This is a genomic window from Streptomyces sp. NPDC104581 (assembly GCF_055583685.1).
This window is the reverse complement of the sequence record NZ_JBVJNN010000025.1, coordinates 1-57340: the sequence shown is the minus strand read 5'-3', so window position 1 is coordinate 57340 and position 57340 is coordinate 1. Positions and strand designations below refer to the sequence as shown.

Sequence of the window (57340 nt, the reverse complement as noted above, 5' to 3'; positions counted from 1 at the left end):
CGGCGGATCCACCACTACCGCTGGTCCGCGTCGGCTCCGCCGCCAGCGGCACCCGGGCCGTGAGCCGGAAGTGGGTGCCGTCCACCGGGCCCGCGTCGAGCGTGCCGCCCAGCGTGGCCAGCCGCTCGCGCAGCCCGGCGAGCCCGGCCCCCGCCGGCCCGGGCGGGCCCTCCGCGCCCGCTCGCGCCAGGGCCGCCCGGTCGGGCAGCCCGTCGTTCTCCACGACCAGCACCGCGTCGCACCCCTTCCGTACCGTCAGTCGTACCGTGCACTGCCGCGCGTCCCCGTGGCGCAGCACGTTCGTCGCGGCCTCGCGGACCACCCACCCGAGGGCGGACTGCACATCGGCCGGCAGGTCCGCGAGGCCACCCGCGCCGCCGCCGGAGCCTTCACCTTCGCCGCCGCCGGAGCCGTCACCGGAACCGCCGCTCGCACCGCCACCGGACATGCCCCTCGCACCGCCACCGGCGACGGCGTCCACCACCCCGTCCGTACCGCCCCCGCCCGCACCGTTCCCCGTATCCGCGCCCTCCAGCCGGAAACCGATCCCCGCCGCCCGCAACACGCCCCGCGCGCCCTCCAGTTCGGTGTGCAGGTCCACCTCCCGGTACCCCCGTACGACCGCCCGCACCTCACGCTGCGACTCCCGCGCGATCCGCTGCACCTCGGACATCTGCGTGGCGGCCTGCTCCGTACCGCCGCGCTGCGCCAGCTCCACGGCGAGTTCGCTCTTGAGCGCGATCACCGCCAGATTGCGTCCCATCACATCGTGCAGGTCGCGCCCGAAGCGCAGCCGTTCCTCGGCGACGGCGAGCCGCGCCTGGAGCTCACGGGCGCTGTCCAGATCCCACACCGCCTTCACCAGCCAGACCGAGAAGCCGGTGGTGAAGGTCAGGGCCAGTCCCGCGATCAGTACCCCGAGCACGGAACCGAAGAGGGCACCGAACCCCATGCCGAACACCAGCCCCGACAGTGCCACGACCACGATGGAGGCCAGCACGAGCAGGAGCATGTTCTTCACCCGCCGGACGCCGACGACCAGCGAGCCGACGCCGAACCCGGCGAAGGCGATCAGCACGTAGGACAGGCTCTGGATGTCGTCCTTGCTCGACGTGTGGGCCGAGACGAGAGCCATGGTCGCCACGGAACCGACGACGGAGAGCACCGCCGTCCCGGCCATCAGCCGGCTCGGCCTGGCCCGCCTGCCCAGTGTCCAGTCGAGGGCGTACGAGATGTAGGCCCCGGCCGCGAGCGCGTGGGCACAGCCGAGCAGCAGGAACCAGCCGCCGACCGGCGAGCCGGCGCGCGCCACGGTGCCCGTCACCATGACCACCAGCTCGCCGACGATGAAGAGGTGGAAGGACCAGCGGGTGTAGATCTCCACCTTGGCGGGTTTGCTCTTCCCGGCCCACGGCCGTGTCCTGCCCATTACCCTCGCCATGCCGTCCTTCCCACTCCCACCCGTGTCGGCGTGCTCGCCACGCGCGGACGCGCGCCCGGCGTCCGCCGGCGCGCCGTCCGTCGTGACCGTCGCTCAGCGTCGGGGCTCCCAGCGGAACCACCGCTTCACAGCAAACACCGCCAGCACCGACCAGGCCAGAGCATTCAGTCCCGCCGAGACCAGGTCGCCGGTCGCGGTGTCGCCCAGCCAGCCCGCCCGCACCAGGGTCACGATGCCGGTCATCGGCAGCACCTCGCAGACCGACGCGATGGTGTCGGGCAGCGCCTCCAGCGGCATGAACAGGCCCGATCCGACCACCGACAGCAGGAACAGCGGCATGGTGGTGATCTGCGCGCTCTCCACGGTGCGGGTGTACGAGGCCGTGGCCGCGGCCAGCGCCGCCATCAGCCCGATACCCACCAGCACACCCAGCACCAGCAGCTCGGGCCGCTGCGGGGAGCTGACGTCCAGGAACGCGGCGCCGACCGCGACCAGCAGCACACACTGCGCGAGCGCCAGCGCGGCGGCGGGGAGCGCGGTCCCGGTGAGGATCTCCGGATCGGACACCTCGCCCGTACGGAGCCGCTTGAGCACCAGTTCCTCGCGCCTGGCCGTGAACGCGGAGGTGAGGTTCGAGTACACGACCATCAGCAGCACCATGCCGATGCCGCCGGTCAGAGCGATCTCCAGCACGCTCATCCCGGTGTCTTCGAGATCGACGTCCTTCAGCGAGACCTGGACCGAGGCGATCAGCCCGATGGGTACGAACAGCGCCACGAAGAGCGTCGTCCTGTTGCGGATCAGCAGTGTCAGCTCGGCCCGCGCGAGCGCGCCCAGCCGTCCCGCCCTGGTCGTCGTCCCGCCTTCCGCGGCCGTCCCGCGCTTCTGAGTGACTGTCGCGCTCATGCGGCGACCCCCGTTCCCTTGTTGTCGCCCGCACCCGCACCCGCACCGGCGGCCCCGGCTCCCGCGCGCTGCGCCGCGATGTCGAGGAACGCCTCTTCGAGCGAGGCGGACCGGGCATCGAGGCCTGCCAGATGTACGCCGAACTCCTCGGCCCAGCGCAGCAGTTCGGCGAGGTCCCGCTGGAGCTCCTGGGTGCGGATCTCGATCTGCGGACCGTCGGCCGCCGCCCGCAGTGTGAGCGGCAGCTGCCCCGGCGCGACCCCGTCGGGCAGCTTGAACCGGATCCGGGCCGGCCTGGTCGCGGTCACCTCCGCCGGTGTCCCCGCCACCTCGATCCGGCCGCCGTGCATGATCGCCAGCCGGTCCGCGAGGGACTCGGCCTCCTCCAGGTAGTGGGTGGTCAGCAGCACGGTGGTCCCTTCGTCGCGCAGCGCCGCCACCAGGTCCCAGGTGTCCCGGCGGCCCTCGGCGTCGAGGCCGGTCGTCGGTTCGTCGAGGAAGAGCACCTCGGGGCGGCCGAGCAGCGCGAGCGCCAGATCGAGGCGCCGCCGCTCACCACCGGAGAGCTGCTTGACCCGCACACCGGCGCGCTTGGCCATCCCGACGAGATCCAGCGCCTCGTCGACGGGCCGCGCCCCGCTCGTGCAGCCCGACCACATCCGTACGGTCTCCTTGACCGTCAGATCGGTCGGGAAGCCGCCCTCCTGGAGCATCACCCCGGTCCGCGGCCGTACCGCGGCCCTGTCGGTGTACGGGTCGTGTCCCAGCACCCGCACCGTGCCGCCGCTGGGGCGGGCGAGGCCCTCCAGCATCTCCACGGTGGAGGTCTTGCCCGCCCCGTTCGTGCCGAGCAGCGCGAAGACCTCCCCCTCGCCGACGGTGAACGAGATCTCGTCCACCGCCTGGAACCCCCCGGCGTAGGTGCGCCGGAGCCGGTCCACCTCGATGACGTTCCAGTCCACATCCGTGGGCCTTACCGCGTTGTCTCCCCGAGTCGTTGTCATGACTACAAGACTTCCGCCGGATCGGCGCCGGGTTCAGTGCGCGCTGTCACCACTGCTCATGACAAATGTCATCGCTGGGGGCGGGCACGGCGAAGGCCCCAGTCGGAAGTGACCGGGGCCTTCGATGCTGAGCGGACGACCAGGTTCGAACTGGCGACCTCAACCTTGGCAAGGTTGCGCTCTACCAACTGAGCTACGTCCGCAGTGCACCGTCCACCGAGGACGAGCCTCGATGTGATGCGGAGCGGGTGACAGGAATCGCACACTGCGCCTCCCCCTTGGAAAGGGGGCGTTCTACTACTGAACTACACCCGCACGCTGCGTGGGGTTCGGCTTTTCGGCCTTGCCCTTCGGCGTGCTCCAGACTCTAGCCGATCGCCGGGGGTGCTGTGCAACTCCGTTCCCCGGCGAGCCCGGCCGCGCGCCCCGGACCGGACACTTCCTCAACTCGCCTCGCGGAAGGCCTCGTAGACCCGCTTGGGGATCCGGCCGCGGGCCGGCACCTCCATCCGGTGCGAGAGCGCCCAGGCGCGTACCGCGGCCGGGTCGGGCGCCAGGGCGGTGTGCCGGTACGACTTACGGTTCTTTCCGGCGTGCGTCTGCCGGCGGCCCGCGGAGAGGTACGGGGCGAGGGCCTTGCGCAGTTTCTTTGCATTGGCGGGATTGAGGTCGATCTCGTACGACTTCCCGTCGAGGCCGAACGTGACCGTTTCCGCCGCTTCCCCGCCGTCGATGTCGTCGGAGAGCGTGACCACTACGCGTTGCGCCACGGATATCGGTCCTTTCCTGCGGCACCGCCGGGTCCGGCCATGCTTGGGATCATGGCTGACGTGCGGCGACACCGGGCTTCCGGCAGTTTAGGGGCAATGCGGCTTTCTGCTCTATTCCTTTGTACAGCGAACCGCATCGCATTGTGAAGCCCAGCCAATTGCATCAGCGTGTCCGACGGCAATGGCGGGAGCGATTTTTTTCCTGGATTTTTCCCTGTCGTCTCACGGTGCGATATCGACGGAGATCGGTGGAGAGTCCGGCACTGCGTGGATATCTACCCGCGTAGATTTTCGCTGCGGGTACGCTGAAGGCACTCGGGGGGTCGGGGGATTCCCCGGCGGAACCACAGCCGCGGACAGCTGCACACAGCCGCACCACACAGCCGCACCACACCACCGGGAGTGCCAGTGGCACGCGTCGTAGTCGACGTCATGCTCAAGCCGGAGATCCTCGACCCGCAAGGACAAGCAGTGCAGCGCGCACTGCCCCGGCTGGGTTTCGACGGGATCGCGGACGTCCGACAGGGAAAGCGTTTCGAGCTGGAGGTGGAGGGCCCGGTCGACGAGGCCGCCCTCGCCCGCATCCACGAGATGGCCGAGACGTTCCTCGCCAACACCGTCATCGAGGACTTCGTCGTAAAGGTGGAGTCGTGACCACTCGTATCGGAGTCGTCACTTTCCCCGGCACACTCGACGACCGCGACAGTCTTCGCGCCGTGCGGATCGCCGGCGCCGAGCCCGTCGCACTCTGGCACCGCGACAAGGACATCAAGCAGGTAGACGCCGTCGTCCTGGCGGGCGGATTCAGCTACGGCGACTATCTGCGCGCCGGTGCCATTTCGCGATTCTCGCCGGTGATGGAGACGGTCATCGAGCAGGCGAAGGCCGGTATGCCGGTCCTCGGCATCTGCAACGGCTTCCAGATCCTCACCGAAACGCATCTGCTGCCGGGCGCGATGCTGCGCAACAACCATCTGCACTTCATCTGCCGCGACCAGAAGCTCCGCGTGGAGAACGCGGAGACCGCGTGGACCGCCGACTACGAGGCGGGCCAGTCCATCTCCGTACCGCTGAAGAACATCGACGGCCGGTACGTGGCCGCCGAGTCGGTCCTGGACGAGCTGGAGGCCGAGGGCCGGGTCGCCTTCCGTTATCTGGACGGCAACCCGAACGGCTCGCTCCGCGACATCGCGGGCATCACCAACGCGGCGGGCAATGTCGTGGGTCTGATGCCGCACCCCGAGCACGCCGTCGAACCGCTGATCGGTACGGGCCGTACCGACGGGCTCGGATTCTTCACCTCGATCCTGAGGAAGCTGGTAAGCGCCTGATGACGATCAAGAACCTGGACACCGTCAAGAACGCGACGGGGACGCCCGACGTCGACCAGCCCTGGAAGGAACTCGGCCTCAAGGAGGACGAGTACGCCCGGATCCGCGAGATCCTGGAGCGCCGGCCCACCGGCGCCGAGCTGGCCATGTACTCGGTCATGTGGTCCGAGCACTGCTCGTACAAGAGCAGCAAGGTGCATCTCAGGCAGTTCGGCGACAAGGCCCCCGCCAGCGACGCGATGCTCGTCGGCATCGGGGAGAACGCGGGCGTCGTGGACGTCGGCCAGGGGTACGCGGTGACCTTCAAGGTCGAGTCGCACAACCACCCCTCGTACATCGAGCCCTACCAGGGCGCGGCGACCGGCGTCGGCGGCATCGTCCGCGACATCCTCGCCATGGGCGCCCGGCCGGTCGCCGTCGTGGACCCGCTGCGCTTCGGCGCGGCCGACCACCCCGACACCCGGCGCGTGCTGCCCGGCGTCGTCGCCGGCATCGGCGGCTACGGCAACTGCCTGGGCCTGCCGAACATCGGTGGCGAGGTCGTCTTCGACTCCTGCTACCAGGGCAACCCGCTGGTCAACGCGGGCTGCATCGGCGTGATGAAGCACGAGGACATCCACCTCGCGCAGGCGTCGGGCCCCGGGAACAAGGTGATCCTGTACGGCGCCAGGACCGGCGGCGACGGCATCGGCGGCGTCTCGGTGCTCGCGTCCGAGACCTTCGAGTCGACCGGACCGGCCAAGCGTCCGGCCGTGCAGGTCGGTGACCCGTTCCAGGAGAAGCTCCTCATCGAGTGCACCCTGGAGATCTTCGCCGAGAAGCTGGTCGCCGGTATCCAGGACCTCGGCGGCGCCGGGCTCTCCTGCGCGACGAGCGAGCTGGCGTCGGCCGGCTCCGGCGGCATGCGGGTCGAGCTGGACACCGTCCCGCTGCGTGACTCGTCCCTCTCGCCCGAGGAAATCCTCATGAGCGAGTCGCAGGAACGCATGTGCGCGGTCGTCGAGCCCGACAAGGTCGACCGGTTCATGGAGATCTGCGAGAAGTGGGACGTCATCGCGACCGTCATCGGTGAGGTCACCGAGGGCACCCGCCTGGAGATCTACTGGCACGGCGAGCAGATCGTCGACGTGCCGCCGCGCTCCGTGGCGCACGACGGCCCCGTCTACCAGCGGCCGTACGCCCGCCCCGAGTGGCAGGACGCGCTCCAGGCCGACGACGCGGGCAGGCTCGCCCGGCCCGCTGACTCGGCGGAACTGCGCGAGCAGGTGCTGCGGCTCGTGGGGTCGCCCAACCAGGCGTCGAAGGCGTGGATCACCGACCAGTACGACCGCTTCGTGCAGGGCAACACGGTGCTCGCGCAGCCCGAGGACGCGGGCATGGTCCGCATCGACGAGTCGACCAACCTCGGCGTGGCGATGGCGACGGACGGCAACGGCCGGTTCGCCAAGCTCGACCCGTACGCGGGCGCGCAGCTCGCGCTGGCGGAGGCGTACCGCAACGTCGCCGCCTCCGGTGCCAGGCCGCTCGCCATCTCCGACTGCCTGAACTTCGGTTCGCCCGAGGACCCGGCCGTCATGTGGCAGTTCGCCGAGGCCACGCGCGGCCTCGCGGACGGCTGTCTCCAGCTGGGCACCCCGGTGACCGGCGGCAACGTCTCGCTCTACAACCAGACCGGTGAGACGGCGATCCACCCGACGCCGGTCGTCGCCGTGCTCGGTGTGATCGACGACGTCACGCGCCGTACGCCGATCGCCTTCGGGGAAACCGGCCAGCTCCTCTATCTGCTGGGCGACACCCGCGAGGAGTTCGGCGGATCGGCCTGGTCTCAGGTGATCCACGACCATCTGGGCGGGCTGCCGCCCGAGGTGGACCTGGACCGGGAGAAGCTGCTCGGCGAGATCCTGATCTCGGGGTCCCGTGACGGCATGATCGACGCGGCCCACGACCTGAGCGACGGCGGTCTGATCCAGGCCGTCACCGAGTCGTGCCTGCGGGGCGGCAAGGGCGCGCGGCTGGTCGTGCCGGACGGGCTGGACGCGTTCACCACGCTGTTCAGCGAGTCGGCGGGGCGCGCGGTCGTGGCCGTGCCGCGCAGCGAGGAGCTGCGCTTCACCGACATGTGCGGCGCGCGGGGGCTGCCCGCGACGCGGATCGGTGTGGTGGACGGCGAAGAGGTCGAGGTCCAGGGCGAGTTCAGCATCCCGCTGAGCGAGCTGCGCTCGGCGCACGAGGGCACGATCGAGGCACTGCTGGCCTGACCGTCCCCGCTTCTCCGTCCTCGATCGCCGGACGGGCCGCCGCACATCGGCGCCCGTCCGGCGATCTTGTCCCGTCCGGCGACCGCCGGAACGGCCCGCTGCACGGCAGCGCGGCGGCGATGCCTTCTTATGCCCGGTGAAGACCCCGCGGCCCTGGGGCTCGGGACCGGGTGTGCCCGGGTGGCGGTGCGTCCCGGTTCGCGGCCGGCTGTGAACCGGCGTCGCCGGGCGGTGGCCCCCGGGCGCGGCGGCGAGGCCCGCGACCGTGGCCGAGACCCGTCGTCCCCGCAGGACGGTGCCGGGCCGACCGCCCGGTGAAGCCGGTGCGGGCGTCGCGTTAGCCTCCCCGCATGCCACCGGCCAAGAAGCGCAAGCAGCGCGTTTACGACTCCGACAAGACCCGTACCGCCGTCCTCACCCAGTTCGCGCACGTGCGCGAAGCGGTCGTCGCACTCACACCCGAGCAGCTCGCCCGGCCCGCCGGGCTCGGTGACTGGACCGTGCGGGAGCTGGCCGCGCATCTGTGCATGGGTGTCGAGAGCGTCGGCCGGGCGCTGGAGCAGCCCGCACCGCCCGTGGCGGAGGTCGGCCTGCCCGGCTGGGCGTTCACCACCGCCGCGGTGGCCACCCCCATCTCGGACGACGTCAAGGTGTACGCGGCCTCCGCCGAACCCGCCGAGCTGTTCGAGCGCACGGCCGGCCGGATCACCGCGCTGCTGCCCGGCGCCCCGGCCGGCCGGCTGATCGGCGTCCGGGTCGGCGCGATGCGCCTCGGCGACTTCCTGGTCACCCGCACCGTGGAACTCGTCGTCCACACCGACGACCTGAACCGGGCCGCCGGGCTCGACATCCCCTTCGACCGGCAGGCGCTCGCCGCCTGCACCCGGCTGCTCGCCGACGCGCTCGCGGAGAAGGCGCCCGGCGCGTCGACGGAGGTACGGATCCCGCCGTACGCCGTCGTCCAGTGCGTGGAGGGCCCCCGGCACACCCGCGGCACCCCGCCGAACGTCGTCGAGACCGACCCGCTCACCTGGCTGAGACTGGCCACCGGACGTACGACATGGGCCCAGGCACTCGCGTCGGCGCAGGTCAGCGCCAGTGGCGAACGCGCGGATCTCGCCACCCTGCTGCCGGTCATGAGCTGACCGGGACCCGGTCGGATGCCGCGTCCGGCCCCGGTACGGAACCGGACGGGGACCTGCCTCGTCCCACCGGTATGCGGAAACAGCCAGTGACCATCGTCACCGCCCTCACGACCCTGTCCCTCCTCGCCCTCGCCGGGTGCGGCACGGAATCCGGCAGAGGCTCCGACGGGGCGGCCGAGGCCGGCAGCTCCGTGCAGTCCGATCAGCCCCTGACCGACGTGCGCTGGAGCATCGAGAGCCTCAGCGTCAACGGAAAGAAGACCGCGGCCCCCGCCGGGGCCACCGTGGAGATCGACTCCAAGGGCAAGGTCGAGGCCCGCACCGGATGCAACTCCATCGGTGCCAAGGCCACCATCGACGGCGACACGATCACTGTCGGTGAGAAGCGGACGACGCTCATCGCCTGTCCCGAGGAGCTCGCCGCCTTCGAGCAGGCGCTCAGCGGCGCCTTCGAGGGCAAGCTCAAGGCCAAGGTCGAGGACAAGACGCTCACCCTCACCGGCGCCGGCGGCGACTCCATCACCATGTCCGCCCAGAAGCCCGCCCCGCTCGTGGGCACGGGATGGACCGTGACCAGCCTTCTTTCCGGTGGTACGGCCGGCTCGCTGCCCAAGGACAAGAAGGGCGAGACCGGAAAGGCGACGCTCACTTTCGCCAAGGACGGCACCGTGAGCGGCAGCCTCGGCTGCAACACGTTCTCGGCACCCGCCGAGACCACGGACTCCACGATCACCTTCGGGCCGGTCAGGTCCACCAAGAAGATCTGCCCGGAGCCGGGGATGTCCCTGGAGACCGAGCTCCTGAAGGTGCTCGACGGGAAGGTGACGTATGAGGTGCACCACCGTGAGCTGACCCTGAAGGCGGCCGACGGCAACGGCCTCGGAGCCGCAGCGGGCACCCCCGCGAAGTAGTGCGGGCACGGTTCCCCCTGGTGAGCGGGGACCCGTCCGAACGGGCCGGCGGCGACACGCCGCCGGCCCGTTCTGCCGTCCACCTCACGGCCCACTTCCGTACCGCATTCGGACCAGCGCTCGATCTCGCCTACACTCGGTGGCGTGCCTCGTGGTGATGGACGACTCAACCACGACCTCCTCCCTGGCGAGAAGGGCCCTCAGGACGCCTGCGGCGTCTTCGGAGTCTGGGCCCCCGGTGAAGAGGTCGCCAAGCTCACCTACTTCGGACTGTATGCACTGCAACACCGCGGACAGGAGTCCGCGGGCATCGCAGTGAGCAACGGCTCCCAGATCCTTGTCTTCAAGGACATGGGCCTTGTCTCACAGGTCTTCGACGAAACCTCCCTCGGCTCCCTCCAGGGCCATATCGCCGTGGGTCACGCCCGGTACTCCACCACCGGAGCCTCGGTGTGGGAGAACGCGCAGCCGACCTTCAGGGCGACCGCCCACGGCTCCATCGCGCTCGGCCACAACGGCAATCTGGTCAACACGGCCGAGCTGGCCGGACTGGTCGCCGACCTCCCCAAGGAGAACGGCCGCACGACCCGCGTCGCCGCCACCAACGACACCGATCTGATCACGGCGCTGCTGGCCGGGCAGACGGACGACGACGGCAAGCCCCTCACCGTCGAACAGGCCGCTCCGCAGGTCCTGCGGCACGCCAAGGGCGCCTTCTCGCTCGTCTTCATGGACGAGCACACCCTGTACGCGGCCCGGGACCCGCAGGGCATCCGCCCGCTGGTCCTCGGCAGGCTCGAACGCGGCTGGGTCGTGGCGTCCGAGAGCGCGGCCCTCGACATCTGCGGCGCCTCCTACGTCCGGGAGATCGAGCCCGGCGAGCTGGTCGCCATCGACGAGAACGGCCTGCGCACCTCGCGATTCGCTGAAGCGAAGCCCAAGGGCTGTGTCTTCGAGTACGTGTACCTGGCCCGCCCCGACACCGACATCGCCGGCCGGAACGTCTACCTCTCCCGCGTGGAGATGGGCCGCAAGCTCGCCCAGGAAGCGCCCGCCGACGCCGATCTCGTCATAGCCACGCCGGAGTCCGGCACACCCGCCGCGATCGGTTACGCGGAGGAGAGCGGCATCCCGTACGGCTCGGGACTGGTGAAGAACGCGTATGTGGGCCGGACCTTCATCCAGCCCTCCCAGACGATCCGCCAGCTCGGCATCCGGCTGAAACTCAATCCTCTTAAAGAGGTCATCAGGGGCAAACGCCTGGTGGTCGTCGACGACTCGATCGTCCGCGGCAACACCCAGCGCGCCCTGGTCAAGATGCTCCGTGAGGCCGGCGCCGCCGAGGTCCACATCCGGATCTCGTCCCCGCCCGTGAAGTGGCCGTGCTTCTTCGGCATCGACTTCGCGACCCGCGCGGAGCTGATCGCCAACGGCATGTCCATCGACGAGATCGGCACGTCACTGGGCGCCGACTCGCTCTCGTACATCTCCATCGACGGCATGATCGAGGCGACGACCATCGCCAAGCCGAACCTCTGCCGCGCCTGCTTCGACGGCGAGTACCCGATGGACCTGCCCGATCCGGAGCTCCTCGGCAAGCAGCTGCTGGAGACCGAGCTGGCGGGCGGCGCCGACGCCGCCGACGCGCTCAGGCGGCCGTAACAGCGGCCGTGAGCGGCCGTGAACGTGCCCGTACGGCCCGCCGCGACCCCTCCTCCGGCCGCGGCGGCCCGCAGCCACGTCCCGGACGGACGGATCCCGCCCCCGAACCGAACCCCCGCAGCACCGACACGAAAGCTCCCTGCCATGCCAGCTGAATCCTCCGGTGCCTCCTACGCCGCCGCGGGCGTCGACATCGAGGCCGGCGACCGCGCCGTCGAGCTGATGAAGGAGTGGGTGAAGAAGACCCAGCGCCCCGAGACCGTCGGCGGCCTCGGCGGCTTCGCCGGTCTCTTCGACGCCTCCGCACTCAAGCGATACGAGCGCCCGCTGCTCGCCTCGGCCACCGACGGCGTGGGTACGAAGGTCGACCTGGCCCGCAAGATGGGCGTCTACGACACGATCGGCCACGATCTCGTGGGCATGGTCGTCGACGACCTGGTGGTGTGCGGCGCCGAACCGCTGTTCATGACCGACTACATCTGCGTCGGGAAGGTCTTCCCCGAACGGGTCGCCGCGATCGTCAAGGGCATCGCCGAGGGCTGTGTACTGGCCGGCTGCGCCCTGGTGGGCGGCGAGACCGCCGAGCACCCCGGCCTCCTCGGGGAGGACGACTTCGACGTCGCCGGCGCCGGTACGGGTGTGGTCGAGGCCGACCGGCTGCTGGGCGCGGATCGTATCCGTACGGGTGATGTCGTGATCGCGATGGCGTCCTCCGGGCTTCACTCCAACGGGTACTCACTCGTCCGGCACGTCGTGTTCGACCGGCTCGGCTGGTCGCTGGAGCGGGAGGTCGAGGAGTTCGGCCGTACGCTCGGCGCGGAGCTGCTGGAGCCCACCAAGATCTACTCGCTGGACTGCCTGGCGCTGACCAGGACCGCCGAGGTGCACGCGTTCAGCCACATCACCGGCGGCGGCCTCGCCAACAACCTGGCGCGGGTCGTCCCGGACCATCTGCACGCGACGGTGGACCGTTCGACCTGGGCACCCGGCGCCGTCTTCGACCTGATCGGCTCGGCCGGTCAGGTGGAGCGCACGGAGCTGGAGAAGACGCTCAACATGGGCGTCGGCATGATCGCCGTCGTTCCCGAGCAGTCGGTGGACACCGCGCTCACCACGCTCGCCGACCGGGGTGTGGACGCCTGGGTGGCCGGCGGCATCGTGGACCGGCAGAGCAGCGTGTCCACGGGCGCGGCGCTGACCGGGGACTATGCGAGCTAGCGGATCCCCGGTGCCGACGGGGCACCGGTGTCATGGTGAAACCCGGTCCGGGGAGCCCGGACCGGGTCACATGAGTGATTTCTTGAGGTGTACGTACGTCAAGCGCCGCGACGCTGTGACGACGGGCCGGACTCCTCGTCCTCGTCGTCGTCGTTGTACAGCTTCGCGTACTGTGCGTACGGGTCATCTTCCTCGTCGTCATCCTCGAACGGCTCAGCGTTCGGCGGTTGACTCGAAGGCGATGCGCCCAGCTCGTTGGCCAGACGCGACAGGTCAGTCCCGCCGCTGTTGTACTTCAGCTGGCGGGCGACCTTTGTCTGCTTGGCCTTGGCCCGGCCGCGCCCCATGGCTCGACCCCCTCGGTGACGGGGCTCCACGGCCCCAGAGTCTTGACACGCGTTCATGTTTCAGAACGAGCTCTCCGCAGAGAGACCCGTCCTTAGGACTTCAACGGTACCTGCTTCCGCGGCCATACGGTACGCCGCCCGCATGACGCGCCTCGGCGCGGGACCGGCGGGAACGGCTGTCCCCGCTGGTCAGCTGCGATTTTAACCTCTTCTTGAGGGGCGACCCGCCGACCGGGGTGAGTCTCGTCTCCCCCGGGGCGGCGCGGTGGCGCCGCGCCGGCCGGCCACCCTTCCGGACGTCAGCGGAGGCGGGCCTCCGAGATGCGCTGCTCGGCGATCCTGTCGGCCGCCGCGGCCGGCGGAATCCCGTCTTCCTTCGCACGTGCGAATATTGAAAGCGTCGTGTCGAAGATCTTCGCGGCCTTCGCCCTGCACCGCTCGAAGTCGAATCCGTGCAGCTCGTCGGCGACCTGGATCACCCCGCCCGCGTTCACCACGTAGTCCGGCGCGTAGAGGATCCCGCGGTCGGCGAGGTCCTTCTCGACGCCGGGGTGGGAGAGCTGGTTGTTGGCCGCGCCGCACACCACCTTCGCGGTCATGACCGGCACGGAGTCGTCGTTCAGCGCCCCGCCGAGCGCGCACGGCGCGTAGACGTCCAGCCCCTCGGAGCGGATCAGCGCGTCGGTGTCGGCGGCCACGGCGACCCCGGGGTGCCGCTCGGTGATCCGGTGCACGGACTCGTCCCGTACATCGGTGATCACGACGGAGGCGCCGTCCTGGAGCAGATGCTCGACCAGGTGGTGCCCGACCTTGCCGACGCCCGCGACGCCGACCCTGCGGCCGCGCAGCGACGCCTCGCCCCACAGGTGCTGGGCGCTGGCGCGCATCCCCTGGAAGACACCGAACGCCGTCAGTACGGAGGAATCGCCGGCGCCGCCGTTCTCGGGGGAGCGGCCGGTCGTCCAGCGGCACTCACGGGCGACGACGTCCATGTCGGCGACGTACGTACCGACGTCGCAGGCCGTCACGTAGCGGCCACCCAGCGAGGCCACGAACCGGCCGTACGCGAGCAGCAGCTCCTCCGACTTGATCTGCTCGGGGTCCCCGATGATCACGGCCTTGCCGCCGCCGTGGTCGAGACCGGCCATGGCGTTTTTGTACGACATCCCCCGCGACAGGTTCAGCGCGTCGGCGACGGCTTCCTCGTCGGAGGCGTACGGGTAGAAACGGGTGCCGCCGAGGCCGGGGCCCAGGGCGGTGGAGTGCAGGGCGATGACTGCCTTGAGCCCGCTGGCGCGGTCCTGGCAGAGGACGACCTGCTCGTGGCCACCCTGTTCCGAGTGGAACAGGGTGTGCAGTACATCGGCGGTTGCGACAGGGGCTCCGGTCACATCGGTCACGGTGGTGACTCCCAAGTACGAAGCGGTGAGTAGCCCCTCCTGGGGGTGGGGAGAGACTGTTTGCGCATGAGGGTAAGTCCTACCGTGACGTAGATCCGACGCAGTGCCGAGGATCACCCTCCCGAGGGGTACGGGCATGGGACGATTCGGCCCATGCCAGCGGTGTCCGCACTCCTTGTCCCTTACGCCTCCTACCTGCGCGTGTACGAGCCCCTGGCGGCTTTTCCGGAGCCGGAGAGAAGCCACTGGGCGCGTTACGCGGCCCGGGGGCGCACGCCGACCGCGCAGGACGAACTCCGGCGCTCCCTGGCCGACTTGCTGCCCATCCCGCCCGTCCCGGTGCCCGTCCACGAGAGCGCCGACGCGTTCGTCACGGAGGTCGACGGCGTGGTGTGCGTCTGCCCGTGGCGCACCCGGCTGCGCGGCTGGCTGGCCCTGGAGTCGCTGGTCGACACGCTGCCCCAGCCGCTGCTCGACTCGGTGCTGCCGCCGGTGGTGCGCGGGCAGGCGGCGGCGGACTTCGAGCAGTGGCGCGAACGCAATCCGGACGCCCGGCCGTGGATCAGGACGGCGGTCTGGCAGGTGCCGGTGCGCTGGTTCACGCTCTTCGCCGACGACGAGCGCGAGTACCGGGCGCGGGAGCCCGACGGCACCACGGCGCCCGCCCTGCGCTACCGGACCCCGATGGTGCAGGCGCGGCGGCGGCTGGCGCGGGCGCTGAAGGCGCTGCGGGAGTCGGTCGACGAGGGGCCGCTCATCGAGGGCCTCATAGACGTGGGCCGGTGGCTGGAGGAGTTCCACCCGCGCTCGCTGGTCGAGCTCGACTACGGGGGGCTGGTGCACGCGCTGACCGGTCCGCAGCTCGCCGACGACCGTTCGGCGGCGGACGTGGCGGCGGGGATCGCCGCGCTGCGGGCCGGTGACGGCGAGGCCGCGGGTGAGGCGTACGAGCGGCTGGCTGAGCGCTGGCGGGCGATCAGGGACCGTCAGTTCGCCAACTGAGGGCGGATCCGGGGCCGGGAGGACCACCGGACGGGACGGGCGTTCCACGCCCCGGGGACTTAGGCCTCTATCCGGTTGCTAAGCCCCAAGGGTGACGGACCGCACTTACGGGGCTCTTGCGCCCATCACCCACCCTCGTGTCAAAATAGGACAAGGAGTCCGGGGAGGGCTCCTTCCGTCCGAGTATGGGCGGAATGCTCGTCATTGCGCTCTATAGGGGGTCTGGTGACTCCTGATTGCTCCTGTGACTGATCGTCACTGCGGCGTAACTGTCCGCTATGGCATGGTCCATCGGCTTCCGTCGTTGATGAACACCTGAGAGGGCAATTCCATCGGTTTGGCCGACGAGGCTGGACGGATGGTGTAGTTGTAGTGCCGAGGACAAGCCGTTCGTCCTATAACCGACTCGGCCCGCGTCCGCCATTTCGGGCAACGCGGGTCAAGGTGCAGAATTTAGAGGAAAGAACCGAGATGGTTCGGTTCTCCCGAGGAGGCCGCTCATGACCGCTCGCACCCCTGATGCCGAGCCGCTGCTGACGCCGGCTGAGGTTGCCACGATGTTCCGCGTGGACCCGAAGACGGTCACACGCTGGGCAAAGGCGGGCAAGCTCACGTCCATCCGCACGCTCGGTGGGCATCGCCGGTACCGCGAGGCTGAGGTTCGCGCACTGCTCGCGGGTATTCCGCAGCAGCGCAGCGAGGCCTGAAAGCCTCGTCAGGGCACAACTGACAACCAATCAACCCAACTGGGCACCCGGGTCCCCAATCCGGTCGTCCTCGCTCCATAGCTCCACATTGATTCACAGAGCTTTGCACAGCTCCACATGACGGGCACCTGCCCCAACAGGTCCCACGCCCCCGCGACACGGGGCAAGTCACTTCGATCGCGCTGGACTCCGCCGGGTCCAGCGCGATCTTTTTTGTGCTGTGGAGGGGGAGTTGGGGTGGTGTCGGGGTGGCGTGAGTGCGGCCCCGGGGGTCGCCGGGGAGCCCTTCGAGGCAAGTGCAATTGCACATACTAAATTCGCCGCTTGTAGGCGAGGTGTAAGCGCAGCCGTTCCGGAAACGTCAGTGGTGACACCCGTCACAGCGCGAAACCCTTGCCAACTCCCGCTCTACCGCCTAGTGGAAGTCGGAGTCCGCTTCCGGTGTGCCGGGGGTGCTGTCCGGCGCGGAGCCGTCGCTCGTGTCCCCGGCGTCCGGAGCGGCGGGTGCGACAGGCTCCATGGCGAGCCGCTGGAGGCGATGACAGACGGCGCAGTGCCGGGTGAGATGCCGATAGCCCGTAGCGGCCGCCAGATGGGCGCGCAGGAGCGCGCGGGTCTCGTGTCTCGCCACCGATGCCGCCATGCGCACCACCCCCGGTACGAGGCCCGCGCCGCCAGGGAGGGGGCCTCTTCTGATGTACCCGCGCCACGGAGCACCGTCAACCCAACACGCGGCAATGGGGCCCGTGTCCGGGGCGGGACGACGGAAACCGCGGCCACCGGACGCGGAAATCCCGGACGGCGTGCCGGGACGACGAAGAAGCCCGCATTCACGAGAATGCGGGCTTCTTCACTGCACTGCGGTCCTGACGGGATTTGAACCCGCGGCCTCCACCTTGACAGGGTGGCGAGCACTCCAAACTGCTCCACAGGACCAGAATTCGCTGCTCCGGCGCGATTCCCACCGGCGGCTGCGAAGTCAGACTGTACAGCAGGTCGGAGGGTGCGGTCGAACCGGATCCGTCCCCCCGGGGAGCTACGGCACCGCCGCGTCGATCGCCTTCACGATCCGCTTGTCCGACACCGGCTGCGCCGTGCCCAGCGCGTGCGCGAAGTAGCTCACCCGCAGCTCCTCGATCAGCCAGCGGATGTCCAGGGCCTGCCGCGGCACCGGCAGCCCGCGCGGGAACTGTTCGAGCAGCCACGCGTACTCGTCGCGCATCTCGTGGACCTTCTCCATCCGCGTGGTGTCGCGCTGGACGTTCGTCGGCATCTGCTGGAGCCTGCGGTCCGCCGCCACCAGATAGCGCATCAGGTCGGGCAGCCTGCGCAGACCGGTGCGGGTCACGAAGCCCGCCGGCACCAGCTCCGCGAGCTGGTCCCGCACGTCCTGGACGTTGTTGATCAGGACCAGGCTGTTCGTGGACTTCAGACGCCGCTCGCACGCCTGCCAGGCGGCCAGGATCTGCTCGACCTGCCCGATGGTGCGCACGGTCAGATCGACCAGGTCGGCGCGGACCAGCTCGTACAGCTTGCGGAACGACTCCTCGTCCCACGCCGGCCCCCCGTGCTCGGCGATCAGCCGGTCCGCCGCCGCCGTGGCGCAGTCCTCGAACAGCGCCTGGACCGAGCCGTGCGGGTTACGGGACAGGGCCAGCTTCTGCTTGTTGGTGAGGGTGTCCGAGGCGAACTTCGCCGGATTGACCGGGATGTTGAGCAGGATCAGCCGCCGGGTCCCCTGCCACATGGCCTGCCGCTGCTCTGCCTCCGTGTCGTAGAGCCGTACGGCCACCGTCGCGCCCTGGTCGACCAGCGCCGGGTACGCCTTGACCGGCTGGCCGGCCCGCCGGGTCTCGAAGGTGCGCGAGAGCGTGCCGATCGTCCAGCCGGTCAGGCCGGAGCGCTCGACCGACTCGCCCGCCGGCCCCGCCACCGCCGCGGCGGCCTGCGAGAGCGCCTTGCGCGCCTTGGGCCGCAGCGCGATCCGCAGCGCCTCCAGGTCCTTGTCCTCGGCGATCTTGCGGCGCCGCTCGTCGACGACCCGGAAGGTGATCTTCAGATGGTCCGGCACCCGGCCGGGATCGAAGTCGTCCGCCGTGACGGGCACACCCACCATCCGCTGGAGCTCGCGCGCCAGCGTCACCGGCAGCGCCTCCTGAAGAGGCGCCGCCCGCTCCAGGAACTTCTTCGCGTAGTTCGGCGCCGGGACGTAGTGGCGGCGGATCGGCTTCGGCAGTGAGCGGATCAGCTCCACCACCACCTCCTCGCGCAGCCCCGGGATCTGCCAGTCGAAGCCCTCGGACGTGATCTGGTTCAGCACCTGGACCGGTACGTGCACGGTCACACCGTCCGCGTCGGCCCCCGGCTCGAACTGGTACGTCACGCGGAACTTCAGCCGGCCCTGGCGCCAGGAGTCCGGATAGTCGTCCTTCGTGACGGCGCCCGCCGCCTCGTTGATGAGCATCGAGCGCTCGAAGTCGAGGAGTTCGGGCTCCTCCTTGCGCCTGTGCTTCCACCACGAGTCGAAGTGCGCGCCGGAGACCACATGGCCGGGCACCCGCTCGTCGTAGAAGTCGAAGAGCGTCTCGTCGTCCACGAGGATGTCGCGGCGTCGCGCACGGTGCTCCAACTCCTCGACCTCGCCGAGAAGTTTGCGATTGTCATGGAAAAACTGATGGTGCGTCCGCCAGTCGCCCTCGACGAGCGCGTTGCGGATGAACAGGTCCCGCGACGCCTCCGCGTCGATCCGGCCGAAGTTCACCTTGCGCCGCTCGACGATCGGTACGCCGTACAGCGTGACCTTCTCGTACGCCATCACGGCCGCCTGGTCCTTCTCCCAGTGCGGCTCGCTGTACGTGCGCTTGATCAGGTGCCCGGCCAGCGGCTCGATCCACTCGGGATCGATCCTCGCGTTGACCCGCGCCCACAGCCGGGACGTCTCCACCAGCTCCGCCGACATGATGACGCGCGGCGGCTTCTTGAAGAGGGCCGAGCCCGGGAAGACCGCGAACTTCGCGTTGCGGGCGCCCACGTACTCGTTCTTCGCGCCGTCCTTCACATCCTTCAGCCCGATGTGCGACAGCAGCCCCGACAGCAGTGAGATGTGCACGGACTGGTCGGGCGCGGGGACGTCGTCGTTCCCGTCCCGCTCGTCGACCCTCATCCCCATCTGCCTGGCGACCGTGCGCAGCTGGGAGTAGATGTCCTGCCACTCACGGATGCGCAGGAAGTTCAGATACTCCGCCTTGCACATCCGGCGGAACGCGGAGGAGCCACGCGCCTTCTGCTGCTCGCGGACGTAGCGCCACAGATTCAGGAAGGCCAGGAAGTCGGAGGTCTCGTCCCGGAAGCGGGCGTGCTGCTGGTCGGCCTGGGTCTGCTTCTCCGAGGGGCGTTCGCGCGGGTCCTGGATGGACAGCGCGGCGGCGATCACCATCACCTCGCGCACACAGCCGTTGCGCTCGGCCTCGATGACCATGCGGGCCAGACGCGGGTCCACCGGCAGTTGCGAGAGCTTGCGGCCGAGCTGGGTGAGCTGCTTGCGCTGATCCTTCTGCGCGGCGTCGAACGCGCCCAGTTCCTGGAGGAGTTGGACACCGTCACGGATGTTGCGGTGGTCCGGCGGGTCGATGAAGGGGAACTTCTCGATGTCGCCGAGGCCGGCCGCCGTCATCTGGAGGATCACGGAGGCCAGGTTCGTACGGAGGATCTCGGCGTCCGTGAACTCGGGCCGCGCCTCGAAGTCGTCCTGTGCGTACAGCCGGATGCAGATGCCGTCCGACGTACGGCCGCAGCGGCCCTTGCGCTGGTTGGCGCTGGCCTGCGAGATCCGCTCGATCGGCAGGCGCTGGACCTTGGTGCGGTGGGAGTAGCGGGAGATACGGGCGGTGCCGGGGTCGATCACGTACTTGATGCCCGGCACGGTCAGTGACGTCTCCGCCACGTTCGTCGCCAGCACGATCCGGCGGGTCGCGCCGCCGCCGGGTCTCTGGAAGACCCGGTGCTGCTCGGCGTGCGAGAGGCGCGCGTACAGAGGCAGCACCTCGGTGTGCCGGAGCTTGCGCTTGTCGAGCGCGTCGGCGGTGTCACGGATCTCGCGCTCGCCGGAGAGGAAGACCAGGACGTCACCGGGCCCCTCCGACTGGAGTTCGTCGACGGCGTCGCAGATCGCGGTGATCTGGTCGCGGTCGCCCTCGTCGCCGTCCTCCTCGAGGAGCGGGCGGTAGCGGACCTCGACCGGGAACGTGCGGCCCGAGACCTCCACGATCGGGGCGTCACCGAAGTGGCGGGAGAAGCGCTCGGGGTCGATCGTCGCCGAGGTGATGACGAGCTTGAGGTCGGGGCGCCTGGGGAGGAGCTGGGCGAGATAGCCGAGCAGGAAGTCGATGTTGAGGCTGCGCTCGTGGGCCTCGTCGATGATGATCGTGTCGTACGCGCGCAGGTCGCGGTCCGACTGGATCTCGGCGAGCAGGATGCCGTCCGTCATGATCTTCACGAAAGTCGTGTCCTGGTTCACCTGGTCGGTGAAGCGGACCTTCCAGCCGACAGTCTCGCCGAGCGGGGTCCTCAGCTCGTCCGCGACACGCTCGGCGACGGTGCGCGCGGCGATCCGGCGGGGCTGGGTGTGGCCGATCATGCCCCGCACGCCCCGGCCGAGTTCCATGCACATCTTGGGGATCTGGGTGGTCTTGCCCGATCCCGTCTCACCGGCGACGATCACGACCTGGTGGTCGCGTATCGCCTCGAGGATCACGTCCTTCTTCTGGCTGACGGGCAGTTGTTCGGGGTACGTGATCGCCGGCATCCGGGCCGCGCGGGCGCGCACGCGCTCGGCGGACCTGCCGGCCTCGGCCGCGATCTCGTCGAGAACGGCCTGCCGGGCTTCCGGCTTGCGGATGCGCCGGACGCCTTCGAGACGGCGGCCGAGGCGCTGCGAGTCGCGCAGCGACACCTCGGCCAGCAGGGACTGAAGGTCGGCGAGGGAAGTAGACATACCGAGCCCAGGGTCTCACCCGGGCCGGGCCGGTGGCGAACCCATTTCGCGGGTCAGGTCCCCGGAAGACCGATACCCCCGCCGAGACGCTCGGCAGGGGTATCTCGTATCAACTTGCGAAGAAGAGTGGCTGGGGCCGGGATCGAACCGGCGACCTATCGCTTTTCAGGCGATCGCTCGTACCAACTGAGCTACCCAGCCACGCGGCTCTCGCGAGCCACAGCGGTCCTGACGGGATTTGAACCCGCGGCCTCCACCTTGACAGGGTGGCGAGCACTCCAAACTGCTCCACAGGACCAAGCAATGTGCGAGACGAGTCTCGCACACGGTGTTGCGTGCCCCCAACGGGATTCGAACCCGTGCTACCGCCTTGAAAGGGCGGCGTCCTGGGCCACTAGACGATGAGGGCTAAGGGCCCGCCTGGGCGCTTGGCAGCGCGTCGGGGACGTGAGAAGCATATGGGATGCGGGGACCTATCGCCAAAACGGTTTACCGGAACGGCTTACCGGTCGGTTCACCGGCCGGGGGAGGGGGAGCCGGAGGCGGGCGCGGGCGGTTCGTCCGGGCGGGACGCCGGAGGCGATCCGGGCGGTGAACCGACCGGTGAACCCGACGGTGAACCCGACGGCGACGGGTCCGTACCCGGTACGCCCGCCTCCTCCGGAAGATGACGGCTGACCTCCGCCGTCGTCAGCCCCAGACCGCCCAGCGTGATCTCGTCCCACGCCTGGAGCCGCTTCGTCGAACTGTCCAGATAGAGCAGCGAGGCCCGCACTTTCTCCGGCTCGTCGTTCTGCACGGCGCGCAGCCCGCCGCCGCCCGTCGAACCCTCGACCTTCAGCCGCGTACCCAACGGCATGATCTCCGTCTCGCGGCGGTGGACATGGCCGGCCAGCACGAGCGGGACGGTGCCGTCGGTCTCCCTGGCCGCCGTCGGGTTGTGCGCGACGGCGATGTCCACCGGGGTGCCCGCCCGCTCCTGGTCACGGATGGCCGACGCGAGCCGTACGCCCGCCATCTCCTCGGCCGGGTCACCGCCCCTGGCCAGCGAGCGGTCCGGGGTGAACTGCGGGTCGCCCGTGCCCGCGACCCGGATCCCGGCGACGGTGACGGCGCGGCCGTTGTCGAGGACATGGACGTTCTTCAGGCCCGACAGGTACTTCTGGGTGTCGGCCGAGTCGTGGTTGCCGCGTACCCAGACGTACGGGGCGCCGAGATCGGGGATGGGGTCGAGGAAGCTGTTCTCGGCGGCGGAGCCGTGGTCCATCGTGTCGCCGGAGTCGATGATGAGATCGATCTTGTACTGCTCCACGAGCGAGCCGATGATGTGCCAGGCCGCCGGGTTGAGATGGATGTCGGAGACCTGGAGGACGCGCAGGGTGCCGGGGTCCGGCTGGTACGAGGGCAGCGTCGACGTGGCGTCGTACAGCTTGGTCACATTGGTGACGAGCCGCGCCAACTCCTTCTGGTAGACGTCGAATTCGGTGACGATCGAGCGCGCGCTGCCGACCACCTGCGGGGCCGACGAGAGCAGCCCGGAGAAGCGGGGCTCCAGCACGGACTTCGGGTTCCAGGTCGCGAACGCGGTGATACCGGCCGCGCTCAGCAGCGCGAGCGCCAGGCCGCCGGCGGCCAGCGCGCGGCGCGGGCGGCGGTAGACGGCCAGGCCGAGGGCGGTGGCGCCCGAGACGACGGCGACACAGGACCGTACGGCCAGCTCCGTCGTACCCGCCGCGACGTCGTTCCCGACCTCCGCCTGGAGTCCGGCGAGGCGTTCGGGGTGCTCGACCAGGGCCTGTGAGCGGACCGGGTCGAGCTGGTCGACGTCCACGTCCAGCCGGATCGGGGCCGTGTGGGAGTCGAGTTCGAGCGCCCCCAGCGGCGAGACGTTGATCTTCGTGCCACCGGTGAGGGAGGGCCGCAGGGTCATCTTCGTGTCCATGGGGCCGACCGGGGTCCGCACACTGCCGACGATCAGCAGCCCGAGCCAGGCGCCGAACAGGACGACGGCGACCAGGCCGAGCGCGCGGGTGTACGGGTGCGGGGAGCTGACGAGGACGCTGGTCGGGCCCTCGCCGCGGGATCGGTAGTGCCGCCGCATTCGGCTGATCGCGGAGATCGCGGCACGGAACGGGACACGGCGTACGTCGCGGGCCATTGATCGCGTATGCCCGGAGCGGCGGGCGATCATGCGTGGGCACCGCCTTTCCCCGATCCGGGTGACCTGCGTGACAATGGCCGGGTGCTGGAGATGACGCGCGAGGAGTTCGAAGAGCTGGTGGCCGAGGCGCTGGACCGCGTTCCGCCGGAGCTTATGCGGCTGATGGACAACGTCGCGGTATTCGTGGAGGACGAGCCGGATCCCGCCGCGGCGAAGGAGTCGGGCGAGGACTTCGACCCCGATCTGCTCGGGCTCTACGAGGGCACTCCGCTGACCGACCGCGGCGAGTGGTACGCGGGGGTGCTGCCGGACCGGATCACGATCTACCGGGGGCCGACGCTGCGGATGTGCGAGACGCGCGAGGACGTGGTGGCGGAGACGGAGATCACGGTGGTGCACGAGATCGCGCACCACTTCGGGATCGACGACGAGCGGCTGCACGAGCTGGGGTACGGGTGAGCGGGGATCCGGGGGACCCGTCCCCGGAGCCGGTCGACCTGCCTCTGGAGCCGGCGGACCCGCCGCTGGAACCGGTCGACCCGGACGTCGATCTGCGGGTGCCCGGCCAGCGCGCCGAGACGGCCGGGCACCGGCTCTGGCAGGTGCTGGCCGTCATCTCGGCGGGCGGCGCGGCCGGCGCGACGGCGCGGTACGGGGCCGAGCGGCTGTGGCCCACCGCCGACGGCGCCTTCCCCTGGACGACGTTCCTGGTGAACGTCGTGGGCTGCGGCCTGATCGGTGTCCTCATGGTGCTGGTCGCCGAGGGCGGCTGGTCGGCGCATCCGCTGCTGCGGCCGTTCCTCGGGGTGGGGGTACTGGGCGGCTTCACCACGTTCTCGACGTACACGCTGGACTTCCTGCGGCTGGTGCGGCACGGGGAGGCGCCCGCCGCCCTCGGGTACGCGGCCGCGACGCTCGTGGGCGCGATGGCGGCGGTCTGGCTCACGGCCACGGTGACGCGGCGCCTGGTGGGGCCGGTGGCGGGGCGGGGGGCGGCGCCGTGAACTGGCTGCTGGTCGTCGTGGGCGGCGCGATCGGCGCGCCGCTGCGCTATCTGACGGACCGTACGGTGCAGACCTGGCACGAGACCCTGTTCCCCTGGGGCACGTTCGCCGTGAACGTGGCGGGGAGTCTGGTGCTGGGGCTGCTCGCCGGGGCGACGGTGTCCTCGGCGGCGTACGCCCTCGTCGGTACGGGGCTGTGCGGGGCGCTCACGACGTACTCGACCTTCTCCTACGAGACGCTGCGGCTGGCCGAGCGCGGGAAGGGGCTGCTGGCCGGCGCGTACGTCTCGGCGTCGCTGCTGGTGGGCCTGGGCGCGGTGTGGGCCGGCTGGGAGCTGGGCGCGCTCTGAGGGGGCGCCCGTGGGGCTGCCGTGACTCGGTTGGGCCCCGGGGAGCGTGTCCCCCGTGGGGAAAAGGAAGTTGGGCAGGGCAATCAATCCCCGCCGCCGGGCGTTCGTCGGTGGGGTGAGCCGCTCCACGCCCCCGGAGGTGCCCGCGTGCGCCAGTTGCCCGCCCCAGGCCGTCTGTCCGCCTCCGGCCGTCTCGCCGTCTGGATCGTCACATCGGTGGCGGTCGCCACCGCCACCGGCTGCATGAGCGTCGGCCACGACGAGGGGAAGCCGGCCCCCTCGCGATCGGCCGAGCGCAGCGGGGCCGCGGCCGAACAGGACGGCGGTACGGCGGCCGACACCGGCGCGACCCGGCCGGCCGACGACCGCGGCGGCGCCGGTCCGAAAGGCGCCGAAGACACCGGCGGGCGCGGTGGGAAGGGGAAGCCGGGCGACCCCGAGGCGCCGGACGACCCGTCGGCCGAGCCGTCCAAGGGCCCCGACGGCAAGCCGCTGCCCCCCGCCCCGAAGCCGCCGGGCGGCGAGGTGCCGCCCGCGGAACAGCCGACCAGGACCCCGCCGGCGCCCTCCGAGCCGCCTCCGCCGGCCCCGGACCCGGAGCCCCCGGCACCGCCCGAGCCGAGCGGGCCGGCGGAGCCGCCGTCGGCCTCCCCGATGGCGGACGTACGGACGAGCGCGCTGTCGCCGGGCGACGGTGCCGGGATGCGGAAGGAGCCGACGGCTTCACCCCAGCTGGGGCCGGTGTGACGCGGATCGTACGGAAGCGGTTTGCCAGGGAGGGGGAGCGGTGCGTATGGTAGTAGATCGTTTGATCATTGCCCGGCGCCGACACAGAAGAGCGCCGCGTGGCGCGTACTCTCCCTTGCCGTGGCTGACCGCATTGAGGCGGTCGATTTGCGAATCACGGAGTTTGGGCGCGTGCCGAGACTCCGGAAGGTTTCGCATTTCGCATGTCCATTTCCAGTACTGACCGCGCCGTCATGCCCGAGCACGACTTCGACGACTCGATCCAGAGCGTCGGGAACGTCGAGCCCATCGCGGCGGAGACGGCCGAGGCCACCGCCTCCCCCGAGGCCCCGAAGACCCCCGAAATCACCTTCGGCGACCTGGGGTTGCCCGAAGGAATCGTCCGCAAGCTCGCCCAGAACGGCGTCGTCGCGCCCTTCCCGATCCAGGCCGCGACCATCCCGGACGCCCTGGCCGGCAAGGACATCCTGGGCCGTGGCCGCACCGGCTCCGGCAAGACCCTCTCCTTCGGTCTGCCGCTGCTGTCCACCCTCGCCGACGGCCACACCGAGAAGAAGAAGCCCCGCGGCGTCATCCTGACCCCGACCCGCGAGCTGGCGATGCAGGTCGCCGACGCCCTTCAGCCGTACGGCGACGTGCTCGGCCTGAAGATGAAGGTCGTCTGCGGCGGTACGTCGATGGGCAACCAGATCTACGCGCTGGAGCGCGGCGTCGACGTCCTCGTCGCCACCCCCGGCCGGCTGCGCGACATCATCAACCGCGGCGCCTGCTCGCTGGAGAACGTCCGGATCGCGATCCTCGACGAGGCCGACCAGATGTCCGACCTGGGCTTCCTGCCCGAGGTCACCGAACTGCTCGACCAGGTGCCGGCCGGCGGCCAGCGCATGCTCTTCTCCGCCACGATGGAGAACGAGATCAGCACGCTCGTCAAGCGCTACCTGAAGAACCCCGTGCACCACGAGGTCGACAGCGCGCAGGGCAACGTCACGACCATGAGCCACCACGTGCTCGTCGTGAAGCCCAAGGACAAGGCGCCGGTCACGGCGGCGATCGCCGCGCGCAAGGGCCGCACGATCATCTTCGTCCGTACGCAGCTCGGCGCCGACCGTATCGCCGAGCAGCTCCGCGACTCGGGTGTGAAGGCGGACGCGCTGCACGGCGGCATGACGCAGGGCGCGCGCACCCGCACGCTGGCCGACTTCAAGGAGGGTCACGTCAACGCGCTCGTCGCGACCGACGTGGCCGCCCGCGGTATCCACGTCGACGGCATCGACCTGGTCCTGAACGTGGACCCGGCCGGTGACCACAAGGACTACCTGCACCGCTCGGGCCGTACGGCGCGCGCCGGCAAGTCCGGCGTCGTCGTCTCGCTGGCCCTGCCGCACCAGCGCCGCCAGATCTTCCGGCTGATGGAGGACGCGGGCGTCGACGCCGCGCGTCACATGGTCGCCGGGGCCGGCGCGTTCGAGCCGGAGGTCGCCGAGATCACCGGCGCCCGTTCGCTGACCGAGGTCCAGGCCGACTCCGCGAACAACTCCGCCAAGCAGGCGGAGCGCGAGGTCGCCGACCTGACCAAGGAGCTGGAGCGCCTCCAGCGCCGCGCCGGCGAGCTGCGCGAGGAGGCCGACCGCCTCGTCGCCCGCGCCGCGCGTGAGCGCGGGGACGACCCGGAGGCGGCGGTGGCGGAGGTCACGGCCGAGGCCGCGGCGGCCATCGAGGAGGCGGCGGCAGCCGCCGCCGTACCGGCGCAGACGCCCCGCGACGAGCGCGGCAACTACGCCCGCCGGGACGACCGCAGGGACGAGCGTCGTGACGACCGCGGTGAGCGCAGTGGCCGTGGTGGCGCCCGGGGTTACACCCCTCGCGACGGCGGCGGTGACCGTGGCGGTTTCCAGCGCCGTGACGACCGCGGTGGCGATCGGGGCGGCTTCAACCGCGACCGCAACGACCGCGACCGCGGTGGCTTCCAGCGCCGCGACGACCGGCCCGCCGGTGGCGGTTTCCAGCGCCGTGACGACCGTCCGGCCGGTGGCTTCCGCCGCGACGACCGCAAGGAAGGCGGCTTCAACCGCGACCGCCGCGACGACCGCCGCGACGGCGCCCGCCCCTTCGAGCGCCGCGAGCACCGTCCCACCGGTGACCGCCCGTTCAACCGCGACCGCCGCGACGACCGTCCCTCGGGCGGCTTCCGCTCCGGTGGCCACGACCGCCCCTCGGGCCGCCGCGACGACCACCGCGGAGGCACGACCGGCACGGGCACGGGCTCGTTCGGCCGCCGCGACGACAAGCCGCGCTGGAAGCGCAACGGCTGACGGCCCGACACCTGACACGACGGGGCCCCTACCGCACCCACCGGCTGCGGCAGGGGCCCCGCCCCGTACCCCCTGATCCACCCCTCCGCACCACCACCGGGGGATACCCGATCGGCTCGCCGCCCCGGGCGGGCTATGCTCGTGGATGACTCGCCGAGGGCCGTTAGCTCAATTGGCAGAGCAGCGGACTTTTAATCCGTTGGTTGTGGGTTCGAGTCCCACACGGCCTACCAGGAAAGCCCAGCTGGGGAGCTGTATCGCCGTGGTCTTCCCCCTCTGGGGGGCGGATTCCGGAGATCGTCGCGACGCATGGCCCGATGACCGGGCGAGGAAGGGTTCTCGCGCCGCGGGGCACCTACCCGAGAGGAGTGCGTTCCGGCATGACCTACTACCTCGCCGGCGTGCCCGTCCACTTCACCGACGGGCCCACGAAGAACGTACTGAGCGACCTGAACACGGCCCTCGCGCCCTACGACCCCCGCGGTTCCCGAGGCAGCCTCTCCTGGCGAGACGACGCCGGGGACATCACGTTCAACCTTGTGGTCGAGACCGCCGACGACGAAGAGGCGAAGAGCAGAGCGCGGGAGACCGTCGCCGCCGCGCTGTTCGACATCGGTCGGCTGAACGACACCACCACCGTGCGCGAAGACGGCATCCAGGTAATCCCCTGGAAGTAGCGCCATCCACCCGGGCCCGGTGAGGTCCCGGCTCAGGGGCCCGAGGGCTCAGGAGTTCGGAGGGACGCGGCGCGGCTGTGTGGACTGGCGGGTGACCGCGTGGGAGAGCTGCGCGCAGAGGCGCTCGATCTCCTCGTGGGTGCGGTTGCGTTCGGTGACCACCGCCGTGAGGACCAGGGCGGTGAGCGAGACCGTGCCGTTGAACGCCTGGAGCGTGACCATGTTGGTCAGCAGATTGTGGTCTTCGAAGGGGCCGGTCATCCGGCCCGAGGCGAGGATCGCGAGCGTGGAGACGGCCAGGGCGCACGGTGCGGCGCCCGCGCGTTCGAAGCGGAACGAGGCCCAGATCAGGAACGGGAAGACGAGGAAGAGCAGGGACGAGCTGGCCGCGTTGGTGGCCAGGTAGGTCACGGCCAGGGTGCACGCCGCGAGCGCCGCCGCCTCGGCCCAGACCAGGAGCCCGACGGCGGGTGGCCACCGGGCCCATCGGATCACGAGCAGGAAAGGGGTGACGACCAGTACGCCCATGGCGTCGCCCGTCCACCACACGGACCAGGTGGGCCAGAAGCCGTCGGCCGACAGGGCGCCCGAGAGGAAGAGCGTGCCGCTGCCGACGGTCGCGCTGATCAGCATCGGTCCCAGGGCGCCGAGGAACACCAGGGCCACCGCGTCGCGCAGCCGGTCGAGGTCGTTGTGGAAGCCGGCGCGGTGCAGCAGCAGGTAGGAGCAGACCGGGGCGAGGGTGTTGCCGGCGACGATCGCCAGTACGGACCAGGCCGTGGGGCTGATGGTGACGTTGACCGCGAGGGCGCCGACGGCGATGCCGGGCCAGACGCGCTTGCCGAACAGGAGCAGGGCGGCCACCGAGATACCGGTCGGCGGCCACAGGGGCGTGACCTGACCGCGCACCAGCTGCTGGAGCAGCCCCAGCCGGGCGGTCGCGTAGTAGAGGGCGGCGACCGCCAGGATCGTCAGGGCGGTGGGTCTGTGCCGCCGGAGCTGTGAGCTGTCCACCACATCAGCATCAGACACCACCCCGGGTCCCCCGGGCCGGACGGACGCGCCGGTCCCACCGTGCTGACGGCGCTCTACCGGGCGCCGGCCGGGCCGCCGTGGCGGACGACGAGAACGGCGGCGTCGTCGTCGTGCCCGGTGCGGTCCGCGACTCCGATCACCCGCGACGCCAGGATGTCGGGTGCGACACCGCGTCCGGCGCCCACGAGCCCGGCCACCTCGTCGAGGCCGTCCTCCAGCGGGAAGACGGGCCCTTCCACGACGCCGTCGGTCACCAGGACGAGGTAACCGGGTTCCGTCAGACGCCGGTGGACCACCGGGTACTTCTGGCCGGGCAGCACCCCCAGCGGGACCCCGCCGGAGTCCAGGGAGACACCCGAATCGCCCGAGTCGGTGCCCCACACCATCGGTACGTGGCCCGCCCTGGCGATGGCGAGATCGCCGGTCCCCGGGGCGAAGCCCAGCAGGCAACAGGTGGTGAAGAGATCGGTGCCGAGTGAGATCAGCAGGTCGTTGGCGCTGGCCAGCACCTGCCCCGGGTCACGGGTCACACTGGCCAGGGCCCGGAGGCTGGCGCGGGCCTCTCCCATGAAGGCGGCGGCCTCCACCCCGTGGCCCTGCACATCGCCGATGGCCATCCCCGCCACCCCGTCGCTCATCGGGAAGGCGTCGTAGAAGTCGCCGCCGACCGCGAGACCGTCCTGGGAGGGCGAGTACCGGGCCGCGAGCCGGACGCCCGGAAAGTCGGGCAGATGGGAGGGGAGCATATGCCGCTGGAGCGCCATGCCCAGCTCCGCCCGTGCCTGCTGGAGCCTGATGTTCTCCATCGCCTGGTCGACGAGGCGCCCGAGCGTGACGAGGAGTTCCTGGGTGCTGTCCGGCTCTCTGCGGTCTCGGCTCATGGCGTCCCCGGCGTTCCGCGTTGCGATCGCTTGCCTTAAACCCTAGCCCGGTCGCCGCCACCTGGCGCGTACGGCCGGTAGCCGCCGGGCCGTAGCGCGCGTACGCGGGAGGCGCCGGACCGAAGGGCCCGCGGGCCCACACCGGGGCCCAACCCCGTGGAGCGCCCTCCGTAGCGGCCGGGGCGGCCGGCCGCGGAGCCGGCCCGTCGGACGGCCGCCGGAGGGGCCACGGCGTACGTACGGGGAACATCCGGCGGCCTTCGAGGAGTCGCCGGTCAACGGCCGGATGAACGTATGCCGCTTCGCCCGTGGTGGCGGCCGTGCTGGGCCCGTGGACCCTGCCGTATGGGCCCTGACCTGCTCATACGCTGCTCGCGCTCGGGGGGTGGCAGACGACGGCGTGAGGTGGGAGAACGGATGAAGAGGGCCCGCGGGTTCCGGTGGCGGCAGGCGCGTCCGCGAATACGGAACCGGATACGGAGACGGGGCGATCCGCTCCACCGTGACCGGGGGCAGAGCGGCGCGGAGTACGCCGCGGTGTTCGGGGTCGTCTCCATGATCGTGCTCGCCGTCGTCGGTCTGAGCCTGCCCGAGGAGGAGGCGACCGGGCTGAAGAGCGCGGTGTGCCGCGTCCTGCACCCGCTGAGCGGGGACGAGGCGTGCGCCACCGGCGACTTCGCGGACGGCGGGGACGGTGGGGACGGGGGAGAGGGTGGCGGGGGCGGCGAGGGCGGGGACCCCTTCGTACCGAACGGCGACCCGTTCGAGCCCACGAGGTGTCTGCTGTCCCAGGAGCAGACCAAGACCACCGTCGTCGTCCAGATCTTCTTCATCAAGATCAGCAGCTCGGAGACGGTCAAGCTCCAGCAGTGGTCCGACGGCACCGTCACCCTGGAGCGGATCACCGAGACCGGCGGCGGGGTCACGGCCAGTATCTCCGCGGGCATCCGCGGTCTGGAGGACTGGGGCGGCAGCGCCAAGCTGAGCGGTACGTATCTGGCGGGCAGCGGCAGCGGCGGACAGTGGCTGTTCTCCGGGAACAAGACCGGCGATCCGCAGAAGGACCTGGAGCTGAATCTGGCGGACGCCAAGCAGTTCACCGAGTACCTGAAGGCCCAGGACGAGTGCAACTCCCGCCCCGCCGGGCCCCGTTCCTCCGAACTCGGCATGATCTGCGGTTACCACGCCGGCAAGAAGAAGCCCGATCTGCCGCCGGAGAAGGCCCCCGACGTCGACATCACCAAGACCAGCGTCGAGGCGTCCGGCAACGCGAACTTCGGCGGGAAGTTCAAGAGCGGCGGCAAGGGCGGCAAGGACTCCGGCGACGGCCCGAAGGATCTGGGCAAGATCTCCGGCGAGCTGGCCAACGGCACGATGACCGAGGACGTCGTCGTCATGCGTGCGCACACCGGACCGAACGCGGGGAAGATCACCTTCGTCTACACCTTCACCGTCAAGGGGTCGGGCGGCGTGGGCGGGGTCGCGACCGGTGAGCGGATGCAGCAGGTGGCGGTCACCTACGACGCGGCGACGTACGACCAGGAGGAGGCGGACGGCAAGCCGCACCGCCCGGAGAAGCTGATGATCACCACCAGCGAGGAGGCCGGCGGTGGCGGGGGCGTCAAGGTCGAGGGAGGCGCCAACGCCGGTCCCGTGACGATCGACGTCGGCGGCGGTGGCGGGTCCACCCAGTCGAAGATCCACACCGAGACGGCCGAACTCATCCTCGACAACGACGCCGACAGCGTCCTCGTCGAGGACTGGCTGCGCGGCAACGGCGACCAGCCCGCGAAGAACCCGCTGCCCTCGCCCACCGACGCGGCCGAGGTGCCGGGCCCCGACGCGAGCCCGCTCGAACGGCTCCTGCACGAGAAGGGGAAGCTCAGCAGGCTCGACTACCAGGCCAACACCGACTGGTGGAACGCCTCGCTGGGCATCGGATTCGGCATCTCCGCCGGGCAGTTCACCCTCGGGTTCAAACTCTTCGGGATCGACATCACCCATGAGGAGAAGACCCAGACGATCACCGGGAATCCCACCTACGCCACGGGGCCCAAGAGCGGCGGCGCCCGCCCGTGGGTGGAGTGGAAGAACTGCAGCAAGATCAAGCCCATCCCCACCTGACGCCGCGTGGCCGCCGCCACCGGGCGGTGGCCACGCCGCGCCCCGGACCTGCGCGGGCCTGCCCGGACGGTACGGAGCCCGGCCAGCCCGGACCTGCCCGGGCCGTACGGAGCCCGGACCCGCGCGGACCCGCCCGGGCCGTACGGAACTCGGACCCGCCCGGAACCGCCCGGACGGTACCGAGCCCGGACCTACCCGGATCCCCCGGGGGCCTGCGTGGACCCGCGCGGACCCGCGCGGGCCATACGGAGCCCGGACCTACCCGGACGGTAGGGAGCCCGGACCTGCCCGGACCCGCGCGGGCCTGCGCGCCCCCCGGAACCCGGCCCCCCGGGGCCTGCGCGGGCCCGCGCGGAACCGCCCGGGCCGTACGGAAACCGGTACTGCCCGGACCGTGCGGCGGGTCCGGGCCGTACCGAACCCGGGCGGGTCCGGGCAGTCCGTCGCGGGTCAGGGGCGCGGGGCGGACCCGGCTCTCGCCGCCGGACGTCCGGCGGTCCGTCAGCCGGCCCGCAGCGCGTCGAGGAGCCGGCCCAACGCCGCCCGCGTGTCGGTGAGGTCCGCAGGGTCGGCCGAGGTCGCCAGCCACAGGGCCGCCTCGTTCATCGCGCCCGACAGCAGATGGGCGAGGGGCGCCACCGGCTGGGCGGCGATGACACCCTCGTCCACGAGCGCGGTCAGCGCCTCCGTCAGATGGCGGGCCGACGACGCCTCGTCCATCGCCCGCCACTCGGTCCAGCCCAGTACGGCGGGCCCGTCGACGAGCATGATCCGCTGGATGTCGGGGGCTGTCGTGGCGGTGATGAACTCCTGGCAGCCCGCCACCAGTTGCTCCCAGGAATCGGTCCGTGCGTCGGCCGCCCCCGCGACGCGCCGGCCCACCTCGCCCTGGACGTCCTCCAGTACGGCCCGGAACAGCGCGGTCTTGCCGTCGAAGTGGTGGTAGAGCGCCCCCTTGGTCACACCGGCGGCGGTGACGATCTCCGCGAGGCTCACCGCGCCGTACCCGACCTCCGCGAAGAGCCTGCGGCCCTCGCGCAGCAGGGTCAGTCTGGTCTGCTCCCGCTGCCGGGCCCTGGCCCCGTGCTCCTGCGGCATCGCGCTCCCCTCCATTGACATACCGACGGTATGCGAATAGCGTCATTCGCGTACCGATGGTATGCGAAAGGAATGCGTCATGGAGCTGACCAGCTTCTATCCCGTGATCGCCACCACGAGGCTCCGGGAGTGCCGGGACTTCTACACCCGGTTTCTGGGCTTCGAGACGACGTTCGAGGCCGACTGGTACGTGAGCCTGCGACGTCCGGGGACCGTCCCGTACGAGCTCGCGCTCCTCGACCCCGGCCACCCGACGCTGCCCGAGGGCTACGGCAGACCCGTCCGGGGTCTCCTCCTCAACTTCGAGGTGGCGGACGTGGACGCGGAGTGGGAGCGGCTCGTCGACGGTGCGGGGCTGACCCCCGTACTCCCGCTGCGCAGCGAGGACTTCGGGCAGCGGCACTTCATCGTGGCCGACCCCGCCGGGGTGCTGATCGACGTCATCACGCCGATCGAGCCGGTGGGGGAGTTCGCGGAGCAGTACGTGGGCTCCGACGGGGCGCGGATCTAGCGGATCCGGCGGATCCGGCCGCACGGAACGCGGGCCGTCCGGCGCGTACGAAGGCCCCGACCGGCGCAGGGGAGCGGTCGGGGCCTTCGGCGGGGCGTCGCGGGCCGCGTTCCGTACGGATCATCCGGCTGGTGCGGGTCGTACGGACCGGCTCCGGGGGTCAGCTCCGCGGCGGGCGGTCGTCGCCGGGCGTGGGCCGCTCCCGGGAACCGAGCTGTTCGTTGAGCTTCGCCTGAGCCGTGTCGACCTGGCTCCTGTACTTGTCGCCGGTCTTCCTGTCGACGGCGTCACCGGCCTTGTCGACACCTTTGCGCACGGTGTCCTCGTGGCCCTTGACCAGGCCCTTGAGCTTGTCGAGCATCGACATGACTCGTCCTCCCTAGTGGGTTCACCTCCCAGCATCGGGGGGTGTGTCGTATCCCGCATCCGGGGGCGACAAAGTGCCCCCAAGGGTCCTTAACCGGTTCATTTCGCGGTGATCCCCGGGCAAAGACCTGACCCCGAGGCTGCGCCCGGGGCGCGGGAGTCGCACTCTTGACCGTATGAGTGACACACCGATCGTCGTGCACCGGCCGTCCGGGACGGGCGGCCGGCGCGTCACCGTCCGCGGCCGGATCATGGGACTCGCGCACAACGACGACCATCTGATCGAATTCCTGCGGCTCGCCGGGCTGCCCGACGCGTGGGAGCTGCTCGACGATCCCGCCTGGGTCGAGTGGCAGGGCGGGCTGCCGCACGAGTACGGCTCGGGCTGAACCGGTCGCCCGCCACCGCCCGTACGGTTCCGTACCGCCCGCCGCGTCCGGTCGCCCGCCCGCCGGTCCCGCGCCGCCGCGTATGCCCACCCGCGCCGGTCGTGCTCGTTCAGGCCGGCTGCCGCAGCTCCGCCACGATCGGCGGCAGCTGCGTGAGCGTGTCGATCCTCCAGTCCGCCGCCGCGACGACGTCCGGATCGTCCGCCGTCAGATAGCCCCACGGTCCCCGCCGCAGATGCGCCGCCCGCAGCCCGGCCCGCTGGGCGGGGAACAGGTCGTGCATGGGGTGGTCGCCCACGTACAGAATCCGTTCCGGGGTGGTGTCCGCCGCCTCCAGGACCCGGGCGAAGAACTCCGCCGACGGCTTCGCCACGCCCCACTCGCCCGACGTGACGACCAGATCGGCCGGCAGGTCGAGGCCCCGCAGCAGCTCACCGGCCTTCACGGTCTGGTTGCCGGCGATGATGACGCGCGCGCCGAGCTGGTGCAGTCCGGCAAGGGCCGGCCGTACGTCGGGATAGAGATCGGACTCGTCGAGGTGCTCGCCCCGGCCCGCGGCCTCCCTGGCCCGGTACGCCTCGCCGACGTCTATGCCGGGTTTGATGAGGTGCAGGGCGTCGGCGTTGTCCCTGCCCTGTGCGGTCACGGCGCCCACCAGCGCGGAGACGGTGTGGCGGGGGACGCCGAGCCAGTCGGCCCAGGAAGCCCAGTGGCGGTCGTCGCGGACGAGGGTCTCGCCGACGTCGAACACGATGGTCTCGATCACCGGCCCAAGCGTAGGGGCTGAGCGGCTCCGGACGGTGGCGATACGAGGACGTGGGGTACACGCTCTGCCGATTGTCAGTGGCTGGCCGTAGCCTTACTCCATGTCAGCTTCCTCTGATGCCCGTGCTTCCGTCCGTCCTGCCGCCGTTGTCAACACGGAGATCCGTGCCCTGTGGGCGCGGGCCGGCCGGACGCTGTCCCCCGCCGAGCAGGACGAGTATCAGCGGCTTCTGGTCGAGTGGGCGGCCGCAGTCCACGCCGATGTGGTCGAGGCCGCTTAGGCCGATCGGGGCCCCGGACGGGAAAATGGAGATGATCTTGGTCCGGATGGCGTAAAGTTGAACTCAACGACGCGGGGTGGAGCAGCTCGGTAGCTCGCTGGGCTCATAACCCAGAGGTCGCAGGTTCAAATCCTGTCCCCGCTACTGGTTGAGGACGAAGGTCCGGATCCACTGGATCCGGGCCTTCGCCGTATGTCCGCTCCTCCCCCCGTAGTCGGCCGCCTCTGGCGCATCACCTCGCCGCGCCCGCCCCGCGGAATCGGGCTTGACCTTTACGCAACGTCAAGATTTAGCGTTCCGGACATGGAGTGGTCGATCCAGGACATCGCGAAGAAGGCCGGCACGACGAGCCGGACGCTCAGGCACTACGGCGAGCTGGGGCTGCTGACCCCGAGCCGGGTCGGCGGCAACGGCTACCGCTACTACGACCAGGACGCCCTGGTCCGGCTCCAGCGGATTCTGCTGCTGCGTGAGCTGGGCCTCGGCCTGCCCGCGATCGCCGGGATCCTCGACGGCCAACAGGACACGGCCGCCGCACTGCGCACCCATCTCTCGCTGCTGGAACAGGAGCGAGAGCGGGTGGGACGGCTCATCGCCTCGGTGCGGACCACTCTCCACAAGACCGAGAACGGAGAAGAGCTGATGGCCGAGGAGATCCTCGACGGCTTCGATCACACGCGGTACGAACGCGAGGTGACCGAGCGGTGGGGCCGCGACGCCTACGAGAAGGGGGATCGCTGGTGGCGCTCGCTGAGCGCGAGCGAGCGGCAGGAGTTCATGTCCCGGCACGAGGACATCGCCCGGGACTGGGGCCGGGCCAGGAAGGAGGGGCGCGCCCCCGACAGCGAGGAGGCGCAGGCGCTCGCCCGCCGCCACTACGAGTGGCTGTCGGCCACGTCCACCGTCGGCAGGTCGTATGTCGTCGGGGTCACCGCGATGTACGTCGACGACCCGCGCTTCGGCCGGAACTACGACAAGTACGAGGAGGGCGCGGCCGTGCTCGTACGGGACGCGATGAAGGTGTTCGCCGAGCGTCATCTCACCGACTGACGGCCGCCCCGGGGCTCCGTCCGTAGGCCAGTCGGTCGACGGCCGGGTAGCCGCTGGGCGCGGAAAGAGTGAGCCTGGAAGGGCGCGGTACCGTGCGCGGCCGTCGACGGACCGGGCGGGAGACGACTGGTGGGGCACCTGAGAGACAACGGAGACGACGGGCCAGCGGGCGGCGGGAGCGGCGACCGTTCCCGGGAGGGTGCCGTACGGCGTCACCGCGGCCCCGCAGGGTCCGGTCTCCGCGGTCTCAGGGACACCGTCGAGCGGGGAATCCGGCGTGGGTTCCGGCGGGCCGACGCCGGATTCCGCGAGGCGGAGATGCCTCCGGAGGACCCCGCCTGGAACACCCCCAGCGCCCTGGACAAGCACCCGCCGGGCTTCGGGCCCGAGGATCTCCAGCCGGGCGGGCGGCGGCGCGGCCGGCACGCGGCCCGCTCGCCGCACCCGTTCGTGGAGATCCTGCCCGTGCTGATCATCGTGGTGGCGATCGTCCTGGACCAGGCGACGCCGACCTCCATCACCGCATCCCCGCTCTTCGCGTCGGCGCCGCTGGTGGCCGCGCCGTTCTTCTCGTTCGCGCGCACCCTGCTCGTCGGCGTCGTGTCGGTCGCCGCCATCCTCGGCCTGCACTTCTACAACGGCACGGCGGGCGGGATCGAGACGATCACCGAATCGCTGACCGTCTTCACCGTCTCCGTGCTCGCGCTGGCCATCAACGGTGTCGTGCGCCGCAGCGGCGAACGGCTCGCCTCCGCGCGGGTCATCGCCGAGGCGGCGCAGCGCGCCGTGCTGCCCACACCCGCGCCCCGGATAGGCGGGCTGCATATCGCGGCCCGTTACGAGGCGGCCGAGGAGGGCGCGTTCATCGGGGGTGACCTGTTCGCCGTCCAGGACACGGCGTACGGGGTGCGGCTGGTGGTCGGTGACGTACGCGGCAAGGGCATGGGCGCGGTCGAGACCGTGGCCGTCGTCATCGGCGCCTTCCGCGAGGCCGCCGAGCAGGAGAGCTCGCTCGAAGGGGTCGCGCAGCGGCTGGAGCGGGCGCTGGCGCGCGAAGGCACCCGGCGCAGTGGGATCGATCTCTTCGAGGGGTTCACGACCGCCGTACTGGCGGAGATCCCGCACGTCGAGGGCATGGTGCGGGTGGTCAACCGCGGGCACCCGGAGCCGATGGTGATCGCCGCCGACGGCGCGCTGACGGTCCTGGTCCCGTCCGACCCCGCGCTGCCGCTCGGAATGGGCGAGTTGGGGGCGTGGCCGGACCGGGCGGACGAGGTCCCGTACGGGTCCGGATCGACGCTGCTGCTCTATACGGACGGTCTCACCGAGGCGCGCAACGCGGCGGGTGTCTTCTACAACCCGCGCGAACGGCTGGCGGGACGGATCTTCCCCGGTCCGGACGAACTGCTGGAGGCGATCGTCGGGGACGTACGGCTGCACACCGGCGGCGGCAGTACGGATGACATGGCGCTGCTGGCGGTCAGCCGGCCGGCAGCGGGGCAGCCGGAGCGGCGCAGGACGATGCCCGTCGTGCCGTGAGTCGCCCCGTGGTCGCCCCGTCGCGCTCCCCGTAACACCGGTGGCCGACCACCGACCACCGACTACCGGTTGCCGGGGCGGTGTCGTCATCCGGTCCGGCACGCTGTGTAGTCGAAGCGCACCACTCCGCATAACATTTGACGCACCGTCAGTTCGAGTGTGCGATCACACACGGCCCGCAGGGCGATCAACTCGCCCGATTGTGCCCGCTTGTGGGCCGGTTGATCCTGCCCGTCATCGCTAATGATCACCCGGAACAGCTTGGAATAAGCGCCGGTCGTCTATTAACGTTCGATAACGCAGCGCGGTTGTCCCAGCCGTCGAAAGAGACGGCACCGTGCGCACGCGCCGAATTCCGCGAGGAAACCGGGGAACCACCAATTGGGGTGAATCGGGCGCCTCTTGTTCGCTTCGTGCGGTCAGGAACGCCCGTAGGAGACCTTCCTGCTCCGAACCCGTCAGCTAACCCGGTAGGCGAGAAGGAAGGAAAGGAGAGCGCCCCAGTGGCGTCCAACAGGCCTGCCCCCGAAGCCTCAGCCCCGGCCCATTTCGGCCCCGGCAGCCGGCTCACCGGCACCGATCACAGCAACGGCGAGGCGAGCAGGGACTGGGAGGAGTGGAATCCCACCGCGGAATCCATCCGTCCCGTACGCGGCAAGCACCGTGTCGCCAAGCAGCGCAACGCTCTCGCCCGCAGCTCCACGGTCCTCGGAGTGGGTGTCATCGCCGCGGTCGGCGCGGGAGGCATCGCCTCTGCCCAGGACAAGCCAGCGGTCTCGATATCACTTCCCGACGCGATCTCGGACAGTTTTCCCGACGCCAAGTCCCTTCCCGGCGTCGGGACTTTCATGTCCGACGGCGACAAGAAGAGCGACGAGACGCCCTCCCCGCTCACCACGGCGGCCCTCACCGCGGCGGACGCCCAGCAGGGCACCACCGACTCCGGCGAGGCGCTGCGCGCCCGCATCCTCCAGCAGGCGGAGCAGCAGCAGGCCGAGGCCGACGCAGCCCAGAAGGCGAGCGCCGAGGCCGCCGCGGCCGAGCAGGCCGCGGCCGAGGCCAAGAAGCAGCAGACCGACGCGGAGGAGAAGGCGGCCGAGGAGAAGCGCAAGGCCAAGGAGGCGGCGGAGGCCAAGGCGGAGAAGGAGCGCCTGGAGAAGCTGGCCGCCAGCTTCTCGCTGCCCACCTCCTCGTACACGCTCACCTCCACCTACGGCCAGACCGGCTCCATGTGGTCCTCCGGCCAGCACACCGGCCTGGACTTCGCGGCCCCCACGGGCACGCCCACCAAGGCCGTCCACACCGGGACCGTCAAGTCGGCGGGCTGGTCCGGGTCGTACGGTTACCGCGTCGTGCTGGAGCTCGACGACGGTACGGAGATCCTGTACGCCCACCTGTCCTCGATGACGGTCGGCGCCGGCCAGAAGGTCACCACCGGCGAGACCATCGGACGCGTGGGAGCCACCGGCAACGTCACCGGCCCTCACCTGCACCTGGAGGTACGGACCGGGGGCGGCAGCGGGGTCGACCCGCTGAGCTGGCTGCGCGGCAAGGGCCTCACTCCCTGACCGCCTCCGGACGGGGCCGGACGAACCGGCCCCGTCCGGCCCGATCCGCTGACCGCAGAAGCGGTACTCAGCTCCGATACGGGTTGTAGCCGCCGTAGTCGATGTACGGCGGCGGCGTCCACACCCGCCCCGTCGCCCGCGCCGCGTACGCCAGCGCGGGCGACGCCGTCTCCCGGCGCTGCCACAGGTGGTGCAGCAGCTCCTGCTCCCGTTCGACGTAGTCCGGTCCCGCCCTGCCGTGCCGCGCGTGGTGGCGCAGGAACGCCAGCGAGGTCGCGAACGCCTCGTACTCGGCGACCGTGCGGGCCGCGGCGGGCCCGTGGTCGCGCCCCGCGACGGTGCGCGCCATCGAGCGCGCCCGCATCGAGGACAGGGCGAGCGGCTCGGCCCCGGCGAGCCAGCCGGCCGCCGCGTACGCGGGCAACTCGGCCGCGACCGTGCGCAGTTCGCGCTGCCGGCTCCATATCGCCAGCCAGGTCAGCAGGGCGAACGCGGGCACCATGAAGGCCGCGTACACCGCGTAGAAGCCGTACGGGCCGAACAGCGACGACGAGCCGTTCCACAGGGCGTGCGTGCCCATGGCCAGCACGAGGCCGAGGACCGGCATCAGATGACGGCGCACGCGCTGGCGGCGCGTGGCCAGCGCGGCGATACCGAAGCCGATGCCCGTCAGCACCGTGAACAGCGGATGCGCGAACGGCGACATCACGACCCGGACGAAGAAGGTCGCCGCGGTCACGGACGCCAGGCCCGAGTTGCCGATCTGCTGGTCCTCGCCGAAGGCGCTGCCGAGATAGAGGATGTTCTCGGTGAACGCGAAACCGGTCGCGGTGAAGCCCGCGACGACGACTCCGTCGACCAGACCAGTGAAGGACCGCCGGCGGAAGAGGAAGATCAGCAGGATCGCGCCGGCCTTCGCGCTCTCCTCGACGATCGGCGCGACCACGGTGGCGCCCAGGGACTCCGCGCCACCGGGATCGGCGGTGGCGGTGGCTATCCACTGGGTCGCGAAGGAGTTCGCCGTTATCGCCACGAGGGCGGCGGCGCAGGCACCCCAGGCGAAGGCGAAGAGGAGATCGCGCCAGGGGCCCGGCTCGACCCGGTCCAGCCAGCGGAAGGCCGCCATCAGCAGCGGCACGGGCAGGATCGCCAGACCGAGACCGACCAGGAAGCCCTGGGTGCCGGTCTGTTCCCGGACGAGCGACAGGATCAGCAGTCCGCACAGGGCGAGCAGGATGACCACCGCGCCCGCGCGCACCGCCGGGTGGCGCCAGGGTGAACGGCGCGGCCGGTAGCGCCAGCGGGACCGCTCCGGCACGGCGGCCCACATGTCACCGAGCCGCCGCTGCTGCTCGTACGCGGGGACGGACGGGTGCGCGGGTGCGGGCACGGGCCCGGGTGGGGGTGAAGGCGCGGTCGTGGGCGGGGACGGTCGGAACGGTTCGGACACCTGCCGACCCTAACGAGGGGCACCGACAACCCGCGACGGTGCCCGGCCCGTCCCGGCGCGGCCCGCCCCGGCCCGGCGCTACTTTCCGGAGACGCCCCGGTCCGCCGTCGCGCCGTCCGAGACCCGGCGGAAGAGCAGGTCGCGCACGGCGTGCCCCTTCTCCAGGCCCTGGCCCTCGAACCGGGTGAGCGGCCGGAAGCCGGGCCGGGGCGCGTAGCCGGTGTCGGGAGAGGTGTTCTCGTAGGCGGGGTGCGCGGTCAGTACGCCGAGCATCTGCTCGGCGTACGGCTCCCAGTCGGTGGCGCAGTGCAGTACGGCGCCGGGCTTCAGCCGGGGCGCGACCAGGTCGAGGAACTCGGGCTGGATCAGCCGCCGCTTGTGGTGGCGCTTCTTGGGCCACGGGTCGGGGAAGTAGACGCGGAGCCCGGCCAGCGAGCGGGGCGGCAGCATCTCCCGCAGCAGGATGATCGCGTCGCCGTTGGCCACCCGGATGTTGGACAGCCCGTTCCGCTCGGCGAGCCGCAGCAGGTTCCCCTGCCCCGGTGTGTGGACGTCGGCGGCGAGTATCCCGGTGTGCGGGTCGTCGGCGGCCATCCGCGCGGTCGCCTCGCCCATGCCGAAGCCGATCTCCAGGACCACCGGCAGCCCGCCGAACATGGCGTCGAGATCGAGGACGCTCCGGCCGTCGATGTCCAGGCCCCAGGAGGGCCAGAGCCGCCGCAGGGTGTCGGCCTGCCCGGTCGTCACACGGCTGCGGCGCGGCTGGAAGCTGCGGATACGGCGCTCGAAGTGCGATCCGGCGGGGTCGGCGGCCGGGCCCCTGCCCTCGGGGAACATCCGGCTCCGGGGGTCGGTGCGGTCGGCGGGCGCGTTGTCGGCGCTGTCGCCGTCGCGTTCGCGGTCGCTGTTCGGGTTCATCTGGGTCTGGGACACGTTTTCTCGGGCACGTCGGGGTCGGGCGGGATCCTCTCGATTCTACGGACCCGCCGGCAGTGCCCGTGGTGGCCGGTGGGGACCGGGGGCACCTCCGGCAGCCGGGAGCCGGACGCGGCTTCCTGGACGCGCCCTACGCGCCGTCCGCTTCCCTCAGCATCGTCAGCGCCCGCTCCGCCACCTCGCGGCCGATCGGCAGCGCGGCCGTCGCCGCCGGTGACGGGGCGTTGAGCACATGGACCGTGCGCGGTGCGCGCTGGATCAGGAAGTCGTCGGCCAGCGTGCCGTCGCGCAGCACCGCCTGGGCGCGCACGCCGGCGGTCGCGGGGCGCAGATCGGCGTCCGTCACGGCGGGCAGCAGTCGGCGTACGGCGGTGGCGAAGGCGCGCTTGGACAGCGAGCGCCTCAGCTCGCCCGCGCCGTACCGCCAGTGTCTGCGGGCTGTCCGCCAGGAGCCGGGCCAGCCCAGGGTGCCCGCCATCTCACGGGGGCGCACGGCGGACCAGGAGTACCCCTCACGGGCCAGCGCGGGCACCGCGTTGGGGCCGACATGGACGCCGCCGTCGACACCGCGCGTCAGATGCACCCCCAGGAACGGAAAGGCCGGGTCCGGCACCGGATAGACCAGCCCGCGGACCAGATCCGGCCGGGCCAGCTCGAAGTACTCGCCCCGGAAGGGGACGATCCGCATGCCCGGGTCGTCGCCCGCGAGCCGCGCCACCCGGTCGCACTGGAGCCCCGCGCAGTTGACGAGGGCGCGGGCCCTGACCACCTCACCGGCGGCCGTACGGACGGCGACACCCCACTCCCGCCGGTCGACGGCGGTGACCTCCGCGCCGTACCGCACGGACGCGCCCGACGCCTGCGCCGAATCGGCGAGCCGCGCCGCGACGGCGCCGAAGTCGCACACCCCGGTCGTGGCGACATGGATCGCGGCCAGACCGCGCACCTCCGGCTCGTACTCCATGATCTGGGCCGGGCCCAGCTCACGGACCGGAATGCCGTTCTCCCTGCCGCGCTGGACCAGGGCGTGCAGCCGGGGCAGTTCGTCGCGGCCGGTGGCCACGATGAGCTTGCCGGTGACCTCGTGCGCGATGCCGTACTCCGCGCAGAACTTGACCATCTCCGCCGCGCCCTTGATCGCGTAGCGCGCCTTGAGGGATCCGGGGCGGTAGTACACACCGCTGTGGATGACTCCGCTGTTGTGCCCCGTCTGGTGCCGCCCGGGGCCGGGCTCCTTCTCCAGGACCGTCACACGGGTGCCGGGGGCGGCACGGGTGAGGGCGTAGGCCGTCGAGAGACCGACGATGCCGCCACCGATCACCAGCACGTCGCAGTCGAAGCCACGGCCGCCCACGCGACCCGAGCCGTCTGTCTTCACTCGCGCAACCTCCCACCCCGATAGTGCACTGGCCCACTGACAGTGCCCTTAAACCACCGGGGTGCCACACGTGTCCCTCATCGTTCACCGGGCATCCGGCCGGCGGGCCCGCCCACCGGTGCCCGCGGCGGCGCGCCCGCCCGGCCGTCCCGCGTACGCCTACGCGGGCGCCACCAGCAGCGGACGGGCCCGCTCCCGCAGCTCCGCGACCCTCGGCTCGTCGCCGTACGGCTCCAGACGGTGCAGCAGGTCCCGTACGTACTCCGTGGTGCGCGCCGACGAGATCCGCCCCGCCACCTCCACGGCACGGGTACCCGCCGCGCACGCGGCGTCCAGATTGCCCGACTCCAGTTCGGCGACCGCGCTCACCACCAGGCGTAACCCGTGCGACCGTGCGAACTCCTCGGTCGGCCGGGACAGCGCCTGCTCGTTGAAGCGCCGCATCTGATGCGGCACCTTCAGATCGCGGTAGCACTCGGCGGCGTCGGCGGCGAAGCGGTCGTAGGAGTAGAAGCCCAGCCAGCTCGGGTCGGCGTCGCCCGCGCGGGAGCGCTCCAGCCAGCCCTCCGCCGCCTTGAGCGCGGCCCCGGCCGCCGCCGCGTCGCCCGCCTTCGCGTGCGCGCGTGCCTCGACGAGCCGGAAGAAGCTCATGGTGCGGGCGGTCGCGAGCCCCCGGTTGCGTTCGAGCGCGGCCTGGGCCAGGTCCACGCCCTCGTCGGCGAAACCGCGGTACGTCGCCTGGAGGGACATCGAGGCCAGCACATAGCCGCCGAGCGGCACGTCCGCCGCCGCGCGGGCCAGCCGCAGCGCCTGGATGTAGTACCGCTGCGCCGCCTCCTGCTGGCCGGTGTCGAAGGCCATCCACCCGGCCAGCCTGGTCAGTTCGGCCGTCGCGCCGAAGAGACCGCGGCCGACCTCGTCGCTGTAGGCGGCGAGCAGCAGCGGCGCCGCGTCGACGCGCAGGCACTCGGGCACCATCGACGAACGCCAGTCCCCGCCGCCGTACTTGGAGTCCCAGCGCCGGGCGTCGGCCGCCGCCTCGCGGAGCTTGGCGACATCGCTGTGGCCCACGCGCAGGGGCGACAGCTCGCCACCGCCGTCGGCCCCCTGGGCCCCGGGGCCGGCCGCCGCGGGCACGAGGGGTGGCCCCGGGGGCGCGGTCAACCCCGGTCCGCCGTGCGCCGGGTGCGCTCTGCGCGCCGCCTCGGCCATCGCCGCGTCCCGCGCGACGGACGAGTCGGCGGGCGATATCAGCCACCGCGAAGCGGGCGTGGCATATGCGCTGACCGCGAAGGAACCGGCCAGCGACTGCCAGATGCCACCGCTGCCCGCCCGTCGGCCCGCCAGGTCCAGCCGGTACAGATCGGTCGCCGACCGCACCGCCTCACCCACGTCGCGCGGGAAGGCGAGACCCACCTCCGGCGCCGGATCGGCGTCGGCCAGGCCGATTTCGTGCAGTGGCACGGGCCGGCCGAGCTTGGAGCCGATGGCCGCGGCGATCAGATGGGGCGCCGCACCCTGCGGGATCATCCCCTTCGAGACCCACCGCGCCACCGACGTCTTGTCGTACCGAAGCGTCAGACCGCGCTGCGACCCGAGGTCGTTGACCCGCCGGGCGAGACCGGCGTTGCTGATTCCCGCGAGGGCGAGAACGGTGCCGAGCTTCTCGTTCGGCCCGCGTAGCTCCCTGGACATGCGTCACCCCTCGACACACAGACGGCCGCCGCGCCGGCCCCTCTTTCTGAGGAACCCCGTGGCATTCGTAAACCCAGCGTAGTTCGCCGCATCCCTACCGTTAAGGGGCGGACGTCCGGATGGCGGGATTGTTGTCCGCACGCGAGTGCGTGTGAAACCCGCCGCGGATCGAACGTGCTCCGGGCGTGTGGCCGTGCGCCCGGCCGTGCGCTCTTGGCCTAAAGAGGCCGGGAGCGCTTCGATGAGTGCTGCGTGGGTCGGCCCGCTGCGTACTGGAACCAGTGGGCTGGGGGACACCGCCGCCTCATTTCCCCGCGGGTGGCGGATCGGTCCGGGAGGTGATGGCGCCTCCCGGACTGTACATTTACCGACGTTCTGTCGGCGGATCGGGCTCGGAGATTGGCTGAATCCTGTCTGTCCGGCCGGAGCCCCTCACCGCGTCAACTGGCCTTTGCCAGGGGCGCATTCGCATTTCGCGCTCCCTCACGGGGGCCACTCCTGTGTGCCGTTGTCGTGGCAGCATGTTCACGAACGACTGATGACGACGGGTACGACTCTTGGTCCACAGGCTGTGGAGGCGCCGATGCGCTGGTTGGTGGGGTGGAGCAGTATCGCCGCGAGCTTCGGCACGGCGGGCTCCGTGGGCGATCAGTCCGAGGGCCGCACGGTCCACCCCGTCGGCTCCCAACTCCTGTGGGGAGACCCCGATCCGCTCTGGGCCGTCGGCGACTGGCGCGACGACGAGGTCCGCGTCGTCAGCGTCGACCCGTTCACCCGGCTCGCCGTGTTCGGCTGCTGCGGAGCCACCGACGAACAGCTGAAGATCGGCCTGTTCGCCGCCCGCGGCGGCGCCCTGCGCCATCTCACCGCCTGGCCCGGCAGCTACACGGCGGTCGCCCAGATCGGCCGCCGGATCACCGTTGCCGGCGACCTCGCCGGCGCGAGACCCGTCTTCCACACGCCGTGGGCGAACGGCACCGCGTACGCCACCGCCGCCCTGCCACTCGCCGACCTCATCGAGGCACAGCTCGACATCGGACACCTCGCGGCGCTGCTCGCCTGCCCCGAGACCCCCGAGGCGCTGCGCGACTCCACACCGTACGCGGGCGTCAAACGCGTCCCGCCCGGCCACGCCCTCGTCCTGCGCGAGGGCTCCCGTGAGATCACCGGGTACGAACAGGTCTCCTCGCTCGCCGTCGCCGCCCCCCAGGTCGACCCCGAACGGGCCGTCGAGGGAGTCAGGGACGCCCTCGTCGAAGCCGTACGGGCCAGACTCCTGGCGCCGCGTCACGCACCCGAGACCACACCGCCCGACCCCGGTCCGGTGCCCGGCATGGGGCCCGCCGACCGGCGCGCCGCCCGCGGCGGCCCCGTCCCCGGCATCGGCGCCGACCTGTCGGGCGGCAGCGCATCCGGCACCCTCGCCCTGCTCGCCGCCGGACTGCCCGGTGCGCCCGGCACCGTACTCGGCCACGGCACCGGCGCCGGCGAACGGCTCCTCGCCGTCACCTTCAACGACCTGGCCACCGGCGGGCGCGAGGCCGAACTGGAACGGGCCCGCGCCATGGCCTCCAATCCCCGGCTGCACCACGTGGTCGTCGCCGCGGGCGAAGAGGCCCTGCCCTACGCCGAGTTGGAGGGCCCGCTGACCGACGAGCCCGGCCCCTCCCTCGTCACCGCCGAACGCCACCGCCGCAGACTCGCCGCGGGCAGCGCCGACCACTTCACCGGCGCCGGGGCCCGCGAGGTGCTCGACGCCCACCCCGCGCGCCTGGCCGACCTGCTGATCGACCGGCGCCGCCGCGACCTGCTGCGGCCGGCCACCGCGCTCGCCAAGGCCCAAGGGCCCGCGGCGGGCTCGCTGTTCGTGCCACTGACCGTCTACCGCGCGGCCCGCCGCCTCGCCCGTACGCCCTACCGCACCGGACTCGAAGAGGCAGCCGCGCGACTGCCCGGCGCCCACCGCGAACGCGAGGCGCCTGCCGCCGACGGGCCGCTGGGCGCCTCCCTCGCCGCGCTCACCTGGTCACGGCCCGGACCGGCGGCGCGCTGGCTCACGGGCGAGGCCCTGGCCGAAGTATCGGTTCGTCTCACATCGGCGGCCATCCGCCCCACATCCGTCCAGCGGCCCGGAGAGGCCCGCGCACGGGCCGCGCTGGCCCGGCACGCCGCCGACCACCGGATCTTCGAGCAGGCCGCCGAGATCCGCAGCCAGCGGCTCCACGCGCCGTTCTTCGACAACCAGGTCGTACGGGCCTGCCGAGCCCTCCCCGAATCGCTGCGGGTCCAGCCCGGCGCCCGCGCCGACGTGCTGCGCGCGGTCCTCGCCGGCGCGGGCATCCACGACCTGCCGCCGGGCTGGGGCGCCACGACGCACGCGACGTCCGCCGCCGCGACCCGCACCGGGATGCGGGCGGCCGTCGGCGATCTCATCGCCCTGTTCGACGCGCCGCTGCTGGCCGACGCCGGACTGATCGAGGCACGTGTGGTGCGCAAGGCGCTGCGCAAGGCGGCCGAGGGCGAACCGATCCCGCTGGACGGCATCGCCGACCTCGTCTCCACGGAACTCTGGCTCCGGCGGCTGCTGTCCCGCCGCGGCACCTGCTGGACCGGCACGGCGGCCCCGCGCCAGCGCGCGGTGGCGGGCGGCGTGGTCCCACGCCGCCCCACCCTGCACCCCTGAGGCGTCGCCCCGAGGAGCGAACGGCTCCTCCGTCCGTCCGGCCGGTCACCCGCAACTGATGCTGGACCGCGCCCAGTCGGCCACCGCCACCGAGTCGGACGGCGTGTGCGGTTCGACCACCAGCCGGATCCTCTTCCGGCCCGCGATCCCCACATTCACCGGCACCGCGTCCTCGCCGCCGCGCACCACCGGGGACCGCCAGAGCCGCCCGCCGTCGCCGTACACGGAGAAGCGCACCGCGCCCAGACCGAGCGTCAGATCGTCCACGCCGACCATCGCCCGGTAGGTGACGCAGGGGCGGTTGAGCTGGATGGTCACCGAACCCGAGGCGTGCATGGACGCCCCGTGCTCGTACCGCGCGCCGCCGATCGACATGCCGGGGCGCTGCCAGAGCCAACTGCTCTGCCCGATCAGCACCTCGGGCCCGGACCCGTCACCGGTCACGTCGAAACTGAGCCGGTTCACCTGGTACTCCTCCGGTGCCGGAGGGGGCGGCGGCGCCGGGGCGGGCGGCTTCGGCGCGGCCGGCGGCGGCGCCTCGGGCTCCGGTTCCGGTTCTGGTTCGGGCTTCGGCGGTGCCGGTTCCGCCTCCGTCGGCGTGGGACTCGGCTCCGGTTCTGGCTTCGGCGCGGGCTTCTCGGGCGGTGGCGTCGGCCGGGGCTCCGGGGCCGGCGCGGCCGGTGGCTCCGGTTCCGGCGCGGGTTCCTCGGGTACCACGGGCTGTACGACGGGCGGCTTCGCCCGCGGCTCGTCGGGAACCTCGTCCCCCGTCAGCGCCCACACCAGCCCGGCCGCCGCGGCGAGGGCGACGACCGCAGCGATCCCCGCCTTCATCGGCGCGCCCAGCCCCTCGGCCGCCGCGCCGCCCGCCGCACCGGCGGCGCCGCCCGCCGAGCCCGACGCGCCGCCGGCCGCGGCCGCCGCACCGGCCCCGGCCGCGCCGGCCGCGCCGCCGGCGACGACCCCGGCGGCCTTGAGCGAGTAACCGGCCGCGAACCAGCCGATCACCGCGATCGGGAGCACCGCCGGAATCCCGGCGTTGACGTGCGCCAGCTCGCCCGCCACGATCCGGCACTTCGCGCACTCGTCCAGATGCTTGCGCAGCCCGCGCTCGGCGCGGATCCGCAGCCCGCCGCGTGCGAACGCCCCGAGCCGGTCGGCGTACCGCGCGCAGTCGCCGGCCGTGGCGACCGCCGTGTTCACATGTGCCTGGAGATACGCCTGCTTCAGACCCTCACGCGCCCGACTGGCCAGCACCGCCGTGGCGTTGGCCGTGAGGCCGAAGAGCGGTGCCACCTCGCTCGGCGACTCCTCCTCGACGGTGGTGTGCCAGAGCACCGCCTGCCAGCGCTCGGGCAGACTGCGGAACGCCCGCATCGCGAGCGACCGTTCGGCCTCGCGCATGGCCCGCACGTCCGCGCCCAGATCGACGGTGTCGTCGTCCGAGACCTCGGACGAGCGGGCGGACTCCGCCGCGAACACCGCGAAGTCCTCGACCAGTTGCTCGCGCTTGGCCGTCTTCGTCCACGCCGCGGCGACGCGCCGCACGGTCGTGAGCAGATACGCGCGCACCGCCTGCTCGGGACCCGCGCCCCCGCGCACCGCCTGGAGTGTGCGCGCGAACACCTCGGCCGTCAGATCGTCCGCGGTGTGGGCGTCCCGGCAGCAGGTGCGCGCGTAACGCAGCACGGCCGCCGAATGGCGCCGGTACAGCTCCTCGTACGCCCCGTCGTCCCCGTCCCGCATGCGCTGGATCAACTCGGCGTCCGACGGGGGCAGATCGGCTGCCCGCCCCTCCACGGGGGCCCCGGCCGGCCGGCCGCCGTGCTCGCGCTGCGACGGCACACTGGCGTCCGCCCCGTCCGGCGTCGGCACAGGCACCACAGGACCGGCAGGCGGACCGACGGAAGCACCGGTGGGACCGACAGGCCCGGACGCCCCGGACGAGCCTCCCGGCCCGCCCTGGCTCGGCACCTGCCCGGACGGGGGCCCTCCGGGCTCCGTACTCCCGGCGCCGCCACCCAGTGGCTCGTTCCGTCCGTCACCGCTCATCGCGCAAGCCCCCGTAGCGTCCTGCCGACCCGAAACACCGAGTCAGCGTGCCACAGCGCCCGCCACCGCCAAACCCCCGTTGACAGCGGCCACTCGAACGTGATTCGTCACCGGAACAAGGGCGCGGGACCACGACCCGACCGGCCCCGTTCGACCGGCCGGCGCGGAAACGTCGTTCACCAGGACGTCCGTACCCGAAGCACCTGCCGGAAGGCGTTCACGGCGATGCCCACGGCGAGGCGTGGTGCGGTAGTCGGACGAACTGCTGTCCGGACTACCACCCCACCACCTCAAGTTGACGTCGCCGAACACCGCGGGCACCCACCGGGCACCCGCACTACGCCGCCCGGGACCGAAGCCCTTCGAGCAGGATGTCCAGCAGCCGGGCCGAAGCCGCCGCCTGCTGAGCCGCGTCCGGCAGCGCGGGCGCCGCCGTGGCTATCACCAGCAGGACATCGGCCACCGTCACCCCCGGCCGCAGCTCTCCGGCCGACCGGGCGCGCTCGACCAACTGCCCCACGACATCGAGCAGTTCGACCGTCCCGGAAGCCGAATCCACCAGCTCCTTGTCCAGGGCGCCGACCTGGTCGGCGGAGGTGTGCTCCCCCGCCACGACCACGCGCAGATCCGGCTGACCGGACTGCCGCTGGTGCGGCACCCGTGCCTCGTCCGCCGAGTCCGGCACGACCGTCGACTCGTCGACGTCGACCCCGACCCTCAGCACCTGCGGCGGCAGCAGCCTGCCCGCGCCGGAAGCCACCGACGTCCGCAGGAAGCGCGCGAGCGCGGACCACGGCTCGTCCTCCTGCCCCAGAGCCGCCCGAGCCTGCTCCGTCAGCCGGGAGGTCTCCTCCTCGGCTATACGGCGGACCAGCACGTCCTTGCTGGGGAACCGCCGGTATACCGTGCCGACCCCGACACGGGCCCGGCGCGCGACGTCCTCCATCGGCGCCCCGTAACCGAGCTCGCCGAACACCTCACGAGCCGCCCGCAGGACATGTTCGAGATTGCGCTGAGCGTCGACGCGCAGCGGTGCGGCCCGGCCGACACCGCCCGTGCTCGCGCGTCCGTTGCCGTCCGCGGAGACGACGGCCTGCCAATGAGAATCCTGAATGTGCATAAGCGTTCCCCCGGTAATGACGTCTCCCCCCGGAGACCTCCCCGCCTTGACAGCCGGGGCTTTTCGACCAGTCACGGTCGACACCCCGACGGAGTACGAACATAGTTGAGCCCCGGGGAATTCAGAAGGGGGTGGTTCCGCACAGTGCGCCCCCCGATCGGAGCAAGGACCGGAAGATGCCTGATTCGACACTCTCCAGCCACCGGCCCCGCACCACCTGACCTGCGAACCTTCCCCGCCACAGGGGGATTTGCGCCCTCAGGGCCCGCGGAGGGCTCCGGTCACACAATTTGCCGGGGCTGTGGACAAACCAAGGAGCCCGATGCCTCATGGGGTGGTGAAGGCAGAGATCTCCCGGGGGACGACCCCCGCACCACCGCCCCGCGCACGCGTTCTCGTCGTCGGCGGCGGCTACGTCGGGATGTACACCGCGCTCCGGCTCCAGCAGAAGCTCAGGCGCGGCGAGGCGGAGGTCGTGGTCGTGTCGCCCAACCCGTACATGACCTACCAGCCGTTCCTGCCCGAGGCCGCCGCCGGCTCGATCTCACCGCGCCACGTCGTGGTGCCGCTGCGCCGCGTCCTGCCGGACTGCAAGATCATCGTCGGTGAGGCGAGATCCATCGACCACGCCGGGCGCGTCGCGACACTCACCACCCTCGCCTCCGAGGAAGAGGCCGCCGCGAGGGCCGACACCCACCGACCCGGAGCCGGCACCCCGGACGCGGACGCCGTCCCCGGATCCTTCGAGATGACGTACGACGAACTCGTCCTCGCCCCCGGCTCCGTCTCCCGCACCCTCCCGGTCCCCGGCCTCGCCGAACACGGCATCGGCTTCAAGACCGTCGAGGAAGCCATCGCCCTGCGCAACCACGTCCTGGAACAGATGGACATCGCCTCCTCCACCCGCGACCCGGAACTGCGCGACGCCGCACTCACCTATGTCTTCGTCGGCGGCGGCTACGCGGGCGTCGAAGCGCTCGCAGAACTGGCCGACATGGCCCGCTACGCCACCCGCTACCACCACAACGTCAAGGCAGACGACCTGAAGTGGATCCTGGTCGAGGCATCGGACCGAATCCTCCCCGAAGTCGGCCACGACATGGGCAAGTACGCCGTCCGCGAGCTGCGGGCCCGCAACATCGACGTACGTCTCGGAACCCGGCTCGACTCCTGCCGGAACCGGATCGCCGTACTGAGCGACGGCACCCGCTTCCCCACCCGCACCGTCGTCTGGACGGCGGGCGTCAAACCGCACCCCGTCCTCGCCGCCAGCGACCTGCCCCTCGACGGACGCGGCAAGCTCATCTGTACGGCCCGGCTCACCGTCGACGGCACCGAGCACGCCTGGGCGGCGGGTGACGCGGCCGCCGTCCCCGACCTGGCGGCGGACGAGCCCGGCGCCGAATGCGCCCCCAACGCGCAACACGCCGTCCGCCAGGCCCGGGTACTCGCCGACAACATCGTCGCCTCCCTGAGAGGCGAACCGCTGACCGACTACCGTCACCGGTACGCCGGTTCCGTCGCCTCGCTCGGCCTCCACAAGGGCGTCGCGCAGGTGTACGGCCGAAAGCTCAAGGGCCGTCCGGCATGGCTGATGCACCGCGCGTACCACCTCAGCCGCGTCCCCACCTTCAACCGCAAGGCGCGCGTACTGGCGGAGTGGACCCTCTCGGGACTGTTCAAACGGGAGATCGTCTCCCTCGGCTCCCTGGAGCACCCACGGGCCGAGTTCGAACTCGCCGCCGGAATGGAACGACCCAGAGACGTCTGACGTCCCCTGTCAGTCCCGTCGGCCACACTGAACGTGTGACCATAGGTGGGTTCACATCTGCACAGAGTGATTCCGCAGAGAGCGATCCGGTAGCCCGCCAAGGCGAACAGCAACGACACCATGAGGCCTGAAAATCCGTGAATTTCACGCGTTGGAGCGCCCGGCTCCCCGGTACACAGCGCCGCATCGCCGCGCGGACGGGCTCGGGAGACTCCCCTGCCAAGCCACGCGACAATTCCGCGCATTCACCGGGCGCCAAGAGTTCCGTGCCCGCCGCCCGTGGTGAATTCGAACGACACGGCGAGCACGACGGCGACCGGACCGGCGGGCACCCGGACGGAAGACCGGGCGGGGAGCCGGCGGGAATCCCCGTCCTCGAAGAGCTCTCCGTCCGCGACGTCCTCGGCGGTCTCCCCGCCCTCGTCGCGCTGGTGTACGGCCCCGATCACCGCGTGGCGTACGTCAACGACGCCTACACGGACGCCTTCGGACCACGCGAGCCCGGCACGGCCGCGGCCGACGGCTGCCCCGAACTCGTCGAGCTGGGCCTGATGCCCCTGATGGACCAGGTGCTGCGCAGCGGGAAGCCCCGCACGGTCAAGTCCCGCAAGGTCCTGGCGGCCACACCCGGCGCGCCGCCGCACACCGCCGCCCACGCCTCGGTCAACGGCTCGGCGACCGTGGCCCGTGACGGTTCGTACACGGTGACCTGCACCCCCGTCGAGACCGGCGGGGCCGGCGGCGTCCTGGTCTTCGCCGCCGACGTCACCGACCACGCCGAGGCCGCCGAACGCCTGCGCGCCAGCGAGCGCCGGCTCCGCGAGACCGCCGTCGCCCTCCAGCGCTCACTGCTCCCCCAGGAGCTGGAACAGCCCGACGACCTGCGCGTCGCCGCCACATACCAGCCGGGCGGTACGGACGCGGCCGTCGGCGGCGACTGGTACGACGTGATCACCCTCGGCGCCGGCCGCACGGCCCTGGTCATCGGCGACGTCATGGGCCGCGGCGTCCGCGCGGCGGCCGTCATGGGTCAACTGCGCACCGCCGTCCGCGCGTACGCCCGCCTCGACCTGCCCCCGCACGAGGTCCTGCAACTGCTCGACGGACTCGCCGCCGAGATCGACCCCAGCCAGATCGCCACCTGCGTCTACGCGGTCCACGACCCCAACGAGGGCCGGCTCGTCTACGCGTCTGCGGGCCATCTGCCCATCCTCGTACGTGCCGAGGACGGCAGCGTCGCGCGCGCCGCCGACCCGACGGGCCCCCCGCTCGGCACGGGCGGCTGGATCCACACGTCCGGCTCCATCGAGCTGGCACCCGGCTCGACCGCCGTCCTCTATACGGATGGTCTCGTCGAGCGCCGCAGCGAGGACATCGACGAGGGCGTGGCGTCCCTGGAACGCGCGCTGGCCGGCGCCAAGGGATCACCCCAGGTCGTCTGCGACCGGCTGATCCGCGCGATGGGCGTCACCGCCGAGCACGACGACGACGTCGCGGTCCTCGTCCTCCAGCACCCCGCCCGCACCGGGCACTCCGCCGAGCTGTTCCACAACGCCGCGCTCGACCTGCTCGGCGGCATCGAGGCCGCCCCGCGCGCCCGCGCGTTCGCCTCGGGAGTCCTGGCCTCATGGCGCTTCCCCGTCGAACTCAAGGACCTTGGCGTCCTCGCCACCAGCGAACTCGTCGCCAACTCCCTCCAGCACGGCACCCCGCCGATGCGGCTCAGACTCCGCCGCACGGACCGCAGGCTGATCATCGAGGTCACCGACGGGGACGACCATCTGCCGCTGCGCCGCCACGCGGAACCGGCGGACGAGGCGGGCCGCGGTATCTCGATCGTCGCGACGATCGCCTCGTCCTGGGGCTCCCGTCGTACACCGGGCGGCGGGAAGGCGGTCTGGTGCGAGTTCGCCCTGCCGCACTGACGGACGGCGCGGCGCCCTCAGTAGGAGGCGGGGACGGCCTCGGGCTTGTGGACGGCCACGACACGCGAGCCGTACGCCAGTGACGGCTGGTCCTGGACGGGGGTGAGCCACCGCCCCAGCCGGAGCGCCAGCACGCTGACACCGAGCGAGAAGAGTACGAACGTCACGATGTACGGGCCGTGCAACGCGGCCCCCATCGGGCCGCCCACAGCCGGCCCCACGGCCAGCGCGAGCTGCTTGACCAGGGCGAAGGCGGCGTTGTACTGCCCGACCATCCCGTCCGGCGCCAGGTCCGCCACCAGCGGGGCCACGGTCGGCGACAGCATCGACTCACCGAGTCCGAACAGCGCGTACGTGGAGATGAAGGCGGCGGTCGCCATCGTCTGGCTGCCGTGACCCAGGCCCGCGTACCCGGCGATGATCCAGGCGAGCGCCCAGATCAGCCCGACGGAGGCGACGACCCGGCTCCGCCGGCGCCGCTCGACGAGCCTGAGCACGACGAACTGCGCGACGACGATCACGGCGGTGTTGGCGGCCAGCGCGATCCCGAGCGTCGACGGGTCGATCCCGGCGGCCTCGGTGCCGTACGCCGCCAGCCCCGACTCGAACTGCCCGTAGCAGGCGAAGAACAGCACGAAGCCCAGCACACACAGCTGCACCATCGCCCGGTGTCCGAGCAGCGCGCGCATTCCGCCACCCCCGGCCCTCGCCGCCATCTCCTCGGGAAGGGAGGCCGTGGCGGACATGCGCGGGAGCCGGACCGTGCCCGCGACGGCGGCCAGCACGAGGAACATCGCGGCCTCGATGCCGAACAGCAGGGTGAAGCTTCCCGGCCTGCCGACATCGACGAGCTGTCCACCGATCAGACCACCGACGCCGAGCCCGAGGTTCTGGAGGAAGAACTGCGTCGCGAAGGCCCGGGTCCGGCCCGACGGCTCGGAACACCACACGATCATCGTGGCGAGCGCGGGCTGCATGACTGCCGTACCGGCGCCGAGCAGCACGGCCGAGAGCACGGCGGCGGACACACTCGCCGCCACCCCCATACCGACGGCGCCCACGGCGGCGAGCACCGCACCACCGACGACGACGGGCAACGGGCCGCGCCGGTCGATGACACGCCCGGTGAAGGGCAGGACGACAAGAGCGGCCATGGCGAAGACGGCGAGCACTGCCCCCGCCGTACCGGCACCCAGGTCCCGCACCTGGGCCACATACACATAGAGATACGGGACCGTGAACCCGAGCCCGAACGCGCTCAGCGCGTTCCCCGCCTGGATCCGGCGCATCGCGGCGCCCATCACCCTGGTCACACTCACCCGCCTCTGAGGAGAAGACTCAACACTGGAAGACCTGAAATCTGAAGACTTCAAAGCTAAAGTTAGAAGCTCAACAATACACACCGAAGGACTTCAACGCCAACGACGGGCGTGCCATACTGCCCGGCATGTCAGACACCCCCGACGAACCGAGCCTCGACGAACAGATCGCCGCCTATCAGCGCGAGTTCGACGACCTCGACCCCCAGGTGGAGAAGGTCGTCTCGGCGCTCGGCCGGCTCAACCGCCGGATGAACGTGGCGTACGGGAGACAGGTCTCCGACCTCGGCATCAGCAACGCCGAATGGGAAGTCCTGAAGACCCTGGTCCTTGCCGGAGCCCCGTACCGCCTCGGCCCCGGGGAGCTGGCCAAACGCCTCGGCCTCACCCCGGCGGCGATGACCCACCGCGTCGACCGCATGGCGGCGGAGGGCCTGGTCACGCGCGACCGGGACGAGAACAACCGCGTACGGGTGATCGTCGAGCTGACGGACGAGGGTCGTACGAAGTGGCTGGAGGCCATGCGTATGGCCTCGGACTTCGAGGAGGACCTGCTCCAGGACCTCTCGGCCGAGGAACGCGGGATCCTGGGCGCCTTGTTGACCCGCCTGCTCCGCCGGGTGGAACACGCCCAGCCGGACGCCGGCGGGCGCCTGACCGACCTGGACTGACGTGGGGCGGCGAGAACCGAAGCGCACCGGCGGGGAACTGACGGGGGCTCGGGCCGTCGGAGACCGGCCCGGCGGCGGGTGCGGCCGACCCGAGTTGACACCGCCCGGACCGGTCCGTAAGGTTCTTCGAGTTGTCATGGAGCCGTAACGGTTCCACGGCACACTCCGGCCGCTTCGATGCGGCACACAAACTCCGCAGGATCCCCCGGACCGGGAACAATTTCGGCATGCCGAAATCGATTTACCGGGACTCGATTTGTGAGTCGAGGGGGAAACGGTCTAGAGTTTGAAACGTCGGAACGGCCGCAGGGCCGGAAAGACAAACCCGCTGACTGGGAATCAGGCGCCGAAAGGTTCTGATAGAGTCGGAAACGCAAGACAGCACAA

General features: G+C 71.4%; 47 protein-coding genes, 8 tRNA genes and 1 riboswitch (1 of these 56 cut by a window edge). Of the genes, 28 read left to right on the top strand and 27 right to left on the bottom strand.

Annotated elements, in window-relative coordinates:
- From ACZ61E_RS21135 to ACZ61E_RS21110, 6 genes are all read right to left on the bottom strand, one after another.
- Positions 1-1441 carry the 5' portion of a sensor histidine kinase gene (locus ACZ61E_RS21135; RefSeq protein ID WP_469701368.1) on the bottom strand. The gene continues 59 nt to the left of window position 1, outside the view, so the window shows 1441 of its 1500 coding nt (coding positions 1-1441); it begins with the start codon at positions 1439-1441; its stop codon lies off the left edge, out of view.
- Between the two features lie 93 nt (positions 1442-1534).
- Complete coding sequence (locus tag ACZ61E_RS21130) at positions 1535-2347, bottom strand: ABC transporter permease (RefSeq protein ID WP_469701367.1); 813 nt, start codon at positions 2345-2347, stop codon at positions 1535-1537.
- Positions 2344-3351: an ABC transporter ATP-binding protein gene (locus ACZ61E_RS21125; RefSeq protein ID WP_469701366.1), complete on the bottom strand. Its 1008-nt coding sequence runs from the start codon at positions 3349-3351 to the stop codon at positions 2344-2346. The genes ACZ61E_RS21130 and ACZ61E_RS21125 overlap by 4 nt, the downstream gene beginning before the upstream one ends.
- 130 nt (positions 3352-3481) lie before the next feature.
- Positions 3482-3554 (bottom strand) — tRNA-Gly (locus ACZ61E_RS21120).
- A gap of 40 nt (positions 3555-3594) precedes the next feature.
- Positions 3595-3666 (bottom strand) — tRNA-Gly (locus tag ACZ61E_RS21115).
- Positions 3667-3794: 128 nt separating this feature from the next.
- Complete coding sequence (locus ACZ61E_RS21110; protein WP_203557853.1) at positions 3795-4121, bottom strand: histone-like nucleoid-structuring protein Lsr2; 327 nt, start codon at positions 4119-4121, stop codon at positions 3795-3797.
- Positions 4122-4529: 408 nt separating this feature from the next.
- Here ACZ61E_RS21110 and purS point away from each other — a divergent pair, with 408 nt between their 5' ends.
- From purS to purM, 7 genes are all read left to right on the top strand, one after another.
- On the top strand, positions 4530-4775 hold the full coding sequence (gene purS, locus ACZ61E_RS21105) for a phosphoribosylformylglycinamidine synthase subunit PurS (RefSeq protein WP_078076409.1): 246 nt from the start codon (positions 4530-4532) through the stop codon (positions 4773-4775).
- Entirely contained in the window at positions 4772-5452 is a 681-nt protein-coding gene (purQ, locus tag ACZ61E_RS21100; protein WP_469701365.1) for a phosphoribosylformylglycinamidine synthase subunit PurQ, read from the top strand. The genes purS and purQ overlap by 4 nt, the downstream gene beginning before the upstream one ends.
- Positions 5452-7710 carry a phosphoribosylformylglycinamidine synthase subunit PurL gene (gene purL, locus ACZ61E_RS21095; protein WP_469701364.1) on the top strand — a complete coding sequence of 753 codons (2259 nt, stop codon included), beginning with the start codon at positions 5452-5454 and terminating at the stop codon, positions 7708-7710. Before purQ ends, purL begins: the two co-directional genes overlap by 1 nt.
- A gap of 350 nt (positions 7711-8060) precedes the next feature.
- Positions 8061-8855 carry a maleylpyruvate isomerase family mycothiol-dependent enzyme gene (locus ACZ61E_RS21090; RefSeq protein ID WP_469701363.1) on the top strand — a complete coding sequence of 265 codons (795 nt, stop codon included), beginning with the start codon at positions 8061-8063 and terminating at the stop codon, positions 8853-8855.
- A gap of 86 nt (positions 8856-8941) precedes the next feature.
- A complete protein-coding gene (locus ACZ61E_RS21085; protein ID WP_469701362.1) occupies positions 8942-9766 on the top strand; it encodes an META domain-containing protein in 825 nt (274 codons plus the stop codon).
- Positions 9767-9910: 144 nt separating this feature from the next.
- The gene (gene purF / locus ACZ61E_RS21080; RefSeq protein WP_469701361.1) at positions 9911-11428 is read left to right on the top strand and encodes an amidophosphoribosyltransferase; all 1518 of its coding nucleotides are present in this window, start codon (positions 9911-9913) and stop codon (positions 11426-11428) included.
- 144 nt (positions 11429-11572) lie between these two features.
- The gene (gene purM, locus ACZ61E_RS21075) at positions 11573-12646 is read left to right on the top strand and encodes a phosphoribosylformylglycinamidine cyclo-ligase (RefSeq protein ID WP_469701360.1); all 1074 of its coding nucleotides are present in this window, start codon (positions 11573-11575) and stop codon (positions 12644-12646) included.
- 98 nt (positions 12647-12744) lie between these two features.
- Here the strand turns inward: purM and ACZ61E_RS21070 are convergent, their stop codons facing one another.
- Together ACZ61E_RS21070 and ACZ61E_RS21065 are read right to left on the bottom strand one after the other, a co-directional pair.
- Complete coding sequence (locus ACZ61E_RS21070; protein ID WP_469701359.1) at positions 12745-12993, bottom strand: DUF3073 domain-containing protein; 249 nt, start codon at positions 12991-12993, stop codon at positions 12745-12747.
- 299 nt (positions 12994-13292) lie between these two features.
- Positions 13293-14393, bottom strand: coding sequence for a Leu/Phe/Val dehydrogenase (locus tag ACZ61E_RS21065; protein ID WP_469701358.1), 1101 nt, complete (start codon positions 14391-14393; stop codon positions 13293-13295).
- A 153-nt stretch (positions 14394-14546) separates the two neighbouring features.
- Between ACZ61E_RS21065 and ACZ61E_RS21060 the strand changes: the two genes are divergently transcribed.
- Both ACZ61E_RS21060 and bldC read left to right on the top strand, forming a co-directional pair.
- Entirely contained in the window at positions 14547-15395 is an 849-nt protein-coding gene (locus ACZ61E_RS21060; RefSeq protein WP_469701357.1) for a DUF8083 family protein, read from the top strand.
- Between the two features lie 500 nt (positions 15396-15895).
- A complete protein-coding gene (gene bldC / locus ACZ61E_RS21055) occupies positions 15896-16102 on the top strand; it encodes a developmental transcriptional regulator BldC (RefSeq protein WP_003949541.1) in 207 nt (68 codons plus the stop codon).
- 415 nt (positions 16103-16517) lie between these two features.
- On the opposite strand, the gene ACZ61E_RS21050 is transcribed toward bldC, so the two are convergent.
- The 7 genes from ACZ61E_RS21050 to ACZ61E_RS21020 all read right to left on the bottom strand — a co-directional run bounded on the left by ACZ61E_RS21050 (position 16518) and on the right by ACZ61E_RS21020 (position 23253).
- Positions 16518-16745 carry a DUF6274 family protein gene (locus ACZ61E_RS21050; RefSeq protein WP_469701356.1) on the bottom strand — a complete coding sequence of 76 codons (228 nt, stop codon included), beginning with the start codon at positions 16743-16745 and terminating at the stop codon, positions 16518-16520.
- Between the two features lie 218 nt (positions 16746-16963).
- Positions 16964-17038 (bottom strand) — tRNA-Asp (locus ACZ61E_RS21045).
- Positions 17039-17138: 100 nt separating this feature from the next.
- On the bottom strand, positions 17139-21095 hold the full coding sequence (gene hrpA, locus ACZ61E_RS21040; RefSeq protein ID WP_469701355.1) for an ATP-dependent RNA helicase HrpA: 3957 nt from the start codon (positions 21093-21095) through the stop codon (positions 17139-17141).
- Between the two features lie 127 nt (positions 21096-21222).
- Positions 21223-21296: transfer RNA gene (locus ACZ61E_RS21035), tRNA-Phe, on the bottom strand.
- A gap of 22 nt (positions 21297-21318) precedes the next feature.
- A tRNA-Asp gene (locus tag ACZ61E_RS21030) sits at positions 21319-21393 on the bottom strand.
- A gap of 38 nt (positions 21394-21431) precedes the next feature.
- Positions 21432-21504, bottom strand: a tRNA-Glu gene (locus ACZ61E_RS21025).
- Between the two features lie 105 nt (positions 21505-21609).
- The gene (locus ACZ61E_RS21020; RefSeq protein WP_469701354.1) at positions 21610-23253 is read right to left on the bottom strand and encodes a metallophosphoesterase family protein; all 1644 of its coding nucleotides are present in this window, start codon (positions 23251-23253) and stop codon (positions 21610-21612) included.
- Between the two features lie 84 nt (positions 23254-23337).
- Here ACZ61E_RS21020 and ACZ61E_RS21015 point away from each other — a divergent pair, with 84 nt between their 5' ends.
- From ACZ61E_RS21015 to ACZ61E_RS20985, 7 genes are all read left to right on the top strand, one after another.
- Complete coding sequence (locus tag ACZ61E_RS21015; protein WP_469701353.1) at positions 23338-23715, top strand: metallopeptidase family protein; 378 nt, start codon at positions 23338-23340, stop codon at positions 23713-23715.
- Between the two features lie 44 nt (positions 23716-23759).
- Positions 23760-24260 carry a fluoride efflux transporter FluC gene (locus tag ACZ61E_RS21010; protein WP_469701403.1) on the top strand — a complete coding sequence of 167 codons (501 nt, stop codon included), beginning with the start codon at positions 23760-23762 and terminating at the stop codon, positions 24258-24260.
- Complete coding sequence (crcB, locus tag ACZ61E_RS21005; protein ID WP_469701352.1) at positions 24257-24610, top strand: fluoride efflux transporter CrcB; 354 nt, start codon at positions 24257-24259, stop codon at positions 24608-24610. Before ACZ61E_RS21010 ends, crcB begins: the two co-directional genes overlap by 4 nt.
- Positions 24611-24757: 147 nt before the next feature.
- Positions 24758-25357, top strand: coding sequence for a hypothetical protein (locus ACZ61E_RS21000; protein ID WP_469701351.1), 600 nt, complete (start codon positions 24758-24760; stop codon positions 25355-25357).
- A gap of 233 nt (positions 25358-25590) precedes the next feature.
- Positions 25591-27669 carry a DEAD/DEAH box helicase gene (locus tag ACZ61E_RS20995; RefSeq protein ID WP_469701402.1) on the top strand — a complete coding sequence of 693 codons (2079 nt, stop codon included), beginning with the start codon at positions 25591-25593 and terminating at the stop codon, positions 27667-27669.
- A 157-nt stretch (positions 27670-27826) separates the two neighbouring features.
- Positions 27827-27902 (top strand) — tRNA-Lys (locus ACZ61E_RS20990).
- Positions 27903-28049: 147 nt separating this feature from the next.
- Positions 28050-28346 carry a hypothetical protein gene (locus ACZ61E_RS20985; RefSeq protein WP_469701350.1) on the top strand — a complete coding sequence of 99 codons (297 nt, stop codon included), beginning with the start codon at positions 28050-28052 and terminating at the stop codon, positions 28344-28346.
- 48 nt (positions 28347-28394) lie between these two features.
- On the opposite strand, the gene ACZ61E_RS20980 is transcribed toward ACZ61E_RS20985, so the two are convergent.
- Positions 28395-29378 (bottom strand): MASE1 domain-containing protein, encoded by a 984-nt coding sequence (locus ACZ61E_RS20980; RefSeq protein WP_469701349.1) that lies wholly within the window; start codon positions 29376-29378, stop codon positions 28395-28397.
- Positions 29379-29434: 56 nt separating this feature from the next.
- The gene (locus ACZ61E_RS20975) at positions 29435-30262 is read right to left on the bottom strand and encodes a PP2C family protein-serine/threonine phosphatase (protein ID WP_469701348.1); all 828 of its coding nucleotides are present in this window, start codon (positions 30260-30262) and stop codon (positions 29435-29437) included.
- 417 nt (positions 30263-30679) lie between these two features.
- Here ACZ61E_RS20975 and ACZ61E_RS20970 point away from each other — a divergent pair, with 417 nt between their 5' ends.
- Positions 30680-32386: a hypothetical protein gene (locus ACZ61E_RS20970; protein ID WP_469701347.1), complete on the top strand. Its 1707-nt coding sequence runs from the start codon at positions 30680-30682 to the stop codon at positions 32384-32386.
- Positions 32387-32887: 501 nt separating this feature from the next.
- Here the strand turns inward: ACZ61E_RS20970 and ACZ61E_RS20965 are convergent.
- Positions 32888-33484 carry a TetR/AcrR family transcriptional regulator gene (locus ACZ61E_RS20965; protein WP_469701346.1) on the bottom strand — a complete coding sequence of 199 codons (597 nt, stop codon included), beginning with the start codon at positions 33482-33484 and terminating at the stop codon, positions 32888-32890.
- 79 nt (positions 33485-33563) lie between these two features.
- Between ACZ61E_RS20965 and ACZ61E_RS20960 the strand changes: the two genes are divergently transcribed.
- The gene (locus ACZ61E_RS20960; RefSeq protein ID WP_469701345.1) at positions 33564-33995 is read left to right on the top strand and encodes a VOC family protein; all 432 of its coding nucleotides are present in this window, start codon (positions 33564-33566) and stop codon (positions 33993-33995) included.
- Between the two features lie 160 nt (positions 33996-34155).
- On the opposite strand, the gene ACZ61E_RS20955 is transcribed toward ACZ61E_RS20960, so the two are convergent.
- Entirely contained in the window at positions 34156-34362 is a 207-nt protein-coding gene (locus ACZ61E_RS20955) for an antitoxin (RefSeq protein ID WP_469701344.1), read from the bottom strand.
- 175 nt (positions 34363-34537) lie between these two features.
- Here ACZ61E_RS20955 and ACZ61E_RS20950 point away from each other — a divergent pair, with 175 nt between their 5' ends.
- Complete coding sequence (locus ACZ61E_RS20950; RefSeq protein WP_078076432.1) at positions 34538-34750, top strand: hypothetical protein; 213 nt, start codon at positions 34538-34540, stop codon at positions 34748-34750.
- A gap of 109 nt (positions 34751-34859) precedes the next feature.
- Here ACZ61E_RS20950 and ACZ61E_RS20945 read toward each other — a convergent pair whose 3' ends face one another.
- Positions 34860-35516, bottom strand: coding sequence for an HAD family hydrolase (locus ACZ61E_RS20945; protein ID WP_469701343.1), 657 nt, complete (start codon positions 35514-35516; stop codon positions 34860-34862).
- 100 nt (positions 35517-35616) lie between these two features.
- On the opposite strand from ACZ61E_RS20945, the gene ACZ61E_RS20940 reads away from it, so the two are divergent.
- From ACZ61E_RS20940 to ACZ61E_RS20920, 5 genes are all read left to right on the top strand, one after another.
- On the top strand, positions 35617-35796 hold the full coding sequence (locus ACZ61E_RS20940; RefSeq protein ID WP_078076433.1) for a hypothetical protein: 180 nt from the start codon (positions 35617-35619) through the stop codon (positions 35794-35796).
- Between the two features lie 70 nt (positions 35797-35866).
- Positions 35867-35940 (top strand) — tRNA-Met (locus ACZ61E_RS20935).
- Between the two features lie 159 nt (positions 35941-36099).
- Positions 36100-36846, top strand: coding sequence for a MerR family transcriptional regulator (locus tag ACZ61E_RS20930; protein WP_469701342.1), 747 nt, complete (start codon positions 36100-36102; stop codon positions 36844-36846).
- Positions 36847-37164: 318 nt separating this feature from the next.
- Positions 37165-38385 (top strand): PP2C family protein-serine/threonine phosphatase, encoded by a 1221-nt coding sequence (locus tag ACZ61E_RS20925; RefSeq protein WP_469701341.1) that lies wholly within the window; start codon positions 37165-37167, stop codon positions 38383-38385.
- A gap of 336 nt (positions 38386-38721) precedes the next feature.
- Positions 38722-38877, top strand: a riboswitch (cyclic di-AMP (ydaO/yuaA leader).
- Between the two features lie 11 nt (positions 38878-38888).
- Positions 38889-39953 (top strand): M23 family metallopeptidase, encoded by a 1065-nt coding sequence (locus ACZ61E_RS20920; protein ID WP_469701340.1) that lies wholly within the window; start codon positions 38889-38891, stop codon positions 39951-39953.
- Positions 39954-40020: 67 nt separating this feature from the next.
- On the opposite strand, the gene ACZ61E_RS20915 is transcribed toward ACZ61E_RS20920, so the two are convergent.
- From ACZ61E_RS20915 to ACZ61E_RS20900, 4 genes are all read right to left on the bottom strand, one after another.
- Positions 40021-41283: a PrsW family intramembrane metalloprotease gene (locus tag ACZ61E_RS20915; RefSeq protein ID WP_469701401.1), complete on the bottom strand. Its 1263-nt coding sequence runs from the start codon at positions 41281-41283 to the stop codon at positions 40021-40023.
- 198 nt (positions 41284-41481) lie between these two features.
- Positions 41482-42240 (bottom strand): tRNA (guanosine(46)-N7)-methyltransferase TrmB, encoded by a 759-nt coding sequence (trmB, locus tag ACZ61E_RS20910; RefSeq protein ID WP_469701400.1) that lies wholly within the window; start codon positions 42238-42240, stop codon positions 41482-41484.
- A 229-nt stretch (positions 42241-42469) separates the two neighbouring features.
- A complete protein-coding gene (gene lhgO / locus ACZ61E_RS20905) occupies positions 42470-43717 on the bottom strand; it encodes an L-2-hydroxyglutarate oxidase (RefSeq protein ID WP_469701339.1) in 1248 nt (415 codons plus the stop codon).
- Positions 43718-43876: 159 nt separating this feature from the next.
- Positions 43877-45412 (bottom strand): sporulation protein, encoded by a 1536-nt coding sequence (locus ACZ61E_RS20900; protein WP_469701338.1) that lies wholly within the window; start codon positions 45410-45412, stop codon positions 43877-43879.
- 583 nt (positions 45413-45995) lie between these two features.
- On the opposite strand from ACZ61E_RS20900, the gene ACZ61E_RS20895 reads away from it, so the two are divergent.
- Positions 45996-48095 (top strand): asparagine synthase-related protein, encoded by a 2100-nt coding sequence (locus ACZ61E_RS20895; protein ID WP_469701337.1) that lies wholly within the window; start codon positions 45996-45998, stop codon positions 48093-48095.
- 45 nt (positions 48096-48140) lie between these two features.
- Here the strand turns inward: ACZ61E_RS20895 and ACZ61E_RS20890 are convergent, their stop codons facing one another.
- Together ACZ61E_RS20890 and ACZ61E_RS20885 are read right to left on the bottom strand one after the other, a co-directional pair.
- Positions 48141-50147 carry a sigma-70 family RNA polymerase sigma factor gene (locus ACZ61E_RS20890; RefSeq protein WP_469701336.1) on the bottom strand — a complete coding sequence of 669 codons (2007 nt, stop codon included), beginning with the start codon at positions 50145-50147 and terminating at the stop codon, positions 48141-48143.
- A 337-nt stretch (positions 50148-50484) separates the two neighbouring features.
- The gene (locus ACZ61E_RS20885) at positions 50485-51267 is read right to left on the bottom strand and encodes a TetR family transcriptional regulator (protein WP_469701335.1); all 783 of its coding nucleotides are present in this window, start codon (positions 51265-51267) and stop codon (positions 50485-50487) included.
- Between the two features lie 322 nt (positions 51268-51589).
- Between ACZ61E_RS20885 and ACZ61E_RS20880 the strand changes: the two genes are divergently transcribed.
- Both ACZ61E_RS20880 and ACZ61E_RS20875 read left to right on the top strand, forming a co-directional pair.
- On the top strand, positions 51590-53038 hold the full coding sequence (locus ACZ61E_RS20880) for an NAD(P)/FAD-dependent oxidoreductase (protein WP_469701334.1): 1449 nt from the start codon (positions 51590-51592) through the stop codon (positions 53036-53038).
- A 137-nt stretch (positions 53039-53175) separates the two neighbouring features.
- Positions 53176-54963 (top strand): ATP-binding SpoIIE family protein phosphatase, encoded by a 1788-nt coding sequence (locus ACZ61E_RS20875; RefSeq protein WP_469701333.1) that lies wholly within the window; start codon positions 53176-53178, stop codon positions 54961-54963.
- Positions 54964-54980: 17 nt separating this feature from the next.
- Here the strand turns inward: ACZ61E_RS20875 and ACZ61E_RS20870 are convergent, their stop codons facing one another.
- Positions 54981-56264 carry an MFS transporter gene (locus tag ACZ61E_RS20870; RefSeq protein WP_469701399.1) on the bottom strand — a complete coding sequence of 428 codons (1284 nt, stop codon included), beginning with the start codon at positions 56262-56264 and terminating at the stop codon, positions 54981-54983.
- A gap of 146 nt (positions 56265-56410) precedes the next feature.
- On the opposite strand from ACZ61E_RS20870, the gene ACZ61E_RS20865 reads away from it, so the two are divergent.
- The gene (locus tag ACZ61E_RS20865; protein WP_469701332.1) at positions 56411-56953 is read left to right on the top strand and encodes a MarR family winged helix-turn-helix transcriptional regulator; all 543 of its coding nucleotides are present in this window, start codon (positions 56411-56413) and stop codon (positions 56951-56953) included.
- Positions 56954-57340: the final 387 nt, after the last annotated feature.

Bases quoted from the DNA above. Each gene is read 5' to 3' on its own strand.
- ACZ61E_RS20885 (WP_469701335.1), bottom strand. From the start codon at position 51,267: ATGCACATTCAGGATTCTCATTGGCAGGCCGTCGTCTCCGCGGACGGC.
- ACZ61E_RS20995 (WP_469701402.1), top strand. From the start codon at position 25,591: ATGCCCGAGCACGACTTCGACGACTCGATCCAGAGCGTCGGGAACGTC.
- ACZ61E_RS20890 (WP_469701336.1), bottom strand. From the start codon at position 50,147: ATGAGCGGTGACGGACGGAACGAGCCACTGGGTGGCGGCGCCGGGAGT.
- ACZ61E_RS21060 (WP_469701357.1), top strand. From the start codon at position 14,547: ATGCCAGCGGTGTCCGCACTCCTTGTCCCTTACGCCTCCTACCTGCGC.
- ACZ61E_RS20930 (WP_469701342.1), top strand. From the start codon at position 36,100: ATGGAGTGGTCGATCCAGGACATCGCGAAGAAGGCCGGCACGACGAGC.
- ACZ61E_RS21090 (WP_469701363.1), top strand. From the start codon at position 8,061: ATGCCACCGGCCAAGAAGCGCAAGCAGCGCGTTTACGACTCCGACAAG.
- ACZ61E_RS20970 (WP_469701347.1), top strand. From the start codon at position 30,680: ATGAAGAGGGCCCGCGGGTTCCGGTGGCGGCAGGCGCGTCCGCGAATA.
- ACZ61E_RS20975 (WP_469701348.1), bottom strand. From the start codon at position 30,262: ATGAGCCGAGACCGCAGAGAGCCGGACAGCACCCAGGAACTCCTCGTC.
- ACZ61E_RS21070 (WP_469701359.1), bottom strand. From the start codon at position 12,993: ATGGGGCGCGGCCGGGCCAAGGCCAAGCAGACAAAGGTCGCCCGCCAG.
- ACZ61E_RS20895 (WP_469701337.1), top strand. From the start codon at position 45,996: ATGCGCTGGTTGGTGGGGTGGAGCAGTATCGCCGCGAGCTTCGGCACG.
- purL (WP_469701364.1), top strand. From the start codon at position 5,452: ATGACGATCAAGAACCTGGACACCGTCAAGAACGCGACGGGGACGCCC.
- ACZ61E_RS20985 (WP_469701350.1), top strand. From the start codon at position 28,050: ATGACCTACTACCTCGCCGGCGTGCCCGTCCACTTCACCGACGGGCCC.
- ACZ61E_RS20925 (WP_469701341.1), top strand. From the start codon at position 37,165: ATGCCTCCGGAGGACCCCGCCTGGAACACCCCCAGCGCCCTGGACAAG.
- ACZ61E_RS21020 (WP_469701354.1), bottom strand. From the start codon at position 23,253: ATGGCCCGCGACGTACGCCGTGTCCCGTTCCGTGCCGCGATCTCCGCG.
- ACZ61E_RS20950 (WP_078076432.1), top strand. From the start codon at position 34,538: ATGAGTGACACACCGATCGTCGTGCACCGGCCGTCCGGGACGGGCGGC.
- ACZ61E_RS20865 (WP_469701332.1), top strand. From the start codon at position 56,411: ATGTCAGACACCCCCGACGAACCGAGCCTCGACGAACAGATCGCCGCC.
- ACZ61E_RS21050 (WP_469701356.1), bottom strand. From the start codon at position 16,745: ATGGCGGCATCGGTGGCGAGACACGAGACCCGCGCGCTCCTGCGCGCC.
- ACZ61E_RS20955 (WP_469701344.1), bottom strand. From the start codon at position 34,362: ATGTCGATGCTCGACAAGCTCAAGGGCCTGGTCAAGGGCCACGAGGAC.
- trmB (WP_469701400.1), bottom strand. From the start codon at position 42,240: ATGTTCCCCGAGGGCAGGGGCCCGGCCGCCGACCCCGCCGGATCGCAC.
- ACZ61E_RS20870 (WP_469701399.1), bottom strand. From the start codon at position 56,264: ATGGGCGCCGCGATGCGCCGGATCCAGGCGGGGAACGCGCTGAGCGCG.
- purM (WP_469701360.1), top strand. From the start codon at position 11,573: ATGCCAGCTGAATCCTCCGGTGCCTCCTACGCCGCCGCGGGCGTCGAC.
- ACZ61E_RS20915 (WP_469701401.1), bottom strand. From the start codon at position 41,283: ATGTGGGCCGCCGTGCCGGAGCGGTCCCGCTGGCGCTACCGGCCGCGC.
- ACZ61E_RS20965 (WP_469701346.1), bottom strand. From the start codon at position 33,484: ATGCCGCAGGAGCACGGGGCCAGGGCCCGGCAGCGGGAGCAGACCAGA.
- ACZ61E_RS21125 (WP_469701366.1), bottom strand. From the start codon at position 3,351: ATGACAACGACTCGGGGAGACAACGCGGTAAGGCCCACGGATGTGGAC.
- bldC (WP_003949541.1), top strand. From the start codon at position 15,896: ATGACCGCTCGCACCCCTGATGCCGAGCCGCTGCTGACGCCGGCTGAG.
- ACZ61E_RS20960 (WP_469701345.1), top strand. From the start codon at position 33,564: ATGGAGCTGACCAGCTTCTATCCCGTGATCGCCACCACGAGGCTCCGG.
- ACZ61E_RS21130 (WP_469701367.1), bottom strand. From the start codon at position 2,347: ATGAGCGCGACAGTCACTCAGAAGCGCGGGACGGCCGCGGAAGGCGGG.
- ACZ61E_RS20880 (WP_469701334.1), top strand. From the start codon at position 51,590: ATGCCTCATGGGGTGGTGAAGGCAGAGATCTCCCGGGGGACGACCCCC.
- ACZ61E_RS20900 (WP_469701338.1), bottom strand. From the start codon at position 45,412: ATGTCCAGGGAGCTACGCGGGCCGAACGAGAAGCTCGGCACCGTTCTC.
- hrpA (WP_469701355.1), bottom strand. From the start codon at position 21,095: ATGTCTACTTCCCTCGCCGACCTTCAGTCCCTGCTGGCCGAGGTGTCG.
- ACZ61E_RS20940 (WP_078076433.1), top strand. From the start codon at position 35,617: ATGTCAGCTTCCTCTGATGCCCGTGCTTCCGTCCGTCCTGCCGCCGTT.